Origin of the sequence: Actinomycetospora sp. NBRC 106378 (assembly GCF_030269685.1) — a bacterium.
Lineage (GTDB): Bacteria > Actinomycetota > Actinomycetes > Mycobacteriales > Pseudonocardiaceae > Actinomycetospora.
The window spans coordinates 113044-169348 of sequence record NZ_BSTT01000011.1 but is presented as its reverse complement, the minus strand read 5'-3'; the positions used below and the strand labels follow the sequence as shown (position 1 = coordinate 169348).

The 56305-nt window shown below is 74.7% G+C and carries 54 protein-coding genes (2 of these 54 running past the window's edge); 38 read left to right on the top strand and 16 right to left on the bottom strand.

The genetic code is table 11. The features are described from left to right. Positions 1-1581: the 5' portion of an acyl-CoA carboxylase subunit beta gene (locus QSK00_RS22475; RefSeq protein ID WP_285594289.1), read on the bottom strand. 72 nt of this gene lie to the left of the window's left edge; the window shows 1581 of its 1653 coding nt (coding positions 1-1581); its start codon is at positions 1579-1581; its stop codon lies off the left edge, out of view. A gap of 82 nt (positions 1582-1663) precedes the next feature. On the opposite strand from QSK00_RS22475, the gene QSK00_RS22470 reads away from it, so the two are divergent. From QSK00_RS22470 to QSK00_RS22460, 3 genes are all read left to right on the top strand, one after another. Further along, a complete protein-coding gene (locus QSK00_RS22470; protein ID WP_285594287.1) occupies positions 1664-2539 on the top strand; it encodes a biotin--[acetyl-CoA-carboxylase] ligase in 876 nt (291 codons plus the stop codon). Between the two features lie 180 nt (positions 2540-2719). Continuing rightward, the gene (locus tag QSK00_RS22465; RefSeq protein WP_285594285.1) at positions 2720-3418 is read left to right on the top strand and encodes a PH domain-containing protein; all 699 of its coding nucleotides are present in this window, start codon (positions 2720-2722) and stop codon (positions 3416-3418) included. A gap of 99 nt (positions 3419-3517) precedes the next feature. Further along, positions 3518-3775, top strand: coding sequence for a hypothetical protein (locus tag QSK00_RS22460; RefSeq protein WP_285594284.1), 258 nt, complete (start codon positions 3518-3520; stop codon positions 3773-3775). Here QSK00_RS22460 and QSK00_RS22455 read toward each other — a convergent pair. Beyond that, positions 3762-4559: an inositol monophosphatase family protein gene (locus tag QSK00_RS22455; RefSeq protein WP_285594280.1), complete on the bottom strand. Its 798-nt coding sequence runs from the start codon at positions 4557-4559 to the stop codon at positions 3762-3764. The two genes, QSK00_RS22460 and QSK00_RS22455, sit on opposite strands and share 14 nt — an antisense overlap. 65 nt (positions 4560-4624) lie before the next feature. Here QSK00_RS22455 and QSK00_RS22450 point away from each other — a divergent pair, with 65 nt between their 5' ends. Both QSK00_RS22450 and QSK00_RS22445 read left to right on the top strand, forming a co-directional pair. Continuing rightward, positions 4625-5299, top strand: coding sequence for a response regulator transcription factor (locus QSK00_RS22450; RefSeq protein WP_285594277.1), 675 nt, complete (start codon positions 4625-4627; stop codon positions 5297-5299). Between the two features lie 12 nt (positions 5300-5311). Beyond that, entirely contained in the window at positions 5312-6592 is a 1281-nt protein-coding gene (locus QSK00_RS22445; RefSeq protein ID WP_285594276.1) for a sensor histidine kinase, read from the top strand. A gap of 84 nt (positions 6593-6676) precedes the next feature. Here QSK00_RS22445 and QSK00_RS22440 read toward each other — a convergent pair whose 3' ends face one another. Next, positions 6677-7150, bottom strand: a complete 474-nt coding sequence (locus tag QSK00_RS22440) for a GtrA family protein (RefSeq protein ID WP_285594274.1) — start codon at positions 7148-7150, stop codon at positions 6677-6679. A 101-nt stretch (positions 7151-7251) separates the two neighbouring features. Here QSK00_RS22440 and QSK00_RS22435 point away from each other — a divergent pair, with 101 nt between their 5' ends. Beyond that, positions 7252-7647, top strand: coding sequence for a hypothetical protein (locus QSK00_RS22435; RefSeq protein WP_285594272.1), 396 nt, complete (start codon positions 7252-7254; stop codon positions 7645-7647). On the opposite strand, the gene QSK00_RS22430 is transcribed toward QSK00_RS22435, so the two are convergent. Next, a complete protein-coding gene (locus QSK00_RS22430) occupies positions 7632-7910 on the bottom strand; it encodes a DUF1540 domain-containing protein (RefSeq protein ID WP_502872068.1) in 279 nt (92 codons plus the stop codon). The genes QSK00_RS22435 and QSK00_RS22430 overlap by 16 nt on opposite strands. A 275-nt stretch (positions 7911-8185) precedes the next feature. Between QSK00_RS22430 and QSK00_RS22425 the strand changes: the two genes are divergently transcribed. After that, positions 8186-9067: an LLM class flavin-dependent oxidoreductase gene (locus tag QSK00_RS22425; RefSeq protein WP_285594268.1), complete on the top strand. Its 882-nt coding sequence runs from the start codon at positions 8186-8188 to the stop codon at positions 9065-9067. Here QSK00_RS22425 and QSK00_RS22420 read toward each other — a convergent pair. Then, complete coding sequence (locus QSK00_RS22420) at positions 9027-9911, bottom strand: class I SAM-dependent methyltransferase (RefSeq protein ID WP_285594266.1); 885 nt, start codon at positions 9909-9911, stop codon at positions 9027-9029. The genes QSK00_RS22425 and QSK00_RS22420 overlap by 41 nt on opposite strands. A 139-nt stretch (positions 9912-10050) precedes the next feature. Between QSK00_RS22420 and QSK00_RS22415 the strand changes: the two genes are divergently transcribed. Next, positions 10051-11307, top strand: a complete 1257-nt coding sequence (locus tag QSK00_RS22415; protein WP_285594264.1) for an alpha-hydroxy-acid oxidizing protein — start codon at positions 10051-10053, stop codon at positions 11305-11307. On the opposite strand, the gene QSK00_RS22410 is transcribed toward QSK00_RS22415, so the two are convergent. Beyond that, positions 11301-11948: a DUF1707 SHOCT-like domain-containing protein gene (locus QSK00_RS22410; protein WP_285594262.1), complete on the bottom strand. Its 648-nt coding sequence runs from the start codon at positions 11946-11948 to the stop codon at positions 11301-11303. The genes QSK00_RS22415 and QSK00_RS22410 overlap by 7 nt on opposite strands. 168 nt (positions 11949-12116) lie before the next feature. Between QSK00_RS22410 and QSK00_RS22405 the strand changes: the two genes are divergently transcribed. Genes QSK00_RS22405 through QSK00_RS22395 form a run of 3 tightly spaced genes read left to right on the top strand, consistent with a single transcriptional unit; the run spans position 12117 to position 15015 of the window. After that, on the top strand, positions 12117-13178 hold the full coding sequence (locus QSK00_RS22405; protein WP_285594261.1) for an ABC transporter substrate-binding protein: 1062 nt from the start codon (positions 12117-12119) through the stop codon (positions 13176-13178). Between the two features lie 56 nt (positions 13179-13234). After that, positions 13235-14218, top strand: a complete 984-nt coding sequence (locus QSK00_RS22400; protein WP_285594259.1) for a FecCD family ABC transporter permease — start codon at positions 13235-13237, stop codon at positions 14216-14218. After that, entirely contained in the window at positions 14209-15015 is an 807-nt protein-coding gene (locus tag QSK00_RS22395) for an ABC transporter ATP-binding protein (protein WP_285594257.1), read from the top strand. Before QSK00_RS22400 ends, QSK00_RS22395 begins: the two co-directional genes overlap by 10 nt. A gap of 23 nt (positions 15016-15038) precedes the next feature. Here QSK00_RS22395 and QSK00_RS22390 read toward each other — a convergent pair whose 3' ends face one another. Continuing rightward, positions 15039-16646: a sigma-70 family RNA polymerase sigma factor gene (locus tag QSK00_RS22390; RefSeq protein WP_285594255.1), complete on the bottom strand. Its 1608-nt coding sequence runs from the start codon at positions 16644-16646 to the stop codon at positions 15039-15041. Positions 16647-16835: 189 nt separating this feature from the next. On the opposite strand from QSK00_RS22390, the gene QSK00_RS22385 reads away from it, so the two are divergent. The 4 genes from QSK00_RS22385 to QSK00_RS22370 all read left to right on the top strand — a co-directional run bounded on the left by QSK00_RS22385 (position 16836) and on the right by QSK00_RS22370 (position 21046). Beyond that, positions 16836-17807, top strand: coding sequence for a GGDEF domain-containing protein (locus tag QSK00_RS22385; RefSeq protein WP_285594253.1), 972 nt, complete (start codon positions 16836-16838; stop codon positions 17805-17807). Positions 17808-17818: 11 nt separating this feature from the next. Further along, positions 17819-19006 (top strand): 5-(carboxyamino)imidazole ribonucleotide synthase, encoded by a 1188-nt coding sequence (locus QSK00_RS22380; protein ID WP_285594251.1) that lies wholly within the window; start codon positions 17819-17821, stop codon positions 19004-19006. Positions 19007-19078: 72 nt separating this feature from the next. Continuing rightward, on the top strand, positions 19079-19582 hold the full coding sequence (purE, locus tag QSK00_RS22375) for a 5-(carboxyamino)imidazole ribonucleotide mutase (protein ID WP_230755218.1): 504 nt from the start codon (positions 19079-19081) through the stop codon (positions 19580-19582). Positions 19583-19888: 306 nt separating this feature from the next. Next, complete coding sequence (locus QSK00_RS22370) at positions 19889-21046, top strand: acyl-CoA dehydrogenase (RefSeq protein ID WP_285594324.1); 1158 nt, start codon at positions 19889-19891, stop codon at positions 21044-21046. On the opposite strand, the gene QSK00_RS22365 is transcribed toward QSK00_RS22370, so the two are convergent. After that, positions 21043-21747 (bottom strand): TIGR03089 family protein, encoded by a 705-nt coding sequence (locus QSK00_RS22365; protein ID WP_285594249.1) that lies wholly within the window; start codon positions 21745-21747, stop codon positions 21043-21045. The two genes, QSK00_RS22370 and QSK00_RS22365, sit on opposite strands and share 4 nt — an antisense overlap. Positions 21748-21782: 35 nt before the next feature. Then, complete coding sequence (locus QSK00_RS22360; RefSeq protein WP_285594247.1) at positions 21783-23183, bottom strand: LCP family protein; 1401 nt, start codon at positions 23181-23183, stop codon at positions 21783-21785. Positions 23184-23814: 631 nt separating this feature from the next. On the opposite strand from QSK00_RS22360, the gene rfbD reads away from it, so the two are divergent. The 3 genes from rfbD to QSK00_RS22345 all read left to right on the top strand — a co-directional run bounded on the left by rfbD (position 23815) and on the right by QSK00_RS22345 (position 25987). After that, a complete protein-coding gene (rfbD, locus tag QSK00_RS22355) occupies positions 23815-24708 on the top strand; it encodes a dTDP-4-dehydrorhamnose reductase (RefSeq protein WP_285594322.1) in 894 nt (297 codons plus the stop codon). Between the two features lie 128 nt (positions 24709-24836). After that, the gene (locus QSK00_RS22350) at positions 24837-25085 is read left to right on the top strand and encodes a hypothetical protein (RefSeq protein WP_285594245.1); all 249 of its coding nucleotides are present in this window, start codon (positions 24837-24839) and stop codon (positions 25083-25085) included. A gap of 44 nt (positions 25086-25129) precedes the next feature. Next, positions 25130-25987 (top strand): glycosyltransferase family 2 protein, encoded by an 858-nt coding sequence (locus QSK00_RS22345; protein ID WP_502872067.1) that lies wholly within the window; start codon positions 25130-25132, stop codon positions 25985-25987. Between the two features lie 70 nt (positions 25988-26057). Here QSK00_RS22345 and QSK00_RS22340 read toward each other — a convergent pair whose 3' ends face one another. Then, the gene (locus QSK00_RS22340) at positions 26058-26366 is read right to left on the bottom strand and encodes a hypothetical protein (RefSeq protein ID WP_285594241.1); all 309 of its coding nucleotides are present in this window, start codon (positions 26364-26366) and stop codon (positions 26058-26060) included. A 314-nt stretch (positions 26367-26680) separates the two neighbouring features. Between QSK00_RS22340 and manB the strand changes: the two genes are divergently transcribed. The 4 genes from manB (at position 26681) to QSK00_RS22320 (ending at position 30480) form a co-directional block, all read left to right on the top strand. Then, positions 26681-27778, top strand: coding sequence for a mannose-1-phosphate guanylyltransferase (gene manB, locus QSK00_RS22335; protein WP_285594240.1), 1098 nt, complete (start codon positions 26681-26683; stop codon positions 27776-27778). Beyond that, entirely contained in the window at positions 27771-28709 is a 939-nt protein-coding gene (locus QSK00_RS22330) for a DNA-3-methyladenine glycosylase family protein (protein WP_285594239.1), read from the top strand. The genes manB and QSK00_RS22330 overlap by 8 nt, the downstream gene beginning before the upstream one ends. A 3-nt stretch (positions 28710-28712) precedes the next feature. After that, entirely contained in the window at positions 28713-29234 is a 522-nt protein-coding gene (locus QSK00_RS22325; RefSeq protein ID WP_285594237.1) for a TipAS antibiotic-recognition domain-containing protein, read from the top strand. 82 nt (positions 29235-29316) lie between these two features. After that, positions 29317-30480, top strand: a complete 1164-nt coding sequence (locus tag QSK00_RS22320) for a DUF5666 domain-containing protein (RefSeq protein ID WP_285594235.1) — start codon at positions 29317-29319, stop codon at positions 30478-30480. Between the two features lie 12 nt (positions 30481-30492). Here QSK00_RS22320 and QSK00_RS22315 read toward each other — a convergent pair whose 3' ends face one another. The 4 genes from QSK00_RS22315 to QSK00_RS22300 form a co-directional block, all read right to left on the bottom strand. Beyond that, positions 30493-31017, bottom strand: coding sequence for an NUDIX hydrolase (locus QSK00_RS22315; RefSeq protein ID WP_285594230.1), 525 nt, complete (start codon positions 31015-31017; stop codon positions 30493-30495). Beyond that, on the bottom strand, positions 31014-32390 hold the full coding sequence (locus tag QSK00_RS22310; RefSeq protein ID WP_285594228.1) for a coenzyme F420-0:L-glutamate ligase: 1377 nt from the start codon (positions 32388-32390) through the stop codon (positions 31014-31016). The genes QSK00_RS22315 and QSK00_RS22310 overlap by 4 nt, the downstream gene beginning before the upstream one ends. Beyond that, complete coding sequence (gene cofD / locus QSK00_RS22305) at positions 32383-33342, bottom strand: 2-phospho-L-lactate transferase (protein WP_285594226.1); 960 nt, start codon at positions 33340-33342, stop codon at positions 32383-32385. The genes QSK00_RS22310 and cofD overlap by 8 nt, the downstream gene beginning before the upstream one ends. A gap of 70 nt (positions 33343-33412) precedes the next feature. Next, the gene (locus tag QSK00_RS22300; protein ID WP_285594225.1) at positions 33413-34174 is read right to left on the bottom strand and encodes a site-2 protease family protein; all 762 of its coding nucleotides are present in this window, start codon (positions 34172-34174) and stop codon (positions 33413-33415) included. A 339-nt stretch (positions 34175-34513) separates the two neighbouring features. On the opposite strand from QSK00_RS22300, the gene QSK00_RS22295 reads away from it, so the two are divergent. The 3 genes from QSK00_RS22295 (at position 34514) to QSK00_RS22285 (ending at position 38961) form a co-directional block, all read left to right on the top strand. After that, positions 34514-34765, top strand: a complete 252-nt coding sequence (locus QSK00_RS22295; RefSeq protein WP_230755641.1) for a WhiB family transcriptional regulator — start codon at positions 34514-34516, stop codon at positions 34763-34765. Positions 34766-34882: 117 nt separating this feature from the next. Further along, a complete protein-coding gene (locus QSK00_RS22290) occupies positions 34883-38527 on the top strand; it encodes a glycosyltransferase (protein WP_285594223.1) in 3645 nt (1214 codons plus the stop codon). A 56-nt stretch (positions 38528-38583) separates the two neighbouring features. Next, a complete protein-coding gene (locus QSK00_RS22285) occupies positions 38584-38961 on the top strand; it encodes a VOC family protein (protein ID WP_285594221.1) in 378 nt (125 codons plus the stop codon). 10 nt (positions 38962-38971) lie between these two features. On the opposite strand, the gene QSK00_RS22280 is transcribed toward QSK00_RS22285, so the two are convergent. After that, on the bottom strand, positions 38972-39385 hold the full coding sequence (locus tag QSK00_RS22280) for a metallopeptidase family protein (protein WP_285594219.1): 414 nt from the start codon (positions 39383-39385) through the stop codon (positions 38972-38974). Between the two features lie 386 nt (positions 39386-39771). Between QSK00_RS22280 and QSK00_RS22275 the strand changes: the two genes are divergently transcribed. The 6 genes from QSK00_RS22275 to QSK00_RS22250 all read left to right on the top strand — a co-directional run bounded on the left by QSK00_RS22275 (position 39772) and on the right by QSK00_RS22250 (position 45962). Then, positions 39772-40134 (top strand): DUF3499 domain-containing protein, encoded by a 363-nt coding sequence (locus QSK00_RS22275; protein ID WP_285594217.1) that lies wholly within the window; start codon positions 39772-39774, stop codon positions 40132-40134. Between the two features lie 69 nt (positions 40135-40203). Then, entirely contained in the window at positions 40204-41628 is a 1425-nt protein-coding gene (locus tag QSK00_RS22270) for a phosphomannomutase/phosphoglucomutase (RefSeq protein WP_285594215.1), read from the top strand. Beyond that, the gene (locus QSK00_RS22265) at positions 41625-41858 is read left to right on the top strand and encodes a Trm112 family protein (RefSeq protein WP_285594213.1); all 234 of its coding nucleotides are present in this window, start codon (positions 41625-41627) and stop codon (positions 41856-41858) included. The genes QSK00_RS22270 and QSK00_RS22265 overlap by 4 nt, the downstream gene beginning before the upstream one ends. Next, positions 41855-43000: an SIS domain-containing protein gene (locus QSK00_RS22260; RefSeq protein WP_285594211.1), complete on the top strand. Its 1146-nt coding sequence runs from the start codon at positions 41855-41857 to the stop codon at positions 42998-43000. The genes QSK00_RS22265 and QSK00_RS22260 overlap by 4 nt, the downstream gene beginning before the upstream one ends. A 105-nt stretch (positions 43001-43105) precedes the next feature. After that, positions 43106-44314 (top strand): mannose-6-phosphate isomerase, class I, encoded by a 1209-nt coding sequence (manA, locus tag QSK00_RS22255; RefSeq protein WP_285594208.1) that lies wholly within the window; start codon positions 43106-43108, stop codon positions 44312-44314. A gap of 112 nt (positions 44315-44426) precedes the next feature. Then, a complete protein-coding gene (locus QSK00_RS22250) occupies positions 44427-45962 on the top strand; it encodes an APC family permease (RefSeq protein WP_285594206.1) in 1536 nt (511 codons plus the stop codon). A 189-nt stretch (positions 45963-46151) separates the two neighbouring features. Here the strand turns inward: QSK00_RS22250 and QSK00_RS22245 are convergent, their stop codons facing one another. Continuing rightward, complete coding sequence (locus QSK00_RS22245) at positions 46152-47762, bottom strand: long-chain fatty acid--CoA ligase (RefSeq protein WP_285594204.1); 1611 nt, start codon at positions 47760-47762, stop codon at positions 46152-46154. 437 nt (positions 47763-48199) lie between these two features. Here QSK00_RS22245 and ahcY point away from each other — a divergent pair, with 437 nt between their 5' ends. The 7 genes from ahcY to hpf form a co-directional block, all read left to right on the top strand. After that, positions 48200-49681, top strand: a complete 1482-nt coding sequence (gene ahcY, locus QSK00_RS22240) for an adenosylhomocysteinase (RefSeq protein ID WP_285594202.1) — start codon at positions 48200-48202, stop codon at positions 49679-49681. Positions 49682-49943: 262 nt separating this feature from the next. Beyond that, positions 49944-50648: a dTMP kinase gene (locus QSK00_RS22235; protein WP_285594200.1), complete on the top strand. Its 705-nt coding sequence runs from the start codon at positions 49944-49946 to the stop codon at positions 50646-50648. Further along, a complete protein-coding gene (mtrA, locus tag QSK00_RS22230; protein ID WP_285594198.1) occupies positions 50645-51322 on the top strand; it encodes an MtrAB system response regulator MtrA in 678 nt (225 codons plus the stop codon). Before QSK00_RS22235 ends, mtrA begins: the two co-directional genes overlap by 4 nt. A gap of 21 nt (positions 51323-51343) precedes the next feature. After that, entirely contained in the window at positions 51344-53116 is a 1773-nt protein-coding gene (mtrB, locus tag QSK00_RS22225) for an MtrAB system histidine kinase MtrB (RefSeq protein ID WP_285594196.1), read from the top strand. Further along, entirely contained in the window at positions 53113-54912 is a 1800-nt protein-coding gene (locus QSK00_RS22220) for an LpqB family beta-propeller domain-containing protein (protein WP_285594195.1), read from the top strand. The genes mtrB and QSK00_RS22220 overlap by 4 nt, the downstream gene beginning before the upstream one ends. A 135-nt stretch (positions 54913-55047) precedes the next feature. After that, positions 55048-55863, top strand: a complete 816-nt coding sequence (locus QSK00_RS22215; RefSeq protein ID WP_285594193.1) for a ComF family protein — start codon at positions 55048-55050, stop codon at positions 55861-55863. 114 nt (positions 55864-55977) lie between these two features. After that, positions 55978-56305, top strand: the 5' portion of a protein-coding gene (hpf, locus tag QSK00_RS22210; RefSeq protein WP_285594191.1) for a ribosome hibernation-promoting factor, HPF/YfiA family. Its footprint extends 335 nt past the window's final position; 328 of the gene's 663 nt are visible here — the first part of the coding sequence; the start codon lies at positions 55978-55980; its stop codon lies off the right edge, out of view.

Genomic DNA, 56305 nt, shown 5'->3' with positions numbered 1-56305 from the left:
GGCCACGTAGCCGCGGGTCCACGACGGCGGGACCACCGCGTCGACGTACCCGCGCTCGGCCGCGATGTAGGGGTTCGCGAGCGTGTCCTCGTACTCCTGCTGCAGCTCGGCCCGGCGCGCCGCGACGTCCCCGCCGGAGTCCTCGACCTTCTTGAGCTCCTTGCGGTAGAGGATGCTCACGGCGCCCGAGGCGCCGGTGACGGCGATCTGGGCGGTCGGCCACGCGAGGTTGAGGTCGGCGCCGAGGTGCTTGGAGCCCATGACGTCGTACGCGCCGCCGTAGGCCTTGCGGCAGATCACCGTGATCAGCGGGACGGTGGCCTCGGCGTAGGCGTAGATCAGCTTCGCGCCGCGGCGGATGATGCCGTTGTACTCCTGGTCGGTGCCGGGCAGGAAGCCCGGCACGTCGACGAAGGTCACGACCGGCACGTTGAACGCGTCGCACGTGCGCACGAAGCGGGCGGCCTTCTCGCTGGCGCCGATGTCGAGGCAGCCGGCGAGCTGGGAGGGCTGGTTCGCGACGAACCCGACCGGCCGGCCCTCGATGCGCCCGTAGCCCACGACCATGTTCGCCGCGTACAGCTCCTGGATCTCCAGGAACTCCTCGTCGTCGACGACCCGGCGGATGACCTCGCGGATGTCGTAGGGCTGGTTCGGGGAGTCCGGGACCAGCGCGTCGAGCTCGAGGTCGGTCTCGGAGAGGTTGTCCTCGATGGAGCCCGCCTCCGCTCCGTCGTTGCCGGCGGGCAGCCGCGGCGGCTCGGAGAGGTTGTTCGACGGCAGGTAGCCCAGGAGCTCCTGCACGTAGGCGATCGCGTCGTCCTCGTCGGAGGCGAGGTAGTGCGCGTTGCCGGAGGTGGTGTTGTGGGTCCGGGCGCCGCCGAGGGTCTCGAACTCGACGTCCTCGCCGGTGACGGTCTTGATGACGTCGGGACCGGTGATGAACATGAACGACGTCTCGTCGACCATGATCGTGAAGTCGGTGAGCGCGGGGGAGTACACGGCGCCGCCGGCCGCCGGGCCCATCACGAGCGAGATCTGCGGGATGACCCCCGAGGCGTGGGAGTTCCGGCGGAAGATCTCGCCGTAGAGCCCGAGCGCGACCACGCCCTCCTGGATGCGCGCGCCGCCGCCGTCGTTGATGCCGATGACGGGACAGCCGATCTTCATGGCCACGTCCATGACCTTGACGATCTTCTCGCCGTAGACCTCGCCGAGCGCGCCGCCGAAGACGGTGGCGTCCTGGGAGAACACACAGACCGGACGGCCGTCGACGGTGCCCTGTCCGGTGACCACGCCGTCGCCGTAGGGGCGGTTGGCCTCGAGGCCGAAGTTCGTCGAGCGGTGCCGGGCCATCGCGTCGAACTCGAGGAAGGTGCCCTCGTCGAGCAGGAGGTCGATGCGTTCCCGGGCGGTCTTGCGGCCCTTCGCGTGCTGCCGCTCGACGGCCCGCTCGGAGCCGGCGTGGACGACGTCGTCCTGACGCCGGTGCCAGTCCGCGAGCTTGCCGGCGGAGGTGTGGACGTCGGGCTCGTCCGCGGCCTCGTCGGGCTCGGGGGGCGGCTTCGTCGCGGCGGTCATGGGCCGGACGATAGCGATGCCGACCGTGGTCCACCCACTGGTGCGTGGGGGTGATGATGGGCACTCCTCTACCGTGGCGGCGGTGATCCCGGGAGTGCAGGACGCCGCCGCCTGGAAGGCGTTGCAGACCACCGCCGTCGTCCCGACCGGCCCGTGGGCGCGGCTCGACGTGGTGGACGCCACGGGCTCGACCAACGCCGACCTCGCCGCCGCGGCCGCGGCGGGGGCCCCCGACCGGTCGGTCCTCGTCGCCCACCACCAGACGGCGGGCCGGGGCCGGCGGGAGCGGACCTGGGAGTCGGGGCCGGCCGAGGGGCTCACCTTCTCGGTGCTGCTGCGCCCGTCGTCGGTGCCGGCACGGCACTGGGGCTGGGCGCCGCTGATCGCCGGGCTCGCGCTCGTCGTGGCGATGGAGGACTACCGGGCCCCGGCCTCGGTCGCCACGCTCGAGACCGCCCTGAAGTGGCCGAACGACCTGCTCCTCGGCCCCGACCATCGCAAGGGCGCCGGCATCCTGTCCGAGGTGGTGCCCGGGGGACCCGGGGGCGAGCGCAGCGACGGGGGTCCAGCGCAGCCCGGCAACGCACTCGTCGTCGGGATCGGGATCAACGTGTCGACCCCGGAGGCGGAGCTGCCCGAGGGCGGGACGTCGCTGCTCGCGCAGAGCGTGCGTCGCACCCGGCCCGACGTCCTCGGCGACGTGCTCGCCGTCTTCGCCTCGCTGGAGGACGACTGGCGCGCCGCGCGCGGCGACGCGGCCCGCGCGGGACTGCTCTCGGGCTACCGGCGCCGCTGCGCGACCCTCGGCCGCGAGGTGCGGGTCGTGCTGCCCGGTGACCGGGAGCTCCGCGGCGTGGCCGACGACATCGACGACGACGGCCGCCTCGTGGTCCGGGAGCCCACCGGCGCGCTCACCACCGTCGCCGCGGGCGACGTGGTGCACGTCCGCCCGGTCTGACGGCGCGACGTGATCATCGGCCCCGAGCGGGCCGGATCGGGGGGCCGGAGCCCCGTCCGGGGCCGGTGACCACGCGGCGACCCTCACCCGTCCGGACCCCGGCGGCGGCGCGGGACCTCGAAGACGGCCCGCCACGCGGATACGCTCGATCGGCCTACCACCGGCGCGAGGGGAGGGGCCGTGGCGTACCCGGAGCGGCTGCTCGTCGCCGGTGAGCGCGTCGTGCGCCACGTCCGGCCGCACTGGCGCATGCTCGTGGTCCCCGCGCTGCTGCCGCCCGTGGTCGCGTTCGTCGGGGCGTGGCTGGTGGCCGTCGCCCGCCCGACGTCGTGGGCGCTGCCGACCCTGATCGGGGTCGCCGTCGTCGCGGTCGGGCTGCTCGGCTGGTTCTCCCTCGCCCCGGTCGCCCGGTGGCGGGCGACCCACTTCGTCGTCACCGACCGCCGGGTCCTGGTCCGCGAGGGCGTCTTCTCCCGCTCCGGCATCGTCGTGGTCGGCCGGAGCATCACCACCGTGCGCACCGTCCGCACCGGGATCGACCGGCTCCTCGGCGCGGGCACGCTCGTCGTCGGCGTCGACGACAGCCGGGAGCCGTGGCGCTTCGACGGGCTGGGCCGCGTCGAGCGCGTGGCCACCGAGGTCGAGCGGATGGCCGAGCGCCGCGGCGGCCTCGACCCGGACCGCTGGGGCACCTGGGACGACGAGGACGACGGCCTCGGCGACGACGACGATCTCGACGAGGACGCCGACCCCGACGATCTCGACGACCTCGCGGACGACGTCGAGGACGCCGAGTGGGACGACGAGCCCGAGCCGGAGCGCTTCCCGCGCCTGCGGCGCCTCTCCTCGCGGCGTCGGGAACTCCCGGCCGGCCGTTAGCCGCAGCCCGGCCCGGAGCGAACAACACTCTCGTGCACGGCGACCGGGCCCGCCGGACCCCGACGGAACCGATCGACGTCCGCCCCCGTCAGCACCCGTGTGGGAGTCGACGCGTTGCCGGGCTGGATCGAGGCGCTCGGGCTCGCCCCGGGCACGGTCGTCGTCGGGAACCCGGGGCGGGCCGACCGGGTGTGGTGCGTGCACCCCGGACCGGAGCGGACGTGGGAGGTCTACTGGTTCGAGAGCGGCGAGCGGTACTCGTGGACGCGCTTCGAGGAGGAGTCCGCGGCCTGCTTCCACCTCTTCGGGCGGCTGGCGTGGACGCAGATGATGCGGGGGGTGCTCAGGGCCGGATGATCGACCGCACCGCGTCGTGCAGCACGCCGTTGGTCGACAGCGCCTCGCCGCCGTCGATCCGGTCCACCCCGGAGAAGTCGGTGAGCCGCCCGCCGGCCTCGCGGACGACGACGGCGGGGGCGGCGAGGTCCCACGCGCTGGCCCCGGGTTCGACGGCGGCGTCCATGAGGCCCTCGGCGACGAGCATGTGGTGGTGGAAGTCGCCGAAGGCGCGGCTCTCCCAGGTGGCCTCGGTGAGCGCGAGCCACCGGTCGCGGGTGCCGATCTCGCGCCAGTAGTCGAGGTCGGTGGTGGAGACGTAGGCGTCGGCGAGGTCGGCGACCCCGGAGACCGCGAGCGGCGCCGCGTCGATCCCGCGGGCCGCGTCGGAGGTGAACGCCCCCTGCCCCCGGGCGGCCCACCAGCGACGGCCCAGCGCGGGCGCACTGACGACCCCGACGACGGGTTCCCCGCCGCTCACGAGCGCGAGCAGGGTCGCGAACACGGGCACCCCGCGGGAGTAGTTCTTCGTGCCGTCGATGGGGTCGACGATCCAGTGCCTGGCCGACGGGTCCTCGACGGACGAGCCGCGCTCCTCGCCGAGCACGGCGTCGTCGGGACGCTCGGCGGCGATGAGGCGGCGGACCTCGTCCTCGCACGCCACGTCGGCGTCGGTGACGGGCGTGCGGTCGGGCTTGCGGTCCACCTGCAGATCGCTCGCGCGGAACCGGGAGAGGGTCACGCGGTCGGCGGCGTCGGCGATGCGGCGGGCGAGGTCGAGATCGGCGGCGGGATCATCGGTCACGCGTGCATCCTGCCCGGCGTACGTCCCACACGGATCGCGCACGTGGCGGTCTACGCTCGACGTTCATGACCACCGTGCTCCTCGTCGAGGACGATGCGGCGATCGCCGGACCGCTGTCCCGGGCCCTCACGCGTGAGGGCTACGAGGTGGACGTGGTGGACGACGGTCCGACCGCGGTGACCCGTGCCGGCGACGGCGAGGTGGACCTCATGGTCCTCGACCTGGGGCTGCCCGGGATGGACGGCCTCGAGGTCTGCCGCCGGGTGCGCGCCGGGAAACCGGACCTCCCGGTGCTCATGCTGACCGCGCGCACCGACGAGGTCGACTTCGTCGTCGGGCTCGACGCCGGCGCCGACGACTACGTCGGCAAGCCGTTCCGCCTGGCCGAGCTGCTCGCCCGGGTGCGGGCGCTGCTGCGCCGCCGGGCCCCGGAGATCCTCGACGCCGGGGGCGTGCGGATGGAGCCCTCCGCCCGGCGCGTGCTGGTGGACGGGGTCGAGGTCGGGCTCGCCAACAAGGAGTTCGAGCTGCTCCGGGTGCTGCTCGCCCACGCCGGCCAGGTCGTCTCGCGCGAGGAGATCCTCCGCGAGGTCTGGAACGACCCGGAGATGAAGACGTCCAAGACCCTCGACATGCACATGTCGTGGCTGCGTCGCAAGCTCGGCGACACCGACGGCGGCCCGTCGGGCGGCAAGCGCATCTCGACCGTCCGCGGCGTCGGGTTCCGCTTCAACACGTAGGCCTGGTACTCCGTGAGGCGCCGCATCCTGATCTCGACACTGCTCGTCGTCGCGATCACCGTCACCGTCCTCGGTGGCCCGCTGGCGTTGACCACCTGGCGTCTCGTCGAGGACTTCACGCACGCCGAGCTCGCGGGCCGGCTGCGGGCCGTGGTGGCCACCCTCGACTCGCAGCTGCAGTCCGACCAGCCGGTGGACCTCTCGGAGGTCGCCATCGCCATCCCGCCCGGCGGGTCGCTCGTGGTGCGGACGCCGCGCGGGACGAGCGCGATCGGCGACACCACCGACGCCGACCAGGTGGCCGAGAGCGCGTCGTTCGGCATCAACGGGTCGGCGGTGCTCACCGAGCCCGCCGAGGAGATGCGCTCACGGCAGCTGCAGGCGACCGCGCTGGTGCTCGCCGCGATCGTGCTGTCGGTGGCGGTCGGGGCGGTGGTCGCGACGCTCACCGCCCGGCGCCTCGCCGACCCGCTGCAACAGGTCGCGGGCCGCGCCGCGCGGCTGGGGGCCGGCGACTTCCGGCAGGCGACCCTGCGCCACGGCATCCCGGAGCTGGACCGGGTCGCCGACGTGCTCGACTCCTCGGCCGTGGCACTCGCCGAACTCGTGCAGCGCGAGCGGGACCTGGTCGGCGACGTCTCCCACCAGCTGCGCAGCCGGCTCACCGCTCTGCAGCTGCGGCTCGACGAGCTGGCCACCCACCCGGACCCCGAGGTCTCCACCGAGGGCGGCGCGGCCCTCGAGCAGGCCGAGCGGCTGGCCGAGGTCCTCGACGAGCTGCTGAACTCCGCCCGGGTGGCCCGCGCCGCGAGCGCGTCCCCGCTGGAGCTCGACGGCGAGCTCGCGGCGGTCGCGAACGAGTGGCAGGACGCTGCACGCGGGCGGGGGCGCACCCTCCGGGTGCGGGTGGCCGACGGTCTGGTCGCGCGCGCGACGTCGGCGCGATTGCGGGAGGCCCTCGGCGTGCTGGTGGACAACGCGCTGCGCCACGGCGCCGGGACGATCACGATCGCCGGACGGCACTCCGACCACGACACGATCGTCGTGGAGGTCTCGGACAACGGGGACGGCGTGCCGTCCGAGCTCGCCCCGCACGTGTTCGACCGCGGGGTGTCGGGATCCGCGTCGACCGGCGTCGGGCTCGCGCTCGCCCGGGCGCTCGTGGAGGCCGACGGCGGGCGCCTCGAGCTCGCCCGCACCAAGCCTGCCGTGTTCGCGCTGTTCCTGCCGGTGCCCCGCACCGATCAGGCCGTCGCCTCGCCGCGCCCGCTGCCCGCGACAGGCCCGCGCTGACGGCTCACCCCGCGGTGGCAGGAAAGCGTCGTTGCTGTCATCTCATGACAGCAACGACGCTTTCCTGCCACCGCGGGAAGGACGTCAGCCCGACAGCGCCGTCGGGAAGACCCACCGACGGAAGGCCCACCAGCGGAACGCCATGGCGAGCAGGGTGCCGACGATCTGGGCGCTCACGAGGTCGGCGACCTGCTCGGTGAACGCCGGGACGTTCGGCGTCGCGAGGTCGAGCACGTAGCGCGAGACGCCGAGGGGTGCGGCGTTCACGGCCAACGCGGCGCCGCTGACGACGAAGTACAGGACCGCTTCCCGACGCCGGGCCAACCCACCCCGGGCGCGGAAGGACCACTCGCGGTTCGCGACGTACCCGACGACCGTGGCCACGAGGACGGCCAGGACCTTGGCGGTGACCGGCTTGGGCTCGAGGACCGTGCTCTTGAGCAGCAGGAAGACCGCGGTGTCGACGACGAAGGTGCTGGCGCCGACGAGCGCGAACCGCACCAGTTCGCCGTGCCGCAGCCACGCCGAACTCACGCGGGACCCGGGGGCGGCACTCATCGCGACCGAGTCTAGGACGTTGCCGGACGGCGACCCCGGGGGATCGACAGCACGAGCAGGCAAGCTTAGGCTCACCTCAGTCACGATCGAGGGAGGACGCGATGTCGCTGCGGCTGCCGGTGGGTGAGGTGACCGCCCTGCTCGGACCGGGTCTGGTCCGGCGCCGGGTGATGGCGGCGCTCGACGACGGGTGCGTCCCGGGTGTCGTGCGGCTGACCGCGGCGAAGGACGAGTCGGCGCCCGTGCGGCGGGCGATCGTGGCGTCGGCGGCCGGCGCGGCGGTCGTGCTCGCGGACCGGCTCACCGACGGCCTCGACGCGACCGACCGGCGGACGGTCCTGACGGGTCTGCGCGACCTCGCCGCGGCGGGCGCGACCGTCCTCGTGGACGACGTCGACCCGGTCGCGACGGTCGCGGTCGCGGACGGGGCGCTGCGGGCCGACCGGACCGGCGCCCTCGTCCTCGAGCGGCTGGGCGAGGCCTACTTGGCCTCGTAGGTCAGGCAGTCGGCGACGTCGGCGCCCTGGCCGCCGATCTCCACCGACGAGGCGGTGCACTCGAGCTTGTCGTTGAACCGGCACTCGGAGCGGTGGCAGGCGCCGACGAGGCCACCCGCCTCGACGCCCCCGCGGAACGAGATCTCGACGAAGGTGCCGCAGGCGGAGCCGCCCACGGTGATGGCGCCGGCGTGGCAGACGGAGCCCTCGTTGTACGAACAGCTGGTCGCGGCGCAGGACTGGACGGTCGGCAACTCGCGCATCGAAGTCATGTGACCAGGATGTCCGGATCGCCCGGCCCTCAACAGCAAGCGAAGGCTGCACTCACCCCGGCCCGTCGTCGGGAACACGAGGCTCTGAGCTGCGACGACGCCGTTCGACGCACCCGGGCGGCCGCTCGGACCGACCATGATCGCGACATGCGTCACCGGATCGGGCCATCGGCCCGGGGTGCTTGTCGAAGGTGTGCCTGACCTTCGCCCGATCGGCCCTTGCCGTCGTCCTCACCCGGTGTTCACGTGCGGCAGACTGCGACGCCGTGCGCATCGGCCTGACCGTCCTGCCCGAACATCCCCGCGACGAGGCCACCCGGATCTGGCGCGCGGTCGAGGAGCTGGGGTTCGACAGCGGCTGGACCTTCGACCACCTCGGCTGGCGCAGCCTGGTCGACGGGCCCTGGTACGGCGCGGTGCCGACCCTGTCCCTGGCCGCGCTGGTCACCGACCGGATCGAGATCGGGCCCTTCGTGGTGAGCCCGCACGTGCGCTCGCCCGTCCCGTTCGCCCGCGACGTGCTCGCCCTGGACGAGCTCTCGCGGGGCCGGTTCACGGCGGTGCTGGGTGCGGGGACCCCGCAGGGGTACGACACGGAGGTGCTCGGCCTGCCGCGGCCGACGAGCCGCCTGGCGCGCTTCGAGGAGTTCACGGTCCTGCTCGACCGGCTGCTCACCGAGGAGCGCGTGACGCACCACGGCGAGTACTACACGGCCGTCGAGGCCCGGAACGCGCCCGGCTGCGTGCAGCGCCCGCGGGTGCCGTTCGTGCTCGCCGCCGACGGGCCGCGCACGGTCGACCTGGCCGCCCGGCTCGGCGAGGGCTGGGTGACCACCGGATCGGCCCGGGACGACCTCGGGACGTGGTGGCGCGGGCTCGCGGACCTCTCCGCGGCCTACGGCGAGGCCCGCGCGCGGGCCGGGCACGACCCGGCCTCCGGACGCCGCGTCCTGAACTCCGACGGCGCGCCGGTCTACGCGCTCTCCTCGGCCGACCTGTTCGACGACGTGGTGGGCCGGGCGGGGGAGCTCGGCTTCACCGACGTCGTCGCGGCGTGGCCGCGCCCGGAAGGGATCTTCGCGGGCGACGAGGAGGTGCTGACGCGCGTCAGCCCTTCGTCGCCACCGCGAGCGAGCTCTGCCCGTTGAGGCGCTGGGTCAGCGGGTCGAGGGTGCGCCCGTAGGACTTGGCCACCTCCGCGGCCACGTGCGACTCCGTGGTCCATCCGCGGGCGCGCAGCGTCGCGGCCGGGTCGGGCCGTTCGTCGCTGTAGAGCAGCTGCTGCATGTCCACGCCCATCTTCGTCGCCACGCGCCGGAAGGCCGGGTCGTCGAACTGCTGGGTGATGTTGGTGAAGTCCTCGATCGCCCACTCGGAGCCGGGGGCCGAGAGGTCGTCGATCGCGTCGACGAGCGCGGACTGGGCCTCGGCGGGCAGGTAGGGCAGGAGGCCCTCGGTGAGCCATGCGGTCGGCGTGGCGGGGTCGAAGCCGGCGGCGCGCAGGGCGGCGGGCCAGTCGTCGCGCAGGTCGGCGAGCACGGTCCGGCGGTCGCAGCGCGGCGTGGCGCCCTCCTGGTCGAGGACCGCGTCCTTGAACTCGATCATCTTCGCCTGGTCGACCTCGTAGAACGTCGTGCCGGCCGGCCAGTCGAGGCGGTGGGCGCGCGTGTCGAGCCCCGAGGCCAGGACGACGACCTGGCGCAGCCCGCGACCCGTGGCGCCCGCGAAGAACTCGTCGAAGAACCGGGTCCGGGTGCCCATGTAGCCCGACATCATCTGCCAGAGCTCGTCGTCCGAGTCGTCCTTCGGCTCGACCGGCCGGGTCATGAGCGGCTGTGGCGGGTTGGCGGCGTGCACGAAGGCCTCGGCGTAGGGGTCGGAGATCAGCCCGTCCTCCCGGTGCGTGTCGACCGCCCGGCCCGCGGCGACCACGAGCGCCGTCAGTCCCACGCTCGACACCACGTCCCACTGCTCGAAACGGCTGTCCGTCACGTCCGCCTCCTCGGGTATTGTTAGCTTCCGAAAGCAGAGTCCCCGGATCTCCGGTTCGCGCACAAGCACAGCGTGAGAGGTCCGACACCCTCCGTGCCCGTACGGCACGGTGCCCGCGTTCGTGCTAGACGACCCGTCCATGACGATCGGGACGGGCCGGGCCCGCCAGGAGCAGGTCTACCGCGACGGGGTCTCGGGCTCCCGGCCCCGGGTCCCGACGACGGCGGGCGAGCTCGAGCGGCGCGGGCGGCGGGCGATGTCGCGCCGGGCCGACGCGTACGTGACCGGCGGGGCGGGCGCGGAGGCCACGGTCCGGGCCAACCGGGCCGCCTTCGAGCGCTGGCAGACCGTCCCGCGCGTCCTGCGGGACGTCGGGTCGCGCGACCTCTCGGTCGAGCTGTTCGGCCGCCGGCTCGACCACCCGCTGCTGCTCGCCCCGATCGGCGCGCTCGACCTCGTGGCGCGCGGTGCCGACCTCGCCGTGGCGCGGGGTGCCGCGACGGCCGGTGTCCCGATGATCGTCTCGAACCAGGCGGGCACCGCGATGGAGTCGCTGTCCGGGACCGGTCGGCGGTGGTTCCAGCTCTACTGGTCGACCTCCGACGAGCTCGTCGACAGCTTCCTCGCGCGCGCCGAGGCGAGCGGGTGCGAGGCCGTCGTCGTCACCCTCGACACGACGATGCTCGGCTGGCGTCCGCGCGACCTCGACCTCGGGCACCTGCCGTTCAGCCGCGGCCTGGGCATCGCGCAGTACACCTCCGACCCGGTGTTCTCCCGGCTCGCGCGGGAGCGGGCGGCCGCGCCGCGCTCCGGACCGTCGCCGCGGATCACCCCGGCGGCCGTGCGCACCCTGCTCGAGATCACGCGGAACTTCCCGGGGTCGCCGGTGGAGAACCTGCGCTCCCCGGTGCCGCGGGCCGCCGTCGAGACCTTCCTCGACGTCTACTCCCGCCCGCACCTGAGCTGGGACGACGTCGCCACGCTGCGGTCGCGGACGTCGCTGCCGGTCGTGCTCAAGGGGGTCCTGCACCCCGACGACGCCCGCCGTGCCGTGGACGCCGGGGTTGACGCCGTGCTCGTGTCCAACCACGGCGGACGGCAGGTCGACCACGCGATCGCCGCCCTCGACGCGTTGCCCGGCGTGGTCGAGGCGGTCGCCGATCGGCTGCCGGTGCTGCTCGACTCGGGCGTCCGGACCGGCGCCGACGTCGCGATCGCCCTCGCTCTCGGCGCCCGCGCGGTGTGCCTCGGGCGGCCGTTCGTGTGGGGGCTCGCCCTGGCCGGGGCGGCCGGGGTCGCCCAGGTCGTGTCCGACGTGCTCGCCGAGCTCGACCTCACCGTCGGGCTCGCGGGCGCCTCGTCCGCGACGGAGCTGGAGGTACAGCGCCGCTACTGAGTGCTCTCGACGGCGAGCGGGCGGCGGGTCACCGAGACGCCGCCCATCATCGCGAAGCCGGTGACGCGGACGCGGGCTCCGCCGGGGCGCGTCGGCGCTGCGGCCTGGTCGGAGAAGCCGCCCATGAACCCGACGCCGGTGACCTCGACGACGGTGTCCGGGTCGACCACGACCTCGCAGCCGCCCATGAGCGCGAACGCCTGCACGGTGACGTCGTGGGCGACCCCGCGCAGGTCGACGTTCGCCCCGCCCATGATCGACACGATCTGGAGCGTCAGGCCCCGCGCATCCAGCTGCGCGTGCCGCAGGTCGAGGTTCGTCCCGCCCATGAGGCTCACGGCGCGGTGCGTCAGACCCGGGGTCCACGTCCCGGACCGGTCGGCGCCGCTCATCACGGCGACCGACCCGCTGCTGTCCGGCCGGTCCTTCCCGACGACGGGCGTGGCCGGCTCCGCGCCCGACTCCAGGTCCGCCGTGACGGGCGTCAGCTCGTGGCGGAAGGTCGCGGCGTACGCGGCCCGCTGCCGCTCGTCGCCCTCGACGATCGTGAGCCGGCCGTCCCCGACCGCGCGCCGGACGAGGTCGGCCACCTGCTCGCGCTCGGCGTCCGAGGCGCGGACCGCCGGGGTCGGGTCGCTCATGGGTGCAGCCTCCCGCGCCGTCGACCGGTTTGTCAGCCGTGGCCCACCGCTGACCTTCGACGTCAGCAGAGCGCCACGCTGACGTGCGGCTCCCATTCTCCCTCGTAGACGTAGATACGTGTGATCGGGCGGTTTGAGTCCGCAGCTGCGTGATGCTTGACTGCGCCCGTGATCGATCCGCGACGGCGGACGGCTCCCGCCGTCGCGCTCGCCCTGCTCCTGGTCCTCGCGGCGTGCGGCACGTCCGCGCCGCCGCCGGGCGCGCGGACGGTCACCGACTCCACGGGCGACGCGGTGACCGTGCCGGAGCGCGTCGAGCGGGTCGCCGACGCGTGGCCCGCGCACAACGAGGTGATGGCCATCCTCGGGGCGGGCGCGAAGGTCGTCGCCACGGTGTCGAACCCGAAGCAGACGCCGTGGCTCTACGTGGTCAACCCGCACATGCAGCAGGCGCCCACGGTGTTCACCAACTCCACCGCCGACGTCGAGGGTCTCCTCGCCCAGAAGCCCGACGTCGTGTTCCTCCCGACGAACTCGCAGGTGTCGGCGGCGCTCGGTGGCATCGGGGTACCGGCGGTGCAGCTGAACTTCACCGACTATCCCGGGCTGAAGCAGATGATGACGACGACCGGCGACGTCCTCGGAGGAGACGCCCCGCGGCGCGCGGCGGACTACAACGGCTACCTCGACGCGACCCTGGCGAAGGTCACGGGAGCCACCGGGAGCCTGCCCGACGCCCAGCGCCCCTCCGTCCTGCACGTCACGTCGCTGAACCCGCTGACGGTCGACGGCACGGACACGATCATCGACGCCTGGATCCGGGCCGCCGGCGGACGCAACGCCGCGACGGTGAAGGGCAACAACATCGTCGTCGGCACCGAGCAGCTCCTGGCCTGGCGCCCGGACGTGCTCATCCTGGGTTCGACCACGCTGGTCGACCCGAAGGATCCCGACCGGGCCGTGCGCGACGTGCTGGGCAACCCCACGTTCGCGGGGCTGCCCGCCGTCGCCTCCCGGCGGGTGCTCCTCAACCCCGTGGGTGCTTTCTTCTGGGACCGCTACTCGGCAGAGGGGGCCCTGCAGCTGCTGTGGGCCGGGAAGACCCTGCACCCGGAGCTGTTCGGCGACGTGGATCTGAACGCCACGACGCGCGACTTCTACGGCCGGTTCCTGGACTACCCGCTCTCCCCGGCGCAGGCCGACGCCATCCTCGGCGCGCGGACCCCGTGACCCTCGCCGAGCCCACCCGGCAGGCGCCCGGTCGTGACCGGCGGACGCGCCGGGTCGTGACGGTGACCGTGGTCCTCTCGGTCGCCCTCGTCGTCGGGGCGCTCCTGGCGGCGACGCTCGGTCGGTACCCGCTGTCCGTCCCGGCCATCGTTACCACGCTCGCCGACCCGTCCGCCCACCCGGGGGACGCGCAGGTGCTGTTCGAGGTCCGACTCGTGCGGATCGCGGCCGCGGCCCTGATCGGCGCCGCCCTCGCCCTCGCCGGGGCGGCCTTCCAGGCAGTGTTCCGCAACCCGATGGTCTCCCCGGACGTGCTCGGCGCGTCGGGCGGCGCCGGGACCGGCGCGTCGCTGGCCCTGCTGCTCGGTCTCGGTGTCGCAGGCATCCAGACGCTCGCCTTCGTCGGCGGGCTCGGAGCGGTTCTGCTCGCCCTGCTGGTCGACCGGCTGATCGACCGGCGCGGCTCGGTGCTCACCCTGATCCTCACCGGACTGGTGGTGTCGAGCACGTGCTCGGCGCTCATCTCCCTGATCAAGTACGTGGGGGATCCCGAGAACAGGCTGCCGCAGATCACCTTCTGGCTGTTGGGCGGCCTCTCGTCGGTGCGACCGAGCGACGTCGTGCTGCTCGGCGGGTCCCTCCTCGTCGGCGGGGCCGTCCTGATCGCGCTGCGTTGGCGGCTCACGGCGCTCTCGTTCGGCGACGAGCAGGCCACCGCGCTGGGCGTCGACGTCCGCCTCGTCCGGCTCACGACCATCGTCGCGGCCACGTTGTTGACGGCCGTCGCCGTGTCGGTGTCCGGCGTCGTCGGGTGGGTCGGCCTGATCATCCCGCACCTCGCGCGCATCCTCGTGGGCTCCGACAACCGCGTGGTGGTCCCGGTCGCGGCGATCGCGGGCGCCCTGTTCCTGCTGGGTGTCGACACCGTCAGCCGGGCCGTCTCGGCCATCGAGATCCCGCTCGGCATCCTCACGGCACTGCTCGGTGCGCCGGTGTTCCTCTACCTGCTCGCCCTCGGACGACGACGCGGATGGCTGTGAGCCCCGAGGTCGTCCTGCGCCTGCAGGACGTCGCGTGCGGCTACGCGGGCCGCGCCGTCCTGTCCGGGGTCTCGCTCGAGGTCCGGGCGGGGGAGATCCTCGCGCTCCTCGGGCGCAACGGCGCGGGCAAGACGACCCTGTTCCGCACGGTTCTCGGGCTGCTCCCCGCCGTGGGCGGCACCGTCGAGGTCGGCGGTCGTCCGCTCGACCGGCTGTCCCGCCGGGAGCGGGCACGGCAGCTCGGGTACGTGCCGCAGGTCGGGGAGGAGCCCTTCGGACACCGGGTCCTCGACGTCGTGCTGCTCGGCCGGACGGCATCCCTCGGTTGGCGTCCGGTCCCGGGCCCGCGCGACGTCGCCGTGGCCCGTGAGAGCCTCGACCGGCTCGACATCGCCGACCTCGCCGAACGCGGGCTCGGCGAGCTCTCCGGCGGGCAGCGTCAGCTGGTGCTCGTCGCGCGGGCGCTCGCCCAGCGCCCGGCCGTGCTGATGCTCGACGAGCCCACCGCCAATCTCGACCTGGGCAACGAGGTGCGGGTCCTCGCCTGCCTGCGCGATCTGGCCGCCGACGGCGTCGCCGTGGTGTTCACCTCGCACCGCCCCGAGCACGCCTTCGGGGTCGGGTCGCGGGCGCTGCTGCTCCAACCCGACGGCTCCTACACGGTCGGTCCGGTCCGCGACGTCCTGACGGCGGTGGACCTCGGCCGTGCCTACGGCGTCGAGGTCCGGATCACCCCGACCGACGGCGGGCACGGGCCGACCCTCTGCGCCGCCGTCCTGCCGTCACCACGGACGTGATCGTCCGAGGGGCGACTGATCGGTCAACGGAGCAGCACGTCGAGCACCGGCTCGAGAGCGCCGCGCCGGGCCGCCCGGTCGCCGAGGACGTCGAGGTCGAGGTCGAGGTCGAGCAGATGCAGGTCGACGGGGGAGCGCTGGGCGGTGAGCCGGCTGCCGTCGGTGCCCCACCGGCCCGAGGTGACCCGCCCCGACGAGAGGACGGTGGACGCCGGGTCGGGCAGCGGGTCGGACGTCGGCCGGTCGTCGTGCCAGGACGTGTCCGGCCACGTCTCCGGATCGGGGGCCGACGCGCCTCCGCGACGAACGACCGGGTCGCGGTCGGGCGCCGGCGCCTCCGACGCGCTCCCACGCCCCGAGGTCGACCCGTTGCCGCGCCGGGACGCCGGTCCCGCCCCGTGCCGGGCCGGCCCGCCAGGACCCGACCCGTCGCCGGGCTGCACCGAGGCGCTGGTCGGGAGCGGCACCGGCACCCCGTCGAGGTGCCCGGCCGTTCCGTCGGGACGCGGTGCGGGAGGCGGCGGGGTGACCGGCACCGACCCGACGTCGGGAAGGAGGACCGGCGGCGGCGCGGCGACCGGCGCGTCCGGGGTCATCGTGCCCAGGGCGGTCGCGGTGGCGATGCCGAGGCCGGCGAGGCCGAGGACGGCCGCACCGAGGCGGCGGGTGCGGGGGACCTCGGCGGTGCGGGTGAGGCCGCCGATCGCGCCGATCACCCCGACGACGCCGCTGCCGGCGACGACGAACTCGGCGGTCGACGGGACCCACGCGCCCTGGCGGGCGGCCAGGTAGCCGACGAGGGCGGCGCCGAGGACCAGTGGCCCGATCGCGGACCGGACGATGCCCGAGTTGACCTCGCGCAGCTCGGCGGCGAGGGCGCGGCACTCGGCGCACTCGCGCAGGTGCTCCTCGACCTTGGCGGCGTCGCGCTTCGAGAGCCCGCCGCGCGTCCAGGCGCCGAGCTTCTCCTCGGTCTCGCGGTGTCGACGGTCCTTCGGCGGCGCTCCGGGCCCGCCCCCGGCGAGGTGTTCCTGCAGGTAGGCCTGGCGCAGACCCTCCCGGGCGCGGTAGCCGAGGGCCGAGACGGCGTTCGGGGTCAGGCCGAACAGCGGCGCGATGTCGGCCGGGGAGTCGCCCTCGACCTCGAGGTGCCAGAGGACGGCCTGCCAGCGTTCGGGGAGGGTCGCGAAAGCCCGGGCGGCGAGGGAGCGCTCGAGGCCGGCGACGGCCGGGTCGGCGAAGGGGATGACGGTGCGCTCGGGGTCGACGCCGACGACCTCGCCCATGTCCTCGGTGAGGTCGAGGCGCCGTTCCGCGCGGGTGCGGTCGTAGGCGAGGTGGCGCAGCGACGTGAGCAGGTAGGCGCGGAACGCCTCGGTGGGGCCGCCCCCGGCGCGCAGGATCTCGAGCAGGCGGGCGAAGGCGGCCGAGACGAGGTCGTCGGCGTCGGAGGGGGAGCGGGCGAGCTGGCGGGCGAGGGCGCGGGCGGCGTCGCGGTGGCGGGAGTAGAGGGTGCCGAAGGCGACCGTCGAGTCGGCGTCGGCCGGGCGGCCGCGGATGACGGAGAGCAGGTCCGCGTCGCTGGGTCCGGGCAGGCCGGAGCCCGCTGCGGTACCGCCGTCCTCGGGCATCCGGGCACACCTCCCCCCTCGCCGAGGAGTCTGCGGCCGCTTCCGGGAGGATCCCTGCAGTGTCACCGTCACGGATGACCGTCTCGCGCGTCGCCAGGGGGAGAGGCCGGTGACGACCGGGGAGATCGACACCGTCGGTCACCGTGGTCACGACGGTGGCGGGGACACCGAGCAGCGGAGGTGCGTGGGATGACGCTCGCGGACGAGCGCAGGGACGACGCGGCCGAGGCCGAGGTCCTGCCCGTCGGTGCCGACCCCGCGTCCGTCGACGGCGGCGCCGGCCCCCGGCGTCCGGGACCCGCGCACACGGCGCTGCGCGAGCGCTGGTTCGCGTGCAGCAACGCGCTCGGGTGGTCGGTGGCGAGCGAGTGGCCCGACCCGACGGTGGACGAGGTCTGCGAGGTCGTGCTCTCCGGCCGGGTCGGCCCGCCGCTCGAGCGTGCCATGACGCGCTGGGCGGGCGCCCGCGCCGCGGCCGGCATCGGGCTCGACGAGACGCTGTCCGACCTGGCCGCGCTGCACACGGCGGTGAGCGGCGCCCTCGGGGCGTTGGGTGAACGGCGGCGGCTGGGCCTGCCGGGCGCCGAGGGCTCGCGGCTCGTGCGGGTGGTCTCGCTCGGCTGGACCGACGTCGCCTGCGGCGACCTCTCCGAGGCGGCCGCGGTCGACCCGCTCTCCGGTCTGGCCAGTGCCCGGTACCTCCGCACGCGGCTCGCCGAGGTCTACCGGTCGGCCCGGGCGCACGGGACGTCGGTCGGGGACGCGTACGCCCTGGTGGTCGTGACGCTGCAGGTGGCGGGGTGGTCGCGGGTCGCGCCGCTGACCGTCGCCGGGGACGCCGCGGCCGTGGTGTTCGACGCCGGGGAGACGATCGCGGTGGTCGGGCGGTCGACGGTCGTCGTGCTCGCGCCCCGCGACGGCCTGGCCGCCCGGGTCCGGGTGCTGCGCGGCATGCTCGCGCGGCGGCTCGCGGGCGCCTCCGGGGTGACGGGGTCGCCCAGCGCCCGCATCGCGCCCCTGCCCGCCACCCTCGACGGGGTGGCGGACACGCTCGCGAGACTGCGCGAGGCCGAGCCGGCCGTCCCACGACGGGACCGCATCCTCGGGTTCGACGTGCCGGTGATCGCCCCGGAGGGCGACGGCGCCGAGCCCGCCGACTAAATTCTCGGCCCGTGGAGGAGCGCACCGGCCTGCCCGTCGTCGCCATGGTCGGTGGCGGCCAGCTCGCCCGCATGACCCACCAGGCGGCGATCTCGCTGGGGCAGACCCTGCGGGTCCTCGCGACCTCGCCCGACGAGGCCGCGGCGATGGTGACCCCCGAGGTCCAGATCGGCGACCACCGTGACCTCGCCGCGCTGCGCCGCGTCGCCGTCGGGGCCGAGGCGCTGACCTTCGACCACGAGCACGTCCCCGGCGAACTGCTCGCGACGTTGGTCGCCGACGGCGTCACCGTGCATCCCGGGCCGGAGGCCCTCCTCCACGCCCAGGACAAGCTGGTGATGCGCCGTCGGCTCGCCGAGCTCGGGGAGCCGGTGCCGCCGTTCGCGCCGGTGTCCTCCGCCGCCGACCTCGAGGCGTTCGCCGACGACCACGGGTGGCCCGTCGTCCTGAAGGCCGCCCGCGGTGGCTACGACGGGCGCGGGGTGTGGGTCGTCGACTCCGCCGAGGAGGGCCGCCCGCTGGTGGCCGAGCTGCTCGAGGCGGGGACGCCGCTGCTCGTCGAGGTGAAGGTCGAGCTGGCGCGCGAGCTCGCCGTCGTGCTGGCCCGGTCGCCGTTCGGGCAGGCCGCGGTCTACCCCGCCGTCGAGACCGTGCAGCAGGACGGCATCAACACCGAGGTGCTCGCCCCCGCGCCCGGCCTGTCCGAGGACCTGGCCGAGGAGATCGAGGAGCTCGCGATCCGCATCGCGGCGGCGACCGGGGTGGTGGGCCTGCTCGCCGTCGAGCTCTTCGAGACCCCGTCCGGCGAGGTGCTGGTCAACGAGCTCGCGATGCGGCCGCACAACTCCGCGCACTGGTCGATGGACGGCGCGGTCACCGGGCAGTTCGAGCAGCACCTGCGGGCCGTCCTGGACTATCCGCTCGGCTCGACGGCCACCCTGCGCCCGGCGTGCGTGATGGCGAACGTGCTGGGCGGGGACCCGGTCCCGTCGACGGGACCGGACGAGCGGCTGCACCACACGTTCGCCCGCTTCCCGGAGGCGCGGGTGCACCTCTACGGCAAGTCCGAACGCCCGGGCCGCAAGCTCGGGCACGTGACGATCACCGGGGACGACATGGCCGAGGTCCGCCGGCGCGCCCGGCTGGCCGCCGACCACCTCGCCACCGGTGTCTGGAGCGATGGATGGAGTGCGCACTAGATGAGCAGTGAGCTGGTCCCGGGCCAGGCGGTCGCGACGACGGGGTCGTCCTCCCAGGTCTCGGACGCCCGGCTGCCCCCGCTGGTCGGCATCGTCATGGGGTCGGACTCCGACTGGCCCACGATGCAGGCCGCCGCCACCGCTCTCGACGAGTTCGGCGTGCCGTGGGAGGCCCGCGTCCTCTCCGCGCACCGGACGCCGCGCGCGATGCTCGAGTGGTCGGAGACGGCGGCCTCACGCGGGCTGCGGGTGGTCGTCGCGGGCGCGGGCGGGGCCGCCCACCTGCCCGGCATGGTCGCCGCGGCGACGGTGCTCCCGGTGATCGGCGTGCCCGTCCCGCTCAAGCACCTGGACGGTATGGACTCGCTGCTCTCGATCGTGCAGATGCCCGCGGGCGTGCCGGTCGCGACGGTGTCGATCGGCGGCGCCCGCAACGGCGGCCTGCTCGCGGTCCGCATCCTCGCCGCGGCCGACGCCGGGCTCGCCGCGCGCATGGCCGACTTCCAGGCCGACCTGCGGACCTCGGTGGCCGGTAAGGACGAGGCCGTCCGGAAGCTGGGGCCGGGCTCGTCCTGACGGCGGGTGCTCCGCTCCGGCGGCCCGCCTTCGTGGCAGGAAAGCGTCGTTGCTGCCATCCAGTGGCAGGTTCGCCGCATCCTCGCGGCGAGGCGCGGCCGGCCCACGCGCACCCGTCGGCGCGAGGGTGACGTGAGGCAGCCTCGCGGACCGGCGGACCCGCCCGGGTGTGCACGTCGCGGACTGACGACCGCCCGGCGTGTTCCCCGCGCGCGCACGCGAGAGCCATCCCACGAACCGTAGGACGTCCAACCTTTCCGGCTGTACCGTGGGTCACGAGTGAGTTTCGGTTGGGAGGAGTACGCGGTGAACCCGGAGTTCGACGTCTACGACCTGGGCGAGGAGCGCGCGGCGCTGCGCGAGGCCATCCGCGCGCTGAGCGAGAAGGAGATCGCGCCCTTCGCGGCGGAGGTCGACCAGCAGGCCCGGTTCCCGCAGGAGGCGCGCGACGCGCTGACCGCCTCCGGCTTCCACGCCATCCACATCCCCGAGCAGTACGGCGGGGAGGGCGCCGACTCGATCGTCGCCTGCATGGTCATCGAGGAGGTCGCCCGCGTCGACGCGTCGGCCTCGCTGATCCCCGCGGTGAACAAGCTCGGTTCGATGCCGATCATCCTGTCGGGCTCCGAGGAGCTGAAGCAGGAGGTCCTGCCGACGATCGCCCGGGGCGAGTCGATGATCAGCTACGCGCTCTCCGAGCGGGAGGCCGGCTCGGACACCGTCTCGATGCGCACCCGCGCCCAGGCCGACGGTGACGACTGGATCCTCAACGGCACCAAGTGCTGGATCACCAACGGCGGTATCTCCGACTGGTACACCGTCATGGCGAAGACCGACCCCGACAAGGGCGCCAACGGCATCTCGGCGTTCGTGGTGCACAAGGACGACCCGGGCTTCTCGGTCGGCCCGAAGGAGCACAAGCTCGGCATCAAGGGCTCGCCGACCACCGAGATCTACTTCGAGAACTGCCGGATCCCCGGCAGCCGCATCATCGGTGAGCCCGGCACCGGCCTGAAGACCGCGTTCGCCACGCTCGACCACACCCGTCCCACCATCGGTGCGCAGGCGGTCGGCATCGCGCAGGGCGCGCTCGACGCGGCCGTGGAGTACGTGAAGGACCGCAAGCAGTTCGGCAAGTCGGTCTCGGAGTTCCAGGGCGTGCAGTTCATGCTCGCCGACATGGCGATGAAGATCGAGGCGGCCCGCCACCTCGTCTACGTCGCCGCCGCGAAGGCCGAGCGGGGCGAGAAGAACATCGGTCTCATCGCCTCGGCGTCGAAGTGCTTCGCCTCGGACACCGCGATGGAGGTGACCACCGACGCCGTCCAGCTCTTCGGCGGCGCCGGCTACACCACCGACTTCCCGGTCGAGCGCATGATGCGCGACGCCAAGATCACGCAGATCTACGAGGGCACCAACCAGATCCAGCGCGTGGTCATGGGCCGCCAGGTGCTCCGGGGCTAGTCGAACCGCGCCGTGCACCTCTCGGCCTCGGCCCGCCGGTCGAGCGCCGAGAGGTCGGCGTGGCGCACCTGCACGAGCGAGCCGCCGCCCGCGAGGACGGCGAGCAGCCCGTCGACGAGTCCGCCGTCGGCCGACACCGGCCAGTCGGCGGTCGAGAGCAGCCGCGTGTCCGCGCCGTAGCCGAGCGCCGCGGCCCGTCGTCGGGAACGCTCCACCAGGTCGTCGACGGAGTGCGTCCCGAGGGCGGGGTCGGCGCCGGCGACCGGGTCGGGCGTGAAGTGGTCGCCGTGCATCCGGACCTCGCTCGCGTAGTCGACCGCGTCGGCCGGCAGCTCCGCGAGCGGGCGACCGAAGGCGTCCAGCGAGAACCCGACCACCAGGTCGGCGGTCGCGTCGAGGTGCTCGGCGTCGACCAGCGCGACGGCCGCGGCCCCGGCCTCGACCACGTGCGCCCCGCACCACCACGCGCCGAGGAGCGCGACCGCCTTCTGCCAGTGCGCGGGCAGCGCGACCGTCACCTGCGTCCCGGGTTCGACGTCACACTCGTCGCGGAGCAGGTTGGCGGTCTTGGCCACCCAGTTCGCGAGCGTCTCGCCGGAGAACTCGAGGCGTTCGCCGGTCGCGTCGTCGTAGAAGGTGATCAGCGGACGGCGGGCGTCGGCGGCGAGGACGGGGGCCAGGAGCGCGTCGGTGACGGTCATCGGGCGGCGAGCCTAGCCGGTGGGACCGACCGGGCTCAGTTGACGCAGGGGATGCCGTCCGCCGTGATCGGCGGCTGCGGCGGGGGAGGCGGCGCGCTGTCCGCGCTGTCCGCCGGAGCGGTCACCGCGCCCGGCCCGCGGTAGTCCGGGGCGAGCAGCACGCGCACGGAACTCGCCGGCAGCGTCGCGTCGGGGCGCGTGGGCAGGCCACCGAGCGCCCGGGCGACCACCCCGGCCCCGGCGTCGCCTCCCGGGCCGAAGAGCACCGCGGAGCTGCTCGCGGTCTGCTCGGCGTTGCCGGAGCGGAGCTGCGTGTAGCCCTGCGCCCCGAGGATCTGCACGACGCGGGCGGCGGCGCCGCCGGTGCCCGACGCGTTCCGCACGTCGACCGGGATCTGGGCCGGCGCCGGCCCGGTCGGCACCACCGGCGCGTCCTTCGGCCCGATCGCGTCGGAGACGAACTGCTTGACCTCGCTCTCGTTCACCTTGAGCGCGTCCCCGACGCTGGTGCTGAGGCCACCCTCGGTCGGGATCGTCATGAAGGTGACCGCGCCGCCGCTGACGCCCTGCATCTGCTGCGCGAAGCCCAGCAGGTCCCAGCCGCCGTCGAGGACGACCGACTGCTTCACGGAGTCGAGCAGGCGGCCGAGCGTGATCGGGTCGGCGAGGGTCCCCGCCGAGAGCACCTTGTGCGAGAGCCCGGCCAGGAACGCCTGCTGACGACGCACCCGGTCCAGGTCGCCGAGCGGGAGGCCGTGGCGCTGGCGCACGAAGGCGAGCGCGTCGCGTCCCTCCACCGACCGGGGACCGGCGGCGAAGTGCGCGCCGGAGAAGTCGTCGTCGACCGCGTTCTTGAGGCAGACGTCGACGCCGCCGATCGCGTTGGTCAGGTTGAAGAAGCCGAGCAGGTTGATCTCGGCGTAGTGGTCGACCCCGATCCCGGTGAGCTCCTGCACGGTCTCGATCAGCGCGGCGCGGCCCGCCTCCGAGGAGCGGACGTCGACGTCGCGGGGGTCCGAGTCGCCACCGGCGACGAGCTGCTGGGCCATCGCGGCCTTCGCGCCCGGGTAGACCGAGTTCAGCTTGCCCTTCGAGAACTGCCCCGGGATCGAGACGTAGCTGTCGCGGGGCAGTGAGAAGGCGACCGCCCGGCTGCCGTCGTTCGGCACCCGGACCAGGATCATCGAGTCGGTGTTCAGCTCGCCGTCGGCCGTCCCCGCGTCGAGCTGGGCGAGCACGTCGCGCGGCAGCGGGTTGCCCTGCGCGTCGTTGCGGCTGTCGGTGCCGACCAGCAGCACGTCGGTGGCGCCGTCGGCGGCCGTCCCCTTCTTCGAGAGGGCCCCCGAGGTCGCGAAGCTGCCCGACAGCGCGGCCCACGCGGTCCCGCTCACGGCGAGGACCAGCACCGACATCACCGTCACGACGATGCGCAGCATCCGGAGGGGACGTCGACGGGAGCCGTCGGTCGGCGGTGGTCCGGGGCGTGACGGCGGGACGGGCCGAGCGGGCGCCGGACGCGGACGGGCCGGGGGAGGGCCGGACGACCGGCCGGGCTCCCGGGGCGGTCCCTCGCGCAGCGCGACCGACGACGGTGGCCGCCCCATCCCGCGCGGGACCTCCCGGCCGGCCGGGCCGCCGTCGGAGGGGTTCAGCTCGCGGAGGTCGCTGCGCCGCAGCCGCGCCGCCGAAGCGTTCGCGGGCGGGGGCGCGGCGGGTCCGCGCGACGACGGTTCCCGGCGACGGTCGGCGTCCGGACGACCCGCGGAGGGGCCGAACCGGCGGGCAGGATCGCGCCGCGAACGGCTGCGGTCGTCGTCCACGGGCGCCTCCCCTCACGTCTGAAGTCAGCGGCGTCGTCGCTCGATTGTCGGTCACGGCGGCCGTCGGCGGGTCCGGTACCGGAGACATCGTCGTCATCCGTGATCGGCTCAAGGGCAGGCTAGACGGCCTCACCCGGGTTTCTCGGGCACCACCCGTTCGGACCCGCCGTGGCGCGTCGGAGGATGACACAGCATCACCCGGCCGTGCGGACCGGGATCGATCTTCGGAGGTTCGGACGTGCGGTGGCTGGTGACGGGAGCGGGCGGAGCCCTGGGGACGGACCTCGTCCGGGTGCTGACCGGGGACGGCGAGCGGTTCCGGGCCTTCGTGCGGGCCGACCTCGACATCACCGACCCGGAGGCGGTCGAGGCGGCCGTCGCCGACTGGGCGAGCGACGTCGACGAGCCGGCCGTCCTGCTCAACGCCGCCGCGTTCACCGCGGTCGACCTGGCCGAGACCGACGTGGACGCCGCGCGCGCCGCGCACGCGGTGAACGCCGACGCCCCGGGTCTGCTCGCCGCGGCCTGCGCGCGGCACGGTGCACGGCTGGTGCACGTCTCCACCGACTACGTCTTCGACGGTCGCGGGCCCGACGGGCGGCCCGGCGCCGGCTACGAGCCCGACGACCCCACCGGTGCCCGCAGCGTCTACGGCCGCACCAAGGAACTGGGCGAGCAGCGCGTGCGGGACGCCCTCGACGCCCACCACGTGGTGCGGACCGCCTGGGTCTACGGCGACACCGGCAGCAACTTCGTCGCGACGATGGCCGGCCTGGCCGCCCGGCGCGACACCCTCGACGTGGTCGACGACCAGCACGGCTCCCCGACCTGGTCGGCGGACCTCGCCGCGGCGCTCGTCGCCTTGGGCCGCTCCGACGCGCCGGCCGGGACGCTGCACGCCACCGGCGGCGGGGCCACCACCTGGTGCGGCTTCGCGCGCGCGGTGTTCGAGGAGCTGGGCACCGACCCGGAGCGGGTGCGCGGGTGCAGCACCGACCAGTTCCCCCGTCCCGCGCCCCGCCCGGCCTGGTCGGTCCTCTCCCCGGCGTCCTGGACGACCGCCGGACTGCCGCCGCTGCGCGACTGGCGGGAGGCCCTGCACGCCGCCGTCACCACCCATCCCGGGCTGCTCGGCCGCTGAGGGGACCGGAGCGCCCGTTAGGCGCAGCGAGCGGTCGGCGGGGAAATCGTCCGCGACCGGATCGAAGATTTCTGCGGGCATGTCGGCGATGGATCGTCACCTCCCGGCGCCTCACGCGTTCACGACGTATGGCGTTGGAGACGGTGCTGCTCGCCCTGCTGGGCGTGGTCGCGGTCGGGCTCGTGATCGACTCGGGCCGGGAACGCCACCGGCTGCGCGCCCGGATGGACCGCGCCACGCGCCGTGCGGCCACGCCGCCGCCCGCGCCGCGGGTCGTCCCGCCGTCGCGGCCCGCGCCCAACACCGGCGGGCTCGGCCCGGGCTCCTGGCAGTACTGGCCGGTCGCGTTGCCCGCGACCGACGAGACGCGTCGCTAGACCCACTTCCCGACGCCGGGCCGTGCCCGGCGAGGATGAGCCGCATGCCGTACGGAGACGCTCTCGCCGTCGTCGTCGTGACCTACTCGCCGGGTGACTCGCTCCCCGCGTTCCTCGACTCGCTGGCCGACGCGACCACCCGCCGGCCCACCGTGGTGCTCGCCGACAACGGCTCGGTCGACGGCGTGCCCGAGGCGGCCGCCGCGACGGGACGGGCGCAGCTGCTGCCGATGGGCGAGAACCTCGGCTACGGGGCCGCCGCCAACCGCGCGGTCGCGGGCCTGCCGGACGACGTCGGCTGGGTGCTCGTCTCGAACCCGGACATCGTGCTCGGTCCCGGCTCGCTCGACCGGCTCCTCGCGGCGGCCGACCGGTGGCCCCGGGCGGGCGCGCTCGGACCGCTCATCCGCACCGACGGCGCCATCTACCCGTCCGCGCGGCTCGTGCCGTCCCTGGGCCGCGGGGTGGGGCACGCGGTGTTCGGCGCCGTCTGGCCGACGAACCCCTGGACCCGGTCCTACCGCCAGGAGGGGTCGGTCGCCGAGCGGACGGCCGGGTGGTTGTCGGGCTCCTGCGTGCTGCTGCGCCGCGAGGCGTGGGAGTCGGTGGACGGGTTCGACCCGCGCTTCTTCATGTACTTCGAGGACGTCGACCTGGGTGACCGGCTCGGCGGTGCCGGGTGGCTCAACGTCTACGTGCCGGACGCGCAGGTGGTGCACACCGGCGGGCATGCGACCGAGGCCGACGTGCCGACCTCGGCCCGGATGCTGCGCGAGCACCACCGCAGCGCCTACCGCTTCCTGGCCGACCGCTACCGCGGCCGCCGGTGGGCGCCGCTGCGGGTCGGGCTGCGCGCGGCGCTCGGGGTGCGGTCGCGGTGGAGCACGCGGCACGCGGCCTGATCCCGGGTGGCAGGAACGCGTCGTTGCCGTCACCGGACGGCAGCAACGACGCGTTCCTGCCACCCAGGTCCTAGCGGCGGCCGAACAACCGCTTCCAGAACGGCACCCTGACCCCGACCGGCGGGGTGGTGGGCGAGTCGTCCGGGCGCGGCTGCTGGTCGCGGCCGTCCCCCTGGACCGGGAACGGGGCCGTCGGCGGCCGGGTCGCGGCGGTGCGGACGGTGGGCGCCTCGGCCGGGACGGGCCGCATCAGGGTGGGGTCGGACACCTCGACCGGGGTCGTCTCCGGTTCCCGCGGGGTCCAGCCGGGAGGCTGGCGGTGCCGCCCGTCCTGGTGGTTCGGCGCCCCCGGCGACGGACGCGGGTGACGCTGCGTCATCGCCTGGTGGTTCGATCGGAGGGCTGCCTGCGGAATCATCTGCGTGGCCGAGGCGTCGAAGGGTGACTCAGCGCTGTCAGGCGTCACCACGGTGGCGTTGCGCTGCTGCGCCCGGGCGATAGCCTCCTGGGCGCGGTCCCACGCGTTCGACGGCTCCACCACGCTTCTCCTGCCCGGCTCCCGGCGACGGATAGGGCGTCCGGTGGGCCCCGGAGGACCCGGACCGGTGACTTGCCGAGTGGAAACACACTAGCGCCCGGACGCGACGTCGTCGTCACAGCGGGGGCCGGTGACACACCCAGGAGGGCACGAACGTGACGACTACGGGGGGAACGGCCGAGGGCACGGCGGCGGTGGTGCTCGTCGGCGGTCAGGGCAGCCGGCTGCGCCCGCTGACCGCGTCGACGCCGAAGCCGATGTTGCCGACGGCGGGGGTGCCGTTCATCGGGCACCTGCTCTCGCGCATCGCCGCCGCGGGAATCCGGCGTGTGGTGCTGGGCACCAGCTACCGCGCGGAGGTGTTCGCGGACTACCTCGGGGACGGCTCGGCGTTCGGGCTCGACCTCGAGTGCGTGCCCGAGCCGGAGCCGCTCGGCACCGGCGGCGGCATCCGGCACGCCGCGGCCGCCCTCGACCCGGGGTTCGACGAGGTCATGGTCTTCAACGGCGACATCCTCTCCGGGGTCGACCTGGGGGCGGTCCTCGGCGAGCACCGGACCTCGGGCGCCGACGCGACGCTGCACCTGGTCCGCGTGCCCGACCCCACCGCCTTCGGCTGCGTCCCCACCGACGCCACCGGCCGCGTCGAGGCGTTCCTGGAGAAGACGCTCAACCCGCCGACCGACCAGGTCAATGCCGGGTGCTACGTCTTCCGGCGCGCCGTGATCGACGCGATCCCGGGTGGCCGCCCGGTCAGCGTGGAGCGCGAGACGTTCCCCGGCCTGCTGCGCGAGGGCCGCCGGTTGCAGGGCCACGTCGAGTCGTCGTACTGGCTCGACCTCGGTACCCCCGCCGCCTTCGTCCGCGGGTGCGCCGACCTGGTGCAGGGCATCGCCCCGACGTCGGCCCTGCCCGGCCCCGTCGGGACCGCGCTGCTGCTGGACGGCGCGAAGACGGCGGCGACCGCGTCGGTCTCCGACGGCAGCACCCTCGGCCGCGACGTCGTCGTGGGCGACGGCTCGCGGATCATCGGCTCGGTGGTGATGGACGGCGCCCGCATCGGCGACAACGTCGCCGTCACCCGCTCCGTCGTCGGGCCGCGCGCGGTGATCGGCGACGAGACGGTGGTCAGCGACGCGGTCATCGGCGACGACGTGACCGTCGGCGCGGGGTGCGAGCTCCGCGACGGCGTCCGCCTGTGGCCCGGTCTCGCGATCCCGGACGGCGGTCTGCGATTCTCGGGGAGTGGCTGAGGCTCTCCTCGAATCCGAGTCCGGGACCGCCCGGACGCGCCGGTGGCAACCGGGGTACGTCCTCGACATCGCCGCGCTGATCTCGCCGCTGCGCCACGGCAAGGGCGACCCGACCTGCCGCATCGACGAGACCGGCGTCCTCTGGCGGGTGGGCTCGACCCCGGTCGGACCGGCCACCACCCGGATCCGCCGCGTGGGCACCGAGGTGGTCGCCGACGCGTGGGGCGACGGCGCCGAGTGGGTGCTCGACGGGCTGCCCGCCCTGCTCGGCGCGGACGACGACGACGACGGGTTCGTCGGGCACCACCCGCTGGTCGCCGACGCCCGCCACCGCCTGCCGGGGCTGCGGCTCGGGGCGTGCGGGGCGGTGTGGGACCAGCTGTTCGCCGCGATCCTCGAGCAGAAGGTCACCGGCATCGAGGCCCACCGCTCCTGGCGTGAGCTCTGCTGGCGCTTCGGCGGCCCCGCACCCGGACCCGCCCCGAAGGGCATGCGGGTCCCGCCGACGCCGCGCGCCACGAAGGCGATCCCCGACTGGGAGTGGCACAAGGCGGGCGTCGACCAGTCCCGGCGCCGCGCGATCCTCGCGTCGGCCACCGTCGCGCACCGGCTGGAGAAGGCCGTGGAGCTGCGCGGGGTCGAGGGTCGCTCGCTGCTGCGCAAGGTCCCCGGGATCGGGGTCTGGACCGCCGCCGAGGTCGCCCAGCGCGCCTGGGGCGACCCCGACGCGGTGTCGATCGGCGACTTCCACATCCCCAGCACGGTCGGCTACGCGCTCGTCGGCCGGAAGCTCGACGACGCGGGGATGATGGAGGTCCTCGCCTGCTACGCCCCGCAGCGGCAGCGGGCGGTCCGCTACATCGAGGCGTCCGGGTTCCGGCGCCCCCGCTTCGGGCCGCGGTACTCGCCGCGAGACTTCCGGGAGTACTGAGCGGTGGACGGGTCCAGCGCCGCCGAGGTCGCCCGGGCGAGCGGGGTGCCGCTCGCCGCGCTGCGGCCCGGCCTCTGGACGGGCGAGGACGTCGTCGAGCTCCAGCGGGTCCTGCTCTGCCGGGAGCTGGGCCTAGCTCCCGACAAGGAGACCGAGCACGCCGATAGGGGGTGCGCGTCGGCCGCGGACCTGCTCCCGCTGCTCGAGGCGGTGCGCGCCCGGGTGGACCGGCAGATAGCCTCCGTCCGCGCCGTGGCGCAGGGCCGGGCGGTCACGCCGGAGGAGATCCTCGACGGCTTCGGGGAACGGCCCCGGATCGACGAGGACCTCGACGAGCTCGGGCTCGCCTGGGCCCGGGCCTGGACGGCGGGTGAACCGGTCGACTCGCCGGCCGCCCGTTCCGTGGCCGACCGCCACCGGGCACTGGCCGGCCCGGTCGTCAGCGAGGCGCTGGCGGCCGTCCTCGACCGGCACGCGGCGGGCGTCGCCGCCTACGCCCGCGACGCGCTGTCCGGGACGGGCTGATCGTCCCGTCCGGCTGAGCTCCTGCTGTGGATCGGGGCCCGGTGCTGGTGCCGTGGCGCGGGGACTGGACAGGCTCACCGGCGTGATCATCCGTCGAGTCCTGCCCGTCCTGGTGCTGGTGGCCGTCCTCGCGACCGCGGGCTGCGGAGGCACGGTCCGGTCGTCGGCCGGCGCCCGCGCGCGGCACGTGGTGAACGGGACGGTGACCGCGGAGTCCGGCTCCACGTGGACGGTGCTGGCGACGACCGGCGCGAGCTGGACGGTGCAGCTCACCCCCACCACCCGCTACGGGCGGACCCACCAGCCCACCGACGCCGCACACTTCCCCGTCGGCTCCCCGGTCCGGGTACTCGGCACGCCGTCGGGCACCACCACCCTGACGGCGCGCCAGGTCCTCCCGTCGCTCTCCGTCCGGCCGGGCCAGGCCGCGACGGCACGCCCCGCGTCGCCGCCGACGACCGCACCCCCGACGACGACCGCCGCACCCCCGCGGGTCTCGCCCGCCACCGCCGACGCCGCCGCGGGCACAGCGGTCGCGCAGGCCGTCGCCGCGGCGCCGGGGGGCGTCGCCGTCGGTGTGGCGGTCCTGGACCAGACCGACGGCGACGTCGTCGCCGGGTCGACCGGGGCGACCGGGTTCGAGTCGGCGTCGGTGGTCAAGCTGTTCACGATCGTCGACCTGCTGCACCGATCCGAGACCGGTGACATCACGCTGAGCGCCGACGACATGACCGCGATCGGGCGCGCGCTCAGCCTCTCCGACGACGACGTGATGGACACGCTGTGGGAGGAGTACGGCGGCACGCAGACGGTCTCCGACGTCGTGTCCCTCGTCGGTCTGCACGACACGACGCCGCCGTCGGACCCCGACGAGTGGGGCGAGACGGTGATCTCCGCCCGCGACGTCCTCGCGGTCTACCGCTACGCGTTCACGGCGCTCTCGCCGGCCGACCAGCAGGTCATCCGGACCGGACTGGGGAACGCCGCGGACACGGGCGCCGACGGGTTCGACCAGGCCTTCGGGCTCCTCGACCCACCGCGCCCCGCCGGGGCGACGGCCAAGCAGGGCTGGATGTCCGACGGCGACCTGTACCTGCACACCACCGGTGTCCCGGCCGCCGGCTCGCCCTGGGTCGTCGCGGTGCTCACCCGCCAGCCGGGCGGCGACTCGTGGGACACCGCGCGCTCGGCGGTGGACACGGTGACGCGGACCCTCACCGGCGGGCTGACGGCTCCGGCCGTGTGAGGCTCCGGCGGGTCAGCCGCCCAACGCCCGCCCGAACGCCACGTCGTCCGGCAGCTCCGCGAGCGGCCACCAGCGCAGGTCGACCGACTCGTCGCTGCGCACCGCGGCGGCACCCTCGGGGGCACGGACCAGGTAGCGGACGTCCAGGTGCCGCGTGGGCACACCGAGCGAGCAGGTCACCGGGTGGACGTCGAGGTGCACCGGCGCGTCCGAGATCGCGAGCCCGGCGATCCCCGACTCCTCGGTCGCCTCGCGCAGGGCCGCGTCGCGCAGGGTCGGGTCGTCGGCCTCGATGTGCCCACCGAGCTGCAGCCAGCGGCCCACCCGGGGGTGCAGCGTGAGCAGCGCGTGCTCCCCGGCGGCGTCGACGACCAGCGCCGAGGCCGTCAGGTGCCCGCTGGCGCACGCCCGGGCGCAGGCGTCGTCCCGGGCCGCGAGGTAGGCCAGGAGGGCGTACCGGATCGCGGACTGGTCGGGGGTGGGCGCCTCCCAGGCCGTCAGGACCGCGGTGGCGTCGGCGTGCACCGGGGCGCTCACCGCTCCACCAGCCGGTCGTCGACGGCCGGCTCGCCCCGCGGGGCCGGGGGCTCCGCGGGGTGGCCGACGGCGACCGCTCCGAGCGGCTCCCACGTCCCCGGCAGGTCCAGCACCGAGCGCACCAGGTCGGCCGCGAAGATCGTGGAGCCGACCCAGCACGACCCGAGGTCCTCCGCCGCGAGCGCCACCAGCAGGCCCTGCACCGCCGCACCTCCGGCGACGGTGAACATCGTGTCCTCGCCCGCGGACCGGCGGGCGTCGGGATAGTCGTGCGACCCGCCGTCGGGACCCCGCACGAGGAACGGCAGGACGAGCTCCGGCGCCCGGTACAGCAGGTCGCCGCGGGCGAGCCGCTTCTCGACCTGCGCGGCGGTGAACCCGTCGTCGGACAGGTCCGCCCGCCAGGCGGTGGCCATGGCGTCGAGGAGTTCCCGACGACGGGTCGCGTCGCGCAGCCAGACGAACCGCACCGGCCGCGAGTGGTGCGGGGCCGGGGCGGTGAGGCCGGCGGCGACCGCCCGCCGCACGGCGTCCGGGTCCACCGGGTCGTCGGCGAACGCCCGCACGGAGCGACGGGCGGGCACGGCCTCGCGGCGTCCGCGCGCGATGGCCTCGTGCGTGCCGAGCCAGAACAGGTCCTCCTCGACGGGGCGGACCAGTTCGCCCGCCGTCGGACCGGTCCCGTGCAGGACGTCGAGGCCGCGGACGACGGCGACCGGGACCCCGCCGAGCTTGCCCTTCACCAGGTCGGCGGCCGAGGCGATCTCGTCCGCGACCGCGACCTGCGTGACCAGCAGCTCGTTGCCCTGCCGGTCGACCGCGCCGCCGTAGCCGTGCAGCGCCACCAGCCCGGCGGAGCCGATCGCGGCGTCGGTCTGGCCGAGCCGCCAGCATCGGCCCATCGTGTCGGTGACCACGACGGCGACGTCCACGCCCAGCGCCGTCGCCAGGTCCTGCCGCACCCGGGCGGCCGAGCCGTCGGGGTCGACGGGCAGCAGCGCCACCTCGTCGGTCTCGACGTTGGAGCCGTCCACCCCGGCCGCGGCCTGCGCGATCCCCAGCCGATTGGTGACGATCTTCGTGCGGCCCTTCACGGCGAGGACCCGCACCGTCTCGTCGTCGATCAGTCGTCGGCGGGCCGCGTCGCGCTCCTCGGGGTCGGGCGGGACCGTGACCAGCCGCCCCTCGACCTTGGAGAAGACCTTCGAGGTGACGACGACGACGTCGCCGTCGGCCACCTGGCCGCGCAGCGCGTCGACGAGGGCGGCGGACAGGTCGTCGCCGGGGCGGAACTCGGGCAGCCCGGGGACGCCCCAGGCGGTGATCCCGCCGGTCGCGGCGTGGTCGGTGGGCGCCGTGGGGGTCTCAGACATGCAGCCCCACCAGGTCGATCGCCGCCCGGACCATGTCGGCCGTGGCGTCCGCGTCGGTCATGAGCAGCGGGACGGACCGGACGGCCACGCCCGGCACGTCGGCGGTGTCGGTCTCGTGGACCAGCCAGCCGTCGAGCAGGCCCCCCGCGGATCGCGCCCCGTAGTGCCGTCCGACGCCCTCCGCGGAGACCTCGACGCCCACCGCGTCCAGGCACGCCTCGGCCATCCCGCGGACCGCCCGCCCGCCGACGATCGGGCTGATCCCGACGACGGGCGCGGGCGCGGCGACGAGCGCGGCGCGCAGGCCCGGGACGTCGACGATCGTGCCGACGCTGACGACGGGGTTCGACGGGGCGAGCAGCACCAGGTCCGCCTCCGCGATCGCGGTGAGGGCGGCCGGGCAGGCCGTCGCCTGGTCGCGGCCCACCGAGGCGAAGCCGTGCGCGGGCGGGGCCGCGCGGTAGCGGACCCACCACTCCTGGAAGTGCACCGCGCGCCGCTCGCCGGTGTCCGGGTCGTCGATGACGACGTGGGTCTCGATCCGGTCGTCGCTCGCGGGGACGAGGGTGACGCCCGGGCGCCAGCGGTTGCACAGGGCCTCGGTGACCTGCGAGAGCGGGTAGCCGGCGCGCAGCATGCGGGTGCGCACGAGGTGGGTGGCGACGTCCCGGTCGCCCAGCCCGAACCACGTCGGGTCGGCGCCGTAGGCCTCGAGCTCGGCCTTCACCGACCACGTCTCGTCGGCGCGGCCCCAGCCCTTCTCGGTGTCGATGCCCTCGCCCAGGGTGTACATGCAGGTGTCGAGATCGGGACAGACCCGCAGGCCGTGCAGCCAGATGTCGTCACCGACGTTGACGACCGCGGAGACGTCGGCCTCCGCGCCGAGCGCCGCCAGCACCCCCTGCAGGAACCGCGCACCGCCGACGCCGCCGACCAGAACCGTGACCTTCACACCGATGATCGTGCCCCCGACCCCCGACGGTCTGCCGGGTCGGGGTACGACCCGGCGTCCGGGACCGGGCCTACCGCTGCCAGAAGAAGAAGATCGACCGTCCGGCCTCGGCGAGGGAGAGGTCCCCGCCGGTCGAGGAGTAGACGAACGACGCGAGCCCGAACAGGGCCTGCGCGGCGGGGGAGAAGAGCAGCAGCACCACGAACAGCAGCAGCGGCGCGTACGGGGTGAACGGCGCGACGGTCTGCCGGGTCCGGTCGGAGAGGTAGGGGTCGAGGACGCCCCAGCCGTCGAGACCCGGGATCGGCAGGATGTTCAGCACGAAGGCGAGCACCTGGATGAGGGCCAGGAACGACAGGCCGGCGCCCAGGGCGAGCGGGACGAACGGCACCAGGAGCGCGAGCAGCACCGCGAGCACGAGGTTGACCAGCGGCCCGGCGAGCGACACGAGACTCATCGCCCAGCGGGCGCGCAGGGTGCCGCGCGCGATGTAGACCGCGCCGCCCGGCAGCGGGATGCCACCGATCAGCAGGAAGAGCACGGGCAGCACGAAGGTGAGCCCGGGGTTCGCGTACTTCGTGATGTCGAGGGTGAGGTAGCCGCGGGCCTTGACCCACGGGTCGCCGCAGCGGTGCGCGGTCAGCGCGTGGGAGAACTCGTGCAGGCAGAGCGAGACGCACCAGCCCGCCAGGATGATGATCACCACGCCGGCGGTGATCGCGATCTCGGAGTCGAAGAGCGTGAGGACGCACCCCGCCGCGGTCGCGGCGAGGAGCCCCAGGAAGATGGGGCTGGTCCGGGTCAGGCTCCCACCGGAGCGCAGGCTGGCCACAGGACCGAGTGTCCCAGGTCGGATACCGGGAAGGGGCCACGCAGCGTCGATGAACGTCGGAAACACGTTCACCGCACGTGACGACCGTCCGTCGCGACATGCGGCCATGCGTGTACCCCGACTTGACCCACATGGAACGACACCGATGTAATTCCTGGCGACGTACACGCCGGCGCGGGGCCGGCGCTCCGCCAGCTGGGGAGTGCTAGCGGTGAGGGAGGCCGTGTGAACGGTGCGGAGAGCGGGTCGGTGGTGCTGGGCAGCGTGAGGTTCGACGGGACGTCCGAGAGGTCACTGGCGGCAGGGGGGCCGCACGGGGCAGGGAGGCCGCGTGACGTCCTGGGGGAGCTGTTCGCGGTGGCCGGCGAGGACGAGCAGGAGTGGCAGGAACGCGCCCTGTGCGCGCAGACCGACCCGGAGGCGTTCTTCCCCGAGAAGGGCGGGTCCACCCGGGAGGCCAAGCAGATCTGCAACAGCTGCGAGGTCCGTTCCGAGTGCCTGGAGTACGCCCTCGGCCACGACGAGCGGTTCGGGATCTGGGGCGGCCTCTCCGAGCGGGAGCGCCGTCGTCTCAAGCGCCGGGTGGTCTGACCCGGACGCCCGGGGTCACGGCGTGGTGACCCTCTCCGACGGGACCGTCGGACCCCCCTTCTAGTCTCGGGCCCGTCCGGCGAGGTGTCGGGCGACCCGACGGCGGGAGGGACTGCGGTGGCCCCCACGGCACCCGTGCTGGCGGTCCTCGTCTGTCACGACGGCGAGGCCTGGCTGCCGGAGACCCTCGGCGCGCTCGGTCGGCTCTCCGTCGGCCCCCGCCGGGTCGTCGCGGTCGACACCGGGTCGCGGGACTCCACGCCCGACCTGCTGCGGTCCTCGAACCGCGTCGACGTCGTGCTCGACCTCCCCCGGGACACCCCGTTCGGCACGGCCGTCGCGGCCGCCGTCGCCGACGCGGACCGGAGGTGGGGCCGGTCGGGTGACCGCAGCTCGGGCGACTGGCTGTGGGTGCTGCACGACGACGCGGCGCCGGAACCGTCCTGCCTGGACGTCCTGCTCTCCGTCGCGGAGTCCTCGCCGTCCGCGGCGATGCTCGGCCCGCTGCAGCTCGACTGGGACGACCCGCGGCTCGTCGTCGAGGCCGGCCTGTCCACCGACGCGTCCGGCCACCGCCAGACCGGCATCGGCTCCGACGAGCTCGACCTCGGGCAGTTCGCCACCAACTCCGAGGTCCTGGCGGTCGGCTCGGCAGGCGCGCTGGTCCGCCGTCGGGAGTGGGACGCGCTCGGCGGGTACGACTCGGCGTACGGCCTCCTGCGCGAGGACCTCGACCTCGGGTGGCGGATCAACCGGGCCGGCGGCCTCGTGCTCTGCGTGCCCTCGGCCCGGCTGCACCACGCGCGGGCGGTGACCGTCGGCACGCGGGGGCTCGACGCGCGGGGCACCGACGGAGGCCTGCGCACCACCGACCGCCGCAACGGCATGGCGACGGTCCTCGCCAACGGTTCGGGGGCCGCCTACGCGATCGGGCTCGTGCGGCTGCCGCTGCTCGCCGTGCTGCGCGCCCTCGGCTTCCTGCTGCTGCGCCGCCCGCGCGCCGCGAACGCCGAGCTCGGCGCGATGGGACGGTTGCTGGCCGACCTCGGCGACCTGCAGGAGGCCCGTCGGCGTCGGCAGCCCGACGCCGGGACGGGAGACGTCCGGGGGCTGCTCACCAGCCGCACCACGCGCCTGCGCAACGCCGTCTCCGGCGGGCTCACCAGCATCGTCCGCAACCGGGTGCGCGACGACCTCGACCTGGGGCGGCTCCCGGACTGGGCGGCCCGGCCGTCCCGCGCGCCCGCCTCCGCGGCCGCCGTCGGCGAGGGGCCGGAGGAGGGCTCGCTGCTCGTCGGGCAGGGCGCCCTGCCGGCCGGGGCCACCGCGCCGAAGCGCTCGAGCCGGCGCAAGGCCGGTCTGCGCCGCCCCGGCGGGGAGTCCGTCGCGGTCTCGCTGGCCGCACCCGCGTCGCCGGGCGAGGCCGGGCCGACCGAGTACATCGGCGGGCGCCACCGGTCCCCGGTCGACGACGCCGAGGCGGCGACGGCGCTGGTGGGCATCCCCTCCCCCCGGGAGGCGCCCGCGGAGGAGCCCGACCCGCGGCTCGTCGTCGTGCCGGTCACGCCCGGGCGCGTGCTGCGCGAGCTGCTGCTGGCGCCGCCGCTGCTCATGGTGCTGGCCCTGACCGTCGTCTCGCTGGCGGCCCAGCGCTCCCGGCTCGGGCTCGACCTCGTCGGCGGGCGCATCCGGGCCCTGCCCGAGCTCGGCCCGCTGTGGAGCGCGTACCTCGCGGAGTGGCACCCGGTGGCCGGCGGGACGGCCGCGCCGTCGTCGGCGGCGCTGGCGGTGATCGGGGTCGTCGGCGGCGTGCTGTGGCCGGTCGCCGGGTCGTCGGGACCCGGCGTCGCGGTCTCGCTCCTCCTCCTCGGCGCCCTGCCGCTGGCCGGCCTCGCGGCCTACGTCGCCGCGCGCCCGATCCGCGTCGGCCGGGTGCTGCGCGCACTCGCCGCGTCGGTGTACGCGCTGCTCGGCATCACCGGCGCGGCCGTCGCCCAGGGACGGCTCGACGGCGTCGTGGTCGTCGTGCTCCTGCCCCTCGTGCTCGCCGGGGTCGCCGCCGTGCTGCGGGGCAGCCGCACGGTCGCGGGCGCCGAGGGCGGCCGCGGCCGGCGCACCTCGTGGTGGAGCGCGGCGGCCGGCACCTCGCTGCTGCTCGCGGCGGTGTCCGCGTTCGCCCCGCTGGTGCACCTCATGGTGCTGGTCGTGGTGGTCGTCGGCTTCGCGGCCGTGCCCGCCCCCGTCGGCGCGGCGAGGCGGCGGGCCGTCGCGCTCGCGGCCGTCGTCGTCCTGCCGGTGCTGCTCCTCCTGCCCTGGCCCTCGACGCTGCTCCGGGCACCGCAGGTGCTCCTGCACGGCACCGGCTCGCCGGTCACCGAGCGGTTCGCGAGCACCCTCGACATCCTGTCCCTCGACCCCGGCGGGGCGGGCTCGCTGCCGGTCGTCGGGTTGATCGTGCTCGTCGTGGCGGTCGGCGGCGCGCTGCTCGCCCCGCGGCGCGCGATGGTGCCCGGTCTCGCGATCATGCTGCTCGGGATCGTCGCCGCCGGGATCGTCGGCACGGTCCCGCTCGCGCCGCTGTCCGGCGGCGACCCGCGGCCGGGCTGGACCGGCCCCGCCCTCGCGTTCGCCGCGTGCGGTGCCCTGTGGAGCCTGCTCGCGCTCGTCGCCGAGGCGCGCGTGACGCCCCTCGGCACGCTGGTCACGGGGCGCTCGGGCCCGCGCCACCGGCCCGCCCCCCGGCAGCTCGGCGACCCCGCGATCGACCTCGGACCCGACGGCGTCCTGACCCGCGTGGGCGGCGGGGCCCGGTCGGCCGCGTCGCGCGTGGGCACGGCCGTGTCCTCGCGCCTGCGGGTGCGGGCGAGCGACGCGGCGCCGGGGCGCGCCCGGGGCGTCGCCGTCCCCGTCGTGGCGGCCGCGGCGGTCGCCCTCGCGGTGTGCGCGGTCCTCGTCGGGCCGCGTGGTCCGGTCACCGCACGGCCGGCGCCGGTCCTCGACGCGGCCCTGTCCGGGCGGCTGGCCGCGGCGGGCGCCACCGTCGTCGAGGTCGGTCTCGCCCCCCGGTCCGACGGGCCGGGCTTCGCGCTCGACACCGACACCACCCGCCGGGCGGGCGTCGAGCTGCCCCGCTACGGCGACGACGACCTCGTGCCGGTCGGTGCTGCCCCCGCCCGGCTCACCCGGGACGTCACCGCGCTGCTCTCCGGCGACCCGGCCACGGTGCAGGCGGGTGCGGCCGAGCTCGCCGCGTCCGGCACCGCCGCGGTCGTCCTGCCCGACGCCGCGGTCGCCGAGCGTGCGGTGGGCGCCGGCTCGCCGCTGCTCTCCCCGGCGGCGCCGACCTCGGACGGTCGGTCGGTCCTGACGATCGGGCTGCCCGTCGCCGGTGCCGTGATCCTCGAGCCGCCGGTGTCCGACGACGCCACCGACGCGAAGGCCGCGCCCCGCCGCCCCTCGGGCATCGGGACGCTCCCCGCCGGCCCGCCGACGGTCGGGGTGCTCATCTCGCCCGGCGCGGACCGGCGGCTCGTGGTCCTCGCGGCCGAACGCGAGTCGGGGTGGACCGCCACGGTCGGTGGGGCACCCGCCGACATCGTTCCGGCGTGGGGGCACCTGGTCGGGGTGCCGGTGCCGGCCGCGGGCGGCCCGGTGGTCGTCACCCGCGACGACACGCTGCGGGGGCTGCTCCTGTTGCTGCAGCTGGCGCTCGTGCTGTTCACGGCGCTCTCGGCGCTGCCGTCGCGGACCCGGCTGGACTGAGCCCCGCTCGACCTGGTCCGGCGAGAGTGTCGGGGGTCGCCGCTAGCGTCCGCGGCATGCTCGATCACTTCGGGATCCCGGTCGCCGACGTCGACGCGGCCGTCGCCCGCTACCTGCAGATCTTCGCTCCGCTCGGGTTCACCGAGGCGATGCGGTTCCCGCACGAGGGGAGCTCCGTCGTGGGGCTCGCCGGCGCCGCCGGGATCCCGCAGTTCTGGCTGACGCCGGGCGGGCCGGTGGAGCAGGAGCTGCACGTCGCGTTCTCGGCGCCGGACCGCGCGGCGGTCGACGCCGTGCACGAGGCCGCGGTGGCCGCCGGTGTGGAGGTGCTGCACGCGCCGCGGGAGTGGCCGGAGTACCACCCGGGCTACTACGGCGTCTTCCTCCGCGACCCCGACGGACACAACGTCGAGGCCGTGCACCACGGCTTCTAGGGGCCGGCTCCTAGGGCTCTTCGTCGGACCCGTCGTCGATCGTGTCGGGCTCGACCCCGAGGTACTCCGCCACCTGCTCCACGAGCACGTCGTGCAGCAGGTCGGCCAGGTCCTCGCCGTCGAGGGCGCGCGCCTCGAGCGGGCGCCGGTAGAGCACGATGCGCGCCCGGGTGGGAGCGCCGCGCCGGTCGACGCCGGCGGGCACCAGCCGGGCGAGCGGGATGTCGCCGTCGCCCACCACGCCGTCGTCGTCGGGCGCGGGGGTCGACACGTCGGGGACGTCGTCCACGGCGACGTCGAGGTCCTCGAGCTCGGCGCCCCACCGGTCCTCGATCGGCTCCAGCGCCTCGAGCACCACGGCGTCGAACCGTTCCGCGCGGGTGCGCGCCGCGGGGGCGCCCGCGGGGTAGAGCGGGGCGCGCATGCCCCGCCCCCGTCGGTCACGGCGTCGCGGGCTCCGGCCCACCGACGCGCCTCCCGCCCGCGTGCCGCCCGAGCGCCCACCGATGCGGGTACCACCCCTCGCCATGAGCGGCGAGCCTACGCCCCGGCGGGGTCGACCGAGGTCGCCTCGCCCGCGAGGGGCACGCCAGGCAGGCGCCGGGGCGCGTCGGCGTGCCTGACGTGACCCTCGCGCTCGGTGCGGCCCGGGCGCGCTCGCCTCGCCCGCGAGGGGCACACGGGGCAGATGCCGGGGCGGGTCGGCGTGCCTGACGTGACCCTCGCGCCCGGCGCACACGGTTCCGTCCCCCGACGCGCCGAGCGAGCCTGCGCGACGGGAGCCGGGAGAGGCGTCTATCGTTCCGTCCCGTGCGAGGAGTACGGAAGTGCTCACGGACCGGGTGCGGCCGTGCGGCCGTGGCCACGTTGACGTACGTCTATTCCGATTCGACGGCCGTCGTCGGTCCGTTGGCGACCAGTGCGGAGCCGCACTCGTACGACCTCTGCGAGTTCCACGCCCTGCGCCTCACCGCCCCGCGCGGGTGGGAGGTCGTGCGCTACGAGGGTGAGTTCCCCTCCGAGCCGAGCGCGGACGACCTGACCGCGCTCGCCGAGGCGGTGCGCGAGGCCGGTCGCGCCGAGCCGCGGTCCGAGGCCGTCGGGCTGGGCACGGTCGCCGGGACCGGGCGGCGGGGGCACCTGCGGGTGCTGCCGGATCCCTCGGGCTCCTAGGAAGTCCCGCCACTCCATCGGGTGGCCGCCGAGCCGCACGTCGTCGGACCCGGCCGATACGCTGCGGGTGTGAGCAGTTCAGCAGCCACCGAGTCCGCGCAGGCCGCCCGCTCCCGCGTCATCGGCCAGGTGATCAAGGCCTACGACGTCCGGGGTCTGGTCGGCGAGCAGCTCGACGCCGCCTTCGTCCGCGACGTGGGTGCGGCATTCGCCGAGCTGCTGACCTCCGAGGCCGGCGCGCCCCCCGCGAACGGCATCGTCATCGGCCACGACATGCGCGACTCCTCGCCGGAGCTCGCCGCCGCGTTCGCCGAGGGCGTCACCGGCCGCGGCGTCGACGTCGTCGAGATCGGGCTGGCCAGCACGGACATGCTCTACTACGCCTCCGGCACGCTCGACGCGCCCGGCGCGATGTTCACCGCGAGCCACAACCCGGCGACGTACAACGGCATCAAGCTCTGCCGCGCGGGGGCCAGCCCCGTCGGGCAGGACACCGGGCTCGACGAGATCGCCGCGATGCTCGACCGCGGGCCCGGCGAGGTCCCCGGCGCCACCGACCGGACGGGCACCGTCACGCAGCAGGACATGCGCGAGGGCTACGCGGAGTACCTGCGCGGCCTGGTCGACCTCTCGGGGATCCGGCCGCTCTCGATCGTCGTCGACGCCGGCAACGGCATGGCCGGCTACACCGTGCCCGCAGTGCTCGACCCGCTGCCGATCGACGTGCACCCGCTCTACTTCGAGCTCGACGGCACGTTCCCCAACCACGAGGCCAACCCGCTGGACCCGGACAACCTGGTCGACCTGCAGCGCGAGGTCTCCAACCTCGGCCACGCCGACGCCGGGCTCGCCTTCGACGGCGACGCCGACCGCGTGTTCCTCGTGGACGAGCGGGGCGAGGCGGTGAGCCCGAGTGCGATCACCGCGCTCGTGGCCACCCGCGAGCTCGCGAAGGAGCCGGGCTCGACGGTCATCCACAACCTGATCACCTCGCGGGCGGTCCCCGAGATCGTCAGCGAGGCCGGCGGGAAGCCGGTGCGCACCCGCGTCGGGCACTCGTTCATCAAGGCGACGATGGCCCAGACCGGGGCGATCTTCGGCGGCGAGCACTCCGCGCACTACTACTTCCGCGACTTCTTCCGGGCCGACTCCGGGATGCTCGCGGCGCTGCACGTCCTCGCCGCGCTGGGGGAGCAGGACAAGCCGCTCTCCGAGCTCATGGCGCAGTACTCGCGCTACGCCGCCTCCGGCGAGGTCAACTCGACGGTGGCGGACCCGCAGGCCAGGATGGCGGAGGTGGAGCAGCTCTACGGGGACCGCGAGGACGTCACCACCGACACGCTCGACGGGCTGACGGTGATGTTCGACGGCGGCGACTGGTTCAACCTGCGTCCGTCGAACACCGAGCCGCTGCTGCGCCTGAACGTCGAGGCGTCCGACGCCGACGCCGTGGCCGCCCTGCGCGACGAGGTGCTCGCGGTGGTGCGGCGATGAGCACGGCCGGCCCGCTGGGGCTCGACCCCGCCCTCCTGGAGATCCTGGCCTGCCCCGCGCCCGACCACGGCGAGCTGCGCGCGGACGTCGACGCGTCCACCCTCACCTGCACGGTCTGCGGGCGGACCTACCCGGTCACCGACGGCATCCCGGTGCTGCTGCTCTCCGAGGCCGTGGGAGGCCCGGACGCGGGTCCCGACGGCGGGTCGAGCGACACCACGGGCGGGTGAGGACGGTGCTCGACGAGGCGCTGCTCGAGGACACCGGCCGCCTGCTCGACGCCGATCGCGCCGGCGTGCTGCGGGCGGCCGCGACCGCCGGCGCCCAGGTGCGGGCGACCTGGGCGGCCGCGCAGGAGTCGGGCATCGGCTCGCTGGGTGGCCTGCGCCCGCGCGCCCTCGTGCTGCTCGCCCGGCCCGGCCCCGAGCGCGCCGTCGCCGCCGTCACCGCCGCGCTCCTCGAACCCACGTGTCCGTGCCCGGTGGTCGTCACCGGCACCGCGCCGCCGTGGCTCGGCCCGCTCGACGTCGTCGTGGCGTCCCATCGCGGCTCCGAGCGCGACCCGGCCGACGCCGCGATGGCGGAGGCGGTCGACCGCGCGGTCCGGCGCAATGCGCACGTCGTCCTGACCGGGCCGGCCGACGGCCCGGCCCCGGCCGCCGCCGCCGGACGGGCGATCCAGATCTCGCCGCGCGTGCCCGTGCTCGACGGGCTCGCCGCCCCGACCGACCTGGCCGCCGCCTACGCCACCGCCCGCGCCCTGGACCTCCTCGACGTCGACGGCGAGGCCCTGGCCGACCGCCTCGACGACGAGGCCGAGCGCAGCGGTCCGCGCCACGAGGCGTTCGTGGCCCCGGCGAAGGCGCTCGCGCTCCGGCTGGCCGAGCACACCCCGCTGCTCTGGGGCACCGACGCCACCGCGATCGCCCTCGCGGGCTACGGGGCCACGGCGCTCGCCGCGCACGCGGGCGTCGTCGCGCACGCCGGCGGCCTGACCGGCGCGGTCGGCGTGCCCGCCCTCGCCGCCCGCCTCGACGGCGGCACCGGCGTCGACTCGATCTTCGCCGACCCGTTCGACGATCCCGGCCCCGACGGCCCGCCACCGCGGCTGGTCGTCGTGACCGTCTCCGAGGACGTGCCGACGCGGCGGCTGGCCCAGGACGCCGAACGGCGCTGGCCGGCCGCGGACCGTCTCGAGCTCGACGACCTCGAGCTCGCGGGGCCCGGGGTCGGGCGGGACGCGATCCGGGCGGGGGTACTCGCGTTGCGGCTCGATCTCGCGGCGCTGTACCTGGGCCTCGCGACCGGGTCGCTCGGGGCCGACCCGGACGCCGAGCGGGATCCGGGCACGGTGCCCGGCATCGGCGCCTGAGACCGGAGCGGCCGCGGACCCGCGGCGCCCGACCGGGCGGACCCGGGCCACGACGGCCCGGTCCGCGACACCGACGTGCAGGAACGACGCAGGGGGAACGAAGCGGTGGAACTGCTCGAGGGGACGGTGCGGCCCTACGCCTGGGGGTCGCGCACCCACATCCCGGCGCTGCTCGGCGAGCAGGTCCCGTCGCCGCACCCGCAGGCCGAGCTCTGGTTCGGGGCACACGTCGACGACCCGTCGCGCCTGCCGGGCGGCCGCACCCTGCTGCACGCGATCACCGAGGACCCCGAGGGGGCGTTCGGGGCCGACCGCGCCGAGCACTGGGGCGGCCGGCTGCCGTTTCTGCTCAAGGTGCTGGCCGCCGAGGAACCGCTCTCGCTGCAGACCCACCCGTCGGCCGAGCAGGCCGTCGCCGGGTTCGCCCGCGAGGAGGCCGCCGGCATCCCGCGCACCGCGTCGAACCGCAACTACCGCGACGCCCTGCCCAAGCCGGAGATTCTCTGCGCGCTGGAGGAGTTCCACGCCCTCGCAGGGTTCCGTGACGCCCGGGCGACCCTGCGCCTGATGCGGGCGCTGGACGTGCCGGGGCTGCGTCACCACACCGAACTGCTCGCCGCCCAGCCCGACCCCGACGGGCTGCGCGCGGTCTTCACCACGTGGATCACGCTGCCGCAGCGTGCGGTCGACCAGCTCGTGCCCGAGCTCCTCGACGCCTGCGTCGCGCTGCTGAAGAGCGGTACCGACGAGTTCGACCGCGAGGTCCGCACCCTGCTCGACCTCGGCGAGCGCTACCCGGGGGACGCCGGTGTCCTCGCGGCGCTGCTGCTCAACCGCGTGGTCCTCGCCGAGGGCGAGTGCCTGTTCCAGCCGGCCGGCTCGCCGCACGCCTACCTGTCGGGCTGCGGCGTCGAGCTCATGGCCAACTCCGACAACGTGCTGCGCGCGGGGCTGACCCCCAAGCACGTCGACGTGCCCGAACTGCTGCGGATCCTCGACTTCCGCTGCGGCCCGCCGATGCTGCTGCGCCCGGAGACCGACGGACCGCGCTCGGTGTTCCACGCCCCCAGTGAGCACTTCCGGCTGGTCCGGCTCGACCTTCCCGACGGCGGCACCGCCGACGTGGGGATCGACGGCCCCCGGATCGCGGTGGTCGTCCGCGGTCAGGCCGTGCTGGAGGGTGCGGGCGGCACGCTCGCCGTCCCGCAGGGCCGCGCCGTGTGGCTGCCCTCGGCCGACCGCTCCGTGGACGTGGCGGCCGTCGACGGACCGGCGCTCGTCTTCGTCGCGGGGGACGGGCGGCCCGGGCGTTAGGTCCGTGCGGGCACAGGTTGCTACCAGTCGTCCCGCCGACACGACGAGTGTCGGTTTCCCCCGATAGGGTCCGCGCCACCGCACACGTTCTTCACGGAGAGGGGGCCGGGGAATGGCGACGACCACACCTTCGCCGCGCACGAACAGCCTGTTCCGCACCAAGTCGGTGGAGCAGTCGATCCGCGACACCGACGAGCCGGACAGCAAACTGCGTCGCGAGCTCGGTGCGCTGGACCTCACCGTCTTCGGGGTCGCCGTCCTCATCGGCGCCGGCATCTTCACCATCACCGCGCGCGTGGCCGGGGACATCACCGGCCCCGCCGTGGCGATCTCCTTCGTCATCGCCGCGATCGCCTGCGGGTTCGCGGGCCTCTGCTACGCGGAGTTCGCCTCGACCGTGCCGGTCGCGGGCAGCGCCTACACGTTCTCCTACGCGACGTTCGGCGAGTTCATCGCCTGGATCATCGGCTGGGACCTCGTGCTGGAGTACGCGCTCGGCGCAGCCGTCGTCTCCACCAGCTGGGCGAAGTACCTGGGCCAGCTGTTCACCGGCGACGGCACCGCCACCACGGTGTCCCTCGGCGGCCTCGACGTCGACTGGGGTGCGATGCTCATCATCGCGGTCCTCACCGTGGTGCTGATCCTGGGGATCAAGCTCTCCAGCACCGTCTCCACCGTGATGACCGCGATCAAGGTCGGCGTGGTGCTGCTCGTGATCGTCGTGGGCGCGTTCTACATCCGGTCCGCGAACTACTCGCCGTTCATCCCGCCGTCGGGCGGGGAACAGGCCGGCGACGGCGGCGTGAAGGCCTCGCTGCTGTCGCTGATCGCGGGCAGCGACGGATCGACCTACGGCGTGTACGGCCTGCTCGCCGGCGCCTCGCTCGTCTTCTTCGCGTTCATCGGGTTCGACGCCGTGTCCACCACGGCCGAGGAGACGAAGAACCCGCAGAAGGACCTGCCGCGCGGCATCCTCGGGTCGCTCGGCGTCGTCACCGTCCTCTACGTGGCCACCTCGCTCGTGCTGGTCGGCATGGTGAGCTACACCCAGCTGCGGACCGGGCCGGGCGGCGACACCGCCACGTTGTCCACCGCGTTCACCCTGGTGGGGGCGAACTGGGCCTCGACGATCATCGAGGTCGGCGCGCTCGCCGGTCTCACCACGGTGGTCATGGTGCTGATGCTCGGCCAGAGCCGCGTCTTCTACGCGATGAGCCGTGACGGGCTGCTCCCGCGCAACCTCGCGCGGACCGGCTCCCGCGGGACCCCGGTCACCATCACGATCATCATCGGGACGCTGTGTGCCCTGCTCGCCGGGTTCTTCCCGGCCGACGAGCTCGAGTCGATGGTCAACATCGGCACGCTGTTCGCCTTCGTGCTCGTGGCCGTCGGCACCTGGGTCCTGCGCCGCCAGCAGCCCGACCTGCCCCGCAGCTTCGTCGTGAAGGGCCTGCCGATCGTCGCGACCCTCGCGGTGATCTCGTGCCTCTGGCTGATGATCAACCTGACCGTCGAGACCTGGATCCGGTTCATCGGCTGGATGGTGCTCGGCGTGATCATCTACTTCGCCTACTCGCGGCGGAACTCGGTGCTGGGCAAGCGGGAGCGCGGCGAGCTGCCGGAGACCACGGTCGGCGCGCGGGACTGAGCCGCGGCGCACGTCCTCGCCACGTCGTCGGCGGCAGGGTCGGCGGGTGCGAACCTCCCGTCCCCGCCGCCCGGTCGGCCTCGGCGCCCTGCTCGTGTCGGTCCTGCTCGCAGGATGCGCACCGCGACACACACCGCGGACTGCGCCGACGGCGGGTCGCGTCGCGACCCGCCGTCGGGAACCCGTCTCCTAGCCCTTCTCGGCCGCGAACTTCTCGCGCAGCGTCTTCTTCGAGAACTTCCCGGTCGAGGTCTTGGGCACCTCGTCGATGAAGACGACGTCGTCGGGGATCTGCCACTTCGCGACCTTCGTCGCCAGGTACTCCTTGACCTGGTCGGGGGTCAGCTCGGCGCCCTCGCGCACCACCACGCAGGCCATCGGCCGCTCCGACCACTTCTCGTCGGGGACGGCGATGACCGCGGCCTCGGCGACCTCGGGCATGCCCATGATCTGGTTCTCCATGTCCACCGAGGAGATCCACTCGCCGCCGGACTTGACCAGGTCCTTCGTGCGGTCGACGAGCCGGACGTAGCCGCTCGGGTCGATGATCGCGACGTCGCCGGTGCGCAGCCAGCCGTCGGCGGTGAACTGCTTGCCGCCGTCCTCGTTGCGGTAGTACGACGCCGCGATCCACGGGCCGGCGGCCTGCAGCTCGCCCGAGGAGGTGCCGTCCCAGGGGACGATCTCGCCGGTGTCGGGGTCGGCGAGGCGGAGCTCGACCAGCGGGGTCGGCTGGCCCTGCGTGGCGCGGACGTCGGCGAGCTCGTCGTCGGAGAGCCCGTCGTGGATCGACCGGAGCATGCCCGTCGTCGCGATCGGGCTGGTCTCGGTCATGCCCCACGCCTGCGTGATCGGCAGCCCGACCTTCTCCCGCCAGCCCTCGGAGAGCGAGCGCGGCACCGCGGAGCCGCCGCAGAGCACGATCCGCAGGTGCGGGACGTCGGAGCGCTCGAGCTCGGGCAGGACGCCCATCCAGATGGTCGGCACGCCGGCGGTGACGGTGATGTCGTGGTCGCGCAGCATCCCGGCGATCGCCTTCGGCACCATGTTCGGCCCGGGCATGACGATCGAGGCGCCGCAGAACACCGCCGCGTAGGGCGTGCCCCAGGCGTTGGCGTGGAACATCGGGACGATCGGGAGCAGGACGTCCCGCTCGACGAGCCCCGCGACGTCGGCGATGAGCACCGCGATCGAGTGCAGCACCGTCGAGCGGTGGGAGTAGACGACGCCCTTCGGGTTGCCGGTGGTGCCCGACGTGTAGCACATGGCGGCGGCGCGGTTCTCGTCCGCGACCTCGAAGAGACCGGGGAACGGCTCGACCGAGGCGAGCAGCTCCGCGTGGTCGACGATGCGCTCGTCGTCGGGGATCTCGGTGTCGGCGCCGTCGTCGATGACGACGAATTTCTTCACGTTCGGCATCTGCTCGGCGAGCGGCCAGAGCATCCCGAGCAGCGCCCGCTCGACGAAGATCACCTCGTCGTCGGCGTGGTTGACGATGTAGACGAGCTGCTCGGGGAAGAGCCGGATGTTGAGCGTGTGCAGCACGCGGCCCGTACAGGGCACGGCGAAGTACAGCTCGAGGTGGGCCGGGGTGTTCCAGCAGAAGGTGCCGACGCGGGCATCCTCGGCGACGCCGAGGGCGTCGAGGGCCGCGGCGGTCCGGCGGACGCGCTGCCCCCAGTCCGCGTACGTCGTCGTGGTGACGGCGCCGCCGACGCCGATCCCGGTGAGCGTCTTGTGACCGAACATCTGCTCGGCCCGGTGGAACACGTGGGGGAGGGCGAGGGGACGGTCCTGCATCTGTCCGAGCACGGGCGCGGCCTTCCTGGAGCTGCTTCGGGAGGAGGAAGGCGAGCCTACGACCGGATGTGGCGCCGGTCATACCGTTGGCGTCCGTACGCAACCGTGTGACCGGGTGCACTGTGACCCGGGTGACGAACCGGGACTACCGCCGCCCTACCTGCGGGGACCTCGCGCGGTCGGGCGGAGTGCGGTCGCTCCGCCTTGACCACCCCCGGGACCTGTGTGAACCTCGAATCACGGCAACAGAACGCACGTGACGTGCGTCGGAGCCGCCGAGTGGCGCTGCAACGGGCTTCGCCCGCCACGCTCGGTGGATTCCGCACCATCGCAAGGGCGCCTCCGGACGGTGGAGGACCGCGCCCGAGGTCCGGCGACGAGCCGGGTCGATGACTGCACGGTCGTACCACTCACCCCACGACAGCGGATGAGGAGTCATGGCAGCAGTAGGCACCACGCACGAGAAGTACGCCGAGAAGAACGGGATCGACTTCGCGGTCGCCGACCTCTCGCAGGCCGACTTCGGTCGCCGCGAGATCCGCCTCGCCGAGCACGAGATGCCCGGGCTGATGGCCCTGCGGCGCGAGTACTCCGAGGCGAAGCCGCTGCACGGCGCGCGCATCTCCGGCTCGCTGCACATGACGATCCAGACCGCGGTGCTCATCGAGACCCTGGTCGAGCTCGGTGCCGAGGTCCGCTGGGCCTCCTGCAACATCTTCTCCACGCAGGACCACGCGGCCGCCGCGGTCGTCGTCGGCCCGCACGGCACCCCCGAGGAGCCCAAGGGCGTCGCGTGCTTCGCCTGGAAGGGCGAGTCGCTGGAGGAGTACTGGTGGTGCGCCGAGCAGATGCTCGCGTGGCGCGACAGTGAGACCCGCGGCCCGAACATGATCCTGGACGACGGCGGCGACGCCACCATGCTCGTCCACAAGGGCGTGGAGTTCGAGAAGGCCGGCGTCGTGCCGAGCACCGAGCTCGACGACCCCGCCGAGTACCAGGTCGTCCTCGAGACCCTGCGTCGCTCGCTCGCCGAGGACCCGCAGCACTGGACCAAGGTGGCCTCGGGCATCCGCGGCGTCACCGAGGAGACCACGACGGGCGTGCACCGCCTGTACGAGTTCTTCAACGAGGGCAAGCTGCTCTTCCCGGCGATCAACGTCAACGACTCGGTCACCAAGTCGAAGTTCGACAACAAGTACGGCTGCCGCCACTCGCTCATCGACGGCATCAACCGCGCCGTCGACGTGCTGATCTCCGGCAAGAAGGCCGTCATCTGCGGCTTCGGCGACGTCGGCAAGGGCTCCGCGGAGTCGCTGCGTGGCCAGGGTGCCCGCGTGACCGTCACCGAGGCCGACCCCATCTGCGCGCTCCAGGCGCTGATGGAGGGCTACGACGTCAACACCGTCGAGAACGTCATCGACGAGGCCGACATCGTCATCACGACGACCGGCAACAAGGACATCATCACGCTCGAGCACATGAAGCGGATGAAGCACCAGGCGATCCTGGGCAACATCGGCCACTTCGACAACGAGATCCAGGTCGAGAAGCTCGAGAAGTCCGGCGCCACGCGGATCAACATCAAGCCGCAGGTCGACGAGTGGCGCTTCGAGGACGGCCACTCGATCATCCTGCTGTCCGAGGGTCGCCTGCTGAACCTGGGCAACGCCACCGGGCACCCCAGCTTCGTCATGTCGAACTCGTTCGCGAACCAGACGATCGCGCAGATCGAGATCTTCACGAAGCAGGACGAGTACCCGATCGGCGTCTACCGCCTGCCGAAGCACCTGGACGAGAAGGTCGCGAAGGTCCACGTCGAGGCACTCGGCGCGGAGCTGACCAAGCTCACCAAGGAGCAGGCCGAGTACATCGGCGTCGACGTCGAGGGCCCGTACAAGCCGGAGCACTACCGGTACTGATCGGACCTGACCTCGGAGGGCCCCGTCGCCACGTGCGGCGGGGCCCTCCGTCGTGTCCGGGTGTGCCCTCGCCGCGAGGTTCACGTGGGGCAGGTTCCGTGGCCGTGGGCCCTGCCTGGCGTGCACCTCGGCGCGGGCGGGCCGGGCAGCCGGTCCGCGAGGTTCACGTGGGGCAGATCTCGGGGCTGCTCGCCCTGCGTGGTGTGCACCTCGCCGGTCCCGCACCGCCGTCACGCTGCGTTCCTGGCTAGCGTGGCCGTCCGTGGGTGTTCTGGTGGCCGTCGAGGGCCTGGACGGGGCGGGCAAGGCGACCCTGGTGGCCGCCCTGCACCGCGCGGCCGAGCACCGGGGCGCGACGGTCGGCGCGATCGCCTTCCCGCGCTACGACGACGACGTCCACGCGGCACTGGCCGGCGAGGCGTTGCGCGGCGGGCACGGCGACACCGGCGCCTCCGTGCACGCGATGGCCCTCCTGTTCGCCCTCGACCGCCGGGCCGCGCGCGAGGAGCTCGCCACCCGCCGTCGGGACTGCGATCTGCTGCTGGTCGACCGGTACGTGGCGTCGAACGCGGCGTACGGCTCGGCGCGGCTGCACGAGGGCGTCGGCGGGTTCGCGGCCTGGGTGGCGGCCACCGAGATCGAGCGGTTCGGGCTCCCGGTGCCGGACGCGCAGGTGCTGGTCCGGGTGCCGCCGGAGCTCGCGGCGCAGCGGGTCCGCGACCGTGCGGCGCAGCGGCCCGACCGCGCCGCCGACGGCTTCGAGGCCGACGCCGAACTGCAGGGACGGTGTGCGGCGGTCTACGACGCCCTCGTCGAGGAGCAGTGGCTGGCACCCTGGTGGGTGTCCGACAATCGGCAGTCGGGGGACAACGCGCTCACCCGTACGGCTGACGCCGTGCTGGATGCCGTGCTCGGGGACGCATTCGCTCCCGGATCGTCGGTGAGAAGTGACACCATTGAGACATGAGCTCCCGGATCCTCGTGGTGGACGACGACTCCTCGCTCGCCGAGATGCTGACGATCGTCCTGCAGGGCGAGGGTTTCGAGACGACGGTCGTCTCGGACGGGGCCGACGCGCTGCCGACGGTGCGGGAGTCCGCGCCGGATCTGGTGCTGCTCGACCTGATGCTGCCGGGCATGAACGGGATCGACGTCTGCCGGGCGATCCGGGCCGAGTCCGGGGTGCCCGTCGTCATGCTGACCGCGAAGACCGACACGGTGGACATCGTGCTCGGGCTGGAGTCGGGCGCGGACGACTACATCGTCAAGCCGTTCAAGCCGAAGGAGCTCGTCGCCCGGATCCGGGCGCGGCTGCGGCAGTTCCCGTCGGAGCCCAGCGAGCAGATGCAGATCGGCGACGTGACGATCGACGTCCCGGCGCACCAGGTGCGTCGCGGCGGCGCGCCGATCCCGCTCACGCCGCTGGAGTTCGACCTGCTGGTGGCGCTCGCCCGCAAGCCGCGGCAGGTGTTCACCCGCGAGGTGCTGCTCGAACAGGTCTGGGGCTACCGGCACGCGGCGGACACCCGGCTGGTGAACGTCCACGTGCAGCGGCTGCGCTCCAAGGTCGAGACGGACCCGGAGCACCCCGAGGTGGTGCTGACCGTCCGCGGGGTCGGGTACAAGGCCGGCCCGCCCTGATCGGTGTGACCGGGGTGATCCGTGGCTGAGCGTCTCGCCGGGCTCCGCCGCCGCGCCGAGCTGGCCCTCGCGGAGCGGGTCGGCGCCGTCCGCGTGCTGTGGCGCCGGTCGATGCAGCTGCGGGTCGTGCTGTCCACGGTCGCGATGTCGACCGTCGTGGTGCTCGTCCTCGGCCTCGTCCTGCAGACCCAGATCGCGGACCGGCTGCTCGAGGGCAAGGAACAGGCCGCCCTCGTGCAGGCCGACATCAGCCGCGGCAACCTGGAGCGCGACCTCGCCCGCGTCGATCCCGACCGCGACGGCACGCAGGCCACGCTCGACGAGGCGCTCGACGGGCTGACCTCCTCCGGCTCCGGGTCCGACCGCGACGCCGGGGCCTTCGAGGCCGTGCTCGTCGCCGGCACCGAGGCCATCGGGACACCCGGGGCGACGGGGTCGAGCGGATCGGTCACCGACCCGTCGTCGGGACCCGCGGGGGTGGTGCCGCCGCAGCTGCGCGCCCCGGTGCTCAAGGGCTTCCTCGCGACGAAGTACGTGACGGTGACGAGGACCGGGCGCCCGGACGTCCCGGCGTACGTCGTCGGCCAGCCGGTGCGGACCGCCGGACGCAACCTGCAGCTGTACCTGATCTTCCCGCTCACGGCCGAGCAGCGGACCCTCGCGCTGATCCAGTCGACGTTGGCGCTGGCCGGGCTGGCGCTGCTGGGTCTGCTCGCGGGGATCTCGAGCATCGTCACGCGCCAGGTCGTGCGTCCGGTGCGCCAGGCCGCGGACGTGGCCGAGCGGTTCGCCGACGGACACCTCGACGAGCGCATGCCGGTCTACGGCGACGACGAGGTGGCGCGCCTCGCCGAGTCCTACAACGAGATGGCCGCGAGCATCCAGCAGCAGATCCACCAGCTCGAGGAGTTCGGGGCGCTGCAGCGACGGTTCACCTCCGACGTCAGCCACGAGCTGCGGACGCCGCTGACGACGGTGCGGATGGCGGCCGAGGTGCTGCACGCGCAGGCCGAGGACCGGAAGGACACCGACCGGATCGCCCACCGGAGCGCGCAGCTGCTCGTCGACGAGCTGGACCGCTTCGAGTCGTTGCTGGGTGACCTGCTCGAGATCAGCCGCCTCGACGCCGGGGTGGCCGAGCTCGCCGTGGAGCGGGTCGACGTCCGCGACGTCGTGCGCCGTGCCGCGGAGACCGTGCGCCACCTCGTCGACGAGACCGCGACGCCGCTGCTGCTCGACCTCGCCGAGCCCGCCGCCGCGGAGGTCGACCCGCGTCGCGTCGAGCGGATCCTGCGCAACCTGCTGGCCAACGCGATCGACCACGGCGAGAGCCGGCCGGTCGAGGTGCGGGTGGCGGCCGACGAGCACGCGGTGGCGGTCGTCGTGCGCGACCACGGGATCGGCCTGAAGCCCGGCGAGGCCGGCCTGGTGTTCAACCGGTTCTGGCGCGCCGACCCCTCGCGCCAGCGCCGCAGCGGCGGCACGGGGCTGGGGCTCGCCATCAGCCTCGAGGACGCGCGCCTGCAGGGCGGCTGGCTGCAGGCGTGGGGCGAGACCGACCACGGCGCGGTGTTCCGGCTGACGCTGCCGCGCACCGCCGGGGACCTGCTGCGCACCAGCCCGCTCCCGCTCATCCCCGTCTCGGCGGCACCCGCCGAGGCCGAGCCCGGCATCCACGAGGCCGCGGGCACGACGGGCACGGCGCTGCCCCCGCCCGAGACCGGCGAGTTCGCGGTGGTCGTGCCGGAGGAGCTGCCCGACCCGTCGTCGGGGACCCCGGAGGACGCACGATGACGTCCCGACGACGGCTCCTGCCGGCCGCCGTGCTCGGTCTCGTCGCCCTGCTCCTCGCCGGGTGCGCCACGGTGCCGGGCTCGTCCGACGTGACCGTGCTGCGGCGCGTGGGCGACCCCGCCGAGCCGAGCGCCCCTCCGGGGCCCGCCCGGGGTGCCGGCCCCCTGGAGATCGTGCGCGGCTGGATCCTGGCCTCCGGCGCGACCGCGGAGCGCCACAGCGCCGCCCGGGCGTTCCTCGCCCCGGCCACGGCGGGCAGCTGGGACGACGGCGCGTCGCCGACGGTCGTGTCCGACCGGGTGGACACGACCTTCTCCGAGGGCAACGGGCAGGCGCCGGAGGCGTCGGTGCGGGTCCGGGCGGACAAGCTCGGCACCCTGCGCCCGGACGGGGCCTTCGTGGCCGACCCGGGCACCGTCGACGTCACCGTGAACCTCACCCAGGACAACGGCGTGTGGCGCATCTCCGGCCTGCCGCCGGGCACCATCGTGCGGCGGACCGACCTGCGGGCGAACACCCGGCCGGTGCGCATCTGGTTCCTCGCCGCCGTGGGCGGCGCGCCGGTCGGGGAGACCCGCTACCTCGCGACGAGCCCGGCCCGGTCGGTCGCCTCGCGGGTGCTCGACGAGCTGCTCTCCGGCCCGTCCGAGGACCTGCGCGGGGCGGCGCTGTCCGCCCTGCCGCCGGGGGCGATGCTGCGCTCGGCGGTGGGCACGAGCCCGGACGGGGTCACCACCGTCGACCTCACCCGCATCGGTCCGGTCGACGCGCTCGACGGCGGGCGCCGCACCGAGATCGCCCAGCAGATCGTGCTGACGCTCGCCGGGGTGGGCATCGACCGCGTCGCGCCGAGCGTCGACGGCGAGCCGCTGGTGGAGGGACGCACCGAGCTCGGCGTCGCCGACGTCCTCGCCTCCCTGCCGCCCGTGGTCCGCGAACGCCGCGACCTCCCCAGCGACAACGCCTCCTCCGCCCCGGCCGCGCCGCCCGCCCTCGTGGTGACCGGCGGCCGGGTGCTCACCGTCCCCGACAACCCCTCCGCGGCGAGCGCGAGCGCCCCCGACCTCGTCACGGGTGTCGACGACCCCCGCAGCGCCAGCCTCTCGCCCGACGGGCGGGACGTCGCCGTCGTCGGGCTGGGCGCGGACGGGATGCGGCTGTGGGTCGGCCGGTCCGGTGCCGCCGCCACGCCGAGCCCGGTCGCCGGGCGCTACGTCGGCCGCCCGTCCTGGACCCCGGACGGCAGCGAGGTCTGGGCGGTCGTCGACGGCGTTCCGGTCCGTGCGGTCCGCGCGCCCGGGGACGGCGGCGCCCTCACCCCGGTCGCCCTCGACAGCACCTCCCTCGCCGGCTACGGCCCGCCGACGACGCTGCGGCTCTCCCCGGACGGCACGAAGGTCGCGCTGGTGGCCGGGGGCCGGGTCCTCGTCGCGACCGTCATCCGCGACAGCGGCGGCGGCGCGCGCCTCGGGCCGGTGCGCGTGCTGCGCCCGGGGCCGGTCGGGGAGGCCCTCGCGGGCGTCCTCGACGTCACGTGGTCGCAGACCGACCGGCTCGTGGCGGTGGGCACCGCCCTCGGCCGCCCGGTGCAGAGCGCCTCCGTGGACGGCCTCGACCTGGACAGCCCGACCACCACGAACCTCACCCCGCCCGTGACCGCGGTGGCCGCCGCTCCGGAACGCCCGACGCTCGTGGTGGACCAGGGCGGGCTCTGGTCCCTGCCGGCCAGCGGCGGCGACGTCTGGAGCTCGGTCCCCGGCGGGTCCAACTCGTCCGTGCCCGCCTACCCGGGGTAGACCGCTCGCCCGTCCGCGCCACCGCGTCGGCGATCGGGTCAGCGGATCGTCCCCAGCCCGCTCCCGACGACGGGTCGTCCCCAGGCCCGGGCGGTCCGCTGGCGACCGGAGGGCGGGGCGGCCGAGCATCGAGGTGTGATCACAGCCGCGTGGCGCGCCCTGCTCGACCTCCTGCTGCCCACACCCTGCGGCGGCTGCGACGCGGTCGTGGAGCCCGGCCACGGGCTCTGCGCGGGTTGCCGCGCGGAGCTCGCCCGCCCGGTGCCCGCCCCGGACCTGGCCGGGCTGCCCCCGGCGATGGCGCTCGCGCCCTACCGCGGGGCACCCCGCCGCGCGGTGATCGCCTACAAGGAGCGCGGCCGTCGGGACCTCGCCCGGCCGCTGGCCGCCGCCCTCGCCGCGGCACTCGCGGAGGCGTTCCCGCGGGGGCCCTGTCTGCTCGTGCCGGCGCCGTCGCGGCCCGGGGCGGCCCGGGCCCGGGGCGGTGACCACATGCTGCACCTGGCCCGCACGGTCGCGGCCGGGACCGGTCACGTCGTGCTGCCCGCGCTGGCCCTGTCGTGGCGCGCGCGGGACTCCGTCGGCCTCGACGCCCGGGCGCGCGCCGCGAACCTGGCCGCGCACCTGCGGGTCCGGCGCCGGCTGCGGGCCGTTCCGGACGACGACCGGCCGGTGGTGCTGCTCGACGACGTGCTCACCACGGGCGCGACGGCGCTCGCGTGCGGGCGGGCCCTCGCCGACGCCGGGCGGCCGGTCGGGCTGGTGCTCGTGATCACCGCGGTCGGGGCCCGACGCCCGGTGGTCCCGGGGGGTCGTCCGACCCGACGGAGGGTCACCCGGACGGGTGCTCCCGGGGTCGTGTCGATCCGCCGCGAGCAGGACGGAGCCGCCCGTCGCCCGACCCGGGAGACGCCCGCACGACACCTTCCGGCCACCCGTCGGAGTCGCTAGCGTGTCCCCTCTCACCGGTCCGGCGACCGAGAGGAGGCACGAGGAGTCGTATCGCGACGCCACGGCCTGCTCGGGCCGATGTGGCGGCGCTCCGTCCTTCCCACGGGAGTTGATGTGGAGATCGTCATCTGTGGCCGCAACGTCGAGGTCCCGGAGCACTTCCGCGACCACACGACCGAGAAGTTGGCCCGACTCGGACGCTTTGACCACAAGGTCATCCGGATGTCCGTCGAGCTCTCGCACGAGAACAACCCGCGTCAGACCAAGACCTGCCAGAGCGTCGAGATCACCGGCCGCGGGCGGGGACCCGTCGTCCGGGCCGTCGCCTGTGCCGGCGACTTCTACTCCGCCCTCGACCTGGCCGTCGGCCGCCTCGAGGAGCGGATGCGCCGTTCCCACGACCGCCGCGTGCACCGCTCCGCGCGCCGTCGTGTCGCCGTCG

What these genes read in the sequence shown, in the direction of transcription:
- QSK00_RS22450 (WP_285594277.1), top strand. Translation starts at nt 4,625, where the DNA reads ATGACCACCGTGCTCCTCGTCGAGGACGATGCGGCGATCGCCGGACCG.
- QSK00_RS22440 (WP_285594274.1), bottom strand. Translation starts at nt 7,150, where the DNA reads ATGAGTGCCGCCCCCGGGTCCCGCGTGAGTTCGGCGTGGCTGCGGCAC.
- QSK00_RS22435 (WP_285594272.1), top strand. Translation starts at nt 7,252, where the DNA reads ATGTCGCTGCGGCTGCCGGTGGGTGAGGTGACCGCCCTGCTCGGACCG.
- QSK00_RS22430 (WP_502872068.1), bottom strand. Translation starts at nt 7,910, where the DNA reads ATGCGCGAGTTGCCGACCGTCCAGTCCTGCGCCGCGACCAGCTGTTCG.
- QSK00_RS22415 (WP_285594264.1), top strand. Translation starts at nt 10,051, where the DNA reads ATGACGATCGGGACGGGCCGGGCCCGCCAGGAGCAGGTCTACCGCGAC.
- QSK00_RS22410 (WP_285594262.1), bottom strand. Translation starts at nt 11,948, where the DNA reads ATGAGCGACCCGACCCCGGCGGTCCGCGCCTCGGACGCCGAGCGCGAG.
- QSK00_RS22395 (WP_285594257.1), top strand. Translation starts at nt 14,209, where the DNA reads ATGGCTGTGAGCCCCGAGGTCGTCCTGCGCCTGCAGGACGTCGCGTGC.
- QSK00_RS22390 (WP_285594255.1), bottom strand. Translation starts at nt 16,646, where the DNA reads ATGCCCGAGGACGGCGGTACCGCAGCGGGCTCCGGCCTGCCCGGACCC.
- QSK00_RS22385 (WP_285594253.1), top strand. Translation starts at nt 16,836, where the DNA reads ATGACGCTCGCGGACGAGCGCAGGGACGACGCGGCCGAGGCCGAGGTC.
- QSK00_RS22365 (WP_285594249.1), bottom strand. Translation starts at nt 21,747, where the DNA reads ATGACCGTCACCGACGCGCTCCTGGCCCCCGTCCTCGCCGCCGACGCC.
- QSK00_RS22360 (WP_285594247.1), bottom strand. Translation starts at nt 23,183, where the DNA reads ATGCTGCGCATCGTCGTGACGGTGATGTCGGTGCTGGTCCTCGCCGTG.
- QSK00_RS22350 (WP_285594245.1), top strand. Translation starts at nt 24,837, where the DNA reads ATGGCGTTGGAGACGGTGCTGCTCGCCCTGCTGGGCGTGGTCGCGGTC.
- QSK00_RS22345 (WP_502872067.1), top strand. Translation starts at nt 25,130, where the DNA reads ATGCCGTACGGAGACGCTCTCGCCGTCGTCGTCGTGACCTACTCGCCG.
- QSK00_RS22340 (WP_285594241.1), bottom strand. Translation starts at nt 26,366, where the DNA reads ATGACGCAGCGTCACCCGCGTCCGTCGCCGGGGGCGCCGAACCACCAG.
- QSK00_RS22310 (WP_285594228.1), bottom strand. Translation starts at nt 32,390, where the DNA reads ATGTCTGAGACCCCCACGGCGCCCACCGACCACGCCGCGACCGGCGGG.
- QSK00_RS22285 (WP_285594221.1), top strand. Translation starts at nt 38,584, where the DNA reads ATGCTCGATCACTTCGGGATCCCGGTCGCCGACGTCGACGCGGCCGTC.
- QSK00_RS22280 (WP_285594219.1), bottom strand. Translation starts at nt 39,385, where the DNA reads ATGCGCGCCCCGCTCTACCCCGCGGGCGCCCCCGCGGCGCGCACCCGC.
- QSK00_RS22265 (WP_285594213.1), top strand. Translation starts at nt 41,625, where the DNA reads ATGAGCACGGCCGGCCCGCTGGGGCTCGACCCCGCCCTCCTGGAGATC.
- QSK00_RS22250 (WP_285594206.1), top strand. Translation starts at nt 44,427, where the DNA reads ATGGCGACGACCACACCTTCGCCGCGCACGAACAGCCTGTTCCGCACC.
- QSK00_RS22245 (WP_285594204.1), bottom strand. Translation starts at nt 47,762, where the DNA reads ATGCAGGACCGTCCCCTCGCCCTCCCCCACGTGTTCCACCGGGCCGAG.
- ahcY (WP_285594202.1), top strand. Translation starts at nt 48,200, where the DNA reads ATGGCAGCAGTAGGCACCACGCACGAGAAGTACGCCGAGAAGAACGGG.
- mtrA (WP_285594198.1), top strand. Translation starts at nt 50,645, where the DNA reads ATGAGCTCCCGGATCCTCGTGGTGGACGACGACTCCTCGCTCGCCGAG.
- QSK00_RS22220 (WP_285594195.1), top strand. Translation starts at nt 53,113, where the DNA reads ATGACGTCCCGACGACGGCTCCTGCCGGCCGCCGTGCTCGGTCTCGTC.